Raw genomic sequence first — 57,358 nt, forward strand, 5'->3', positions numbered from 1 at the left:
CCCCCCCCCCGGCCGTTCTGTGAGGAGGTGCAGCAGAGGACTCAGTCCACCAGCAGGCTGAGCAGGTCGGCGCGTGTCAGCACGCCGACGGGCTTGCCATCCTGGACCACCATCAGCGCATCGTGCTTGTTCAGCAGGTGCCGCGCACCGCTCACCCGCTCGTTGGCGCCGATCATCGGCAACGCGGCCTCCATGTGCCGCTCGACCGGATCGGCCAGATGCGCGTCCCCGGCATACAGGGCATCCAGGAGCTCACGCTCACTCACCGACCCGGCGACCTCGCCGGCCATCACCGGGGGTTCGGCGTTGACGACGGGCATCTGCGACACGTCGTATTCACGCAGGATCTGGATCGCGTCGCGGATCGTCTCGTTCGGATGCGTGTGGACCAGGGCGGGCATGGAGCCCTCCTTCGCCGCGAGCACGCTGCCGACCGTCTGCTCCTCGGCCTGCTGGGGCAGGAACCCGTAACTGCCCATCCAGGTGTCGTCGAAGATCTTCGACAGGTAACCACGGCCGGAGTCCGGCAGCAGGACCACGACGGTCGCATCCGCCGGCAGGGTCCGTGCGTGACGGAGCGCAGCGACGACCGCCATACCGCAGGAGCCACCGACCAGCAGGCCCTCCTCGCGCGCGAGCCGGCGCGTCATCTCGAACGACTCCGCATCGGTCACGGCGATCACGTCGTCGACCACCGCGGGGTCGTAGGCACGTGGCCACATGTCCTCGCCCACACCTTCGACGAGGTAGGGGCGGCCGCTGCCACCGGAGTAGACCGAGCCCTCGGGGTCGGCACCGATGATCCTGACGCGTCCCCCGGCGCGGTCCGCCGAGACCTCGCGCAGGAAGCGTCCGGTGCCGGTGATGGTGCCGCCGGTCCCGATCCCTGCGACGAACGATGTGAGCTCACCGTCGGTATCGGCCCAGATCTCCGGGCCGGTCGAGTGGTAGTGCGAGTTCGGGCCTTCGGGGTTGGAGTACTGGTCCGGCTTCCAGCCACCGGGAGTCTCGGCGGCGATCCGGTCGGACACGCTGTAGTAGGAGTCCGGGTGCTCCGGCGGGACCGACGTCGGGGTGACGACGACCTGGGCGCCATACGCCTTGAGCACGTTGCGCTTGTCCTCGCTGACCTTGTCGGGGCACACGAAGATGCACTTGTAACCCTTGCGCTGGCCGACCAGCGCGAGTCCGACACCGGTGTTGCCGGACGTGGGCTCGACGATCGTGCCACCCGGCTGCAGTGCCCCCGACGCCTCCGCCGCCTCGATCATCCGCAGCGCGATGCGGTCCTTGACGGATCCACCCGGATTGACGTACTCGACCTTGGCCAGAACGGTGCACTCGATGCCCTCGGTGACCTTCGACAACCGCACGAGGGGCGTGCCACCGACCAGATCGACAATGTGCTCAGCAAACTTCATGTACCGATCGTCTCAGATGACGGATGCCCACGGGCGCCGTCACAGCGATCACCCGGACAGCATGCGCCCCGGCCGGTGATGAGAACATTGTCTCGCCCGTGGACCAACCCGACGGGCGCACGATCCACGGTGGCGGAGGGCGGGTGGAGCAGCGATGAGTCGAGCATCAGTGGCACGCAAGGCGGCGGCGTACGTCGCGGGGACTGCCGGTGTCAGCGCGGCCTGCTTCCTCAGCGGGTGGGGTGTGCTCAAGGGTGAGGCCGCCATCGCTCGACGGGTCGTGGGCCAGCCGTTCGACGGGGCCCCCGACGACAACGGCGTCTACGGTGCGGGGCCCGGCGACGCGATCCAGTTCGTCGTCCTGGGCGACTCGACGGCCAAGGGTATGGGCGCCGACGCCGCGTCCCAGACGGTCGGCGCAATCATCGCCACCGCCGTCGCGGCATTCGCCGGCCGACCGGTCCGACTGACCAATGTCGCCGTCGTCGGCGCAACCTCCCCCGACCTCGGCGGGCAGCTCGACGGCCTGCTGGCCCGCGTGCCGCACCCCGACGTCGCGCTCATCATGGTCGGCGCCAACGACGTCACCAGCCGCCTGTCCCAGACCGATGCCGTCGAGCACCTCGCGGAGACGGTGCGACGACTGCGTGATGCCGACGCCCCCGTCGTCGTCGGCACCTGCCCGGACCTGGGCGTCATCAAGCCGGTGCCGCAACCGTTGCGCCAGCTCGCGCGGCGCTGGTCGCGGCATCTGGCGGCGGCGCAGACGCGCACCGTCGTCGAGCTCGGCGGGCGCACGGTGTCGCTCGGTGATCTCCTCGGTCATGAGTTCTCAGACAGCCCGGCGGTGATGTTCTCCAAGGACCGCTTCCACCCGTCGTCGGCCGGCTACGCACGCGCCGCGTCGGCTTTGCTGCCGAGCATCCTCGACGCCATCGGCGAAGTGTCGGCCGACACCGGGCGCCGGCCGGAGCGACTGCGCGGCGAAGCCGTGCGCCCGGTCGCCTCCGCGGCCCGCCGAGCCGCGCGCGATCCGGGCACCGAGGTCACCGGCACCGAGGTCACCGGTATGGCGCGCAATGCACGCGGGCCATGGGCGGTGCTGCTGCGCCGGCACCGGCATCCGTTGCCGGCACCCGACGACGCCGCCAAGCATGCCGAGCCGGACGAGACGTCGGAAACCGTTGCGCCAGAGACGGATACGCCGGACAGCGAGGACAAGCCGGCCGCGTCGGGCTGACCCGTGCCCCGACCTTGCGGGCCAGGAATAGAGTCGGTGTATGACGACCGACCCTGAATGCATCTTCTGCAAGATCGTGGCGGGTGACCTTCCTGCCGAGAAGATCCACGAGGACGACGAGACCGTCGCCTTCATGGACGTCAACCCGGGCACGCGCGGTCACGCGCTGGTGGTGCCGAAGAAGCACACCAAGGATCTGCTCGAGATCGAGCCCGACCAACTCGCTGCGGTTGCGCAGTCCGCACAGGTTGTCGCCCGGCGCGCGATGGAGCGGCTCGATGCCGATGGCGTCAACCTGCTCAACTGCTGCGGCGAGGAGGCGTGGCAGACCGTTTTCCACTTCCACCTGCACGTAGTGCCCCGGTATGTCGACGACCCGTTGCAGTTGCCGTGGATCCCGGCGCCCGGCGAACCCGACGAGATCGCCCGGACGGCGAAGCTGTTGCGCGACTGACGCGTTGGTAGCGAGGTGCTGCCGTGCGGGCAGCGCCCACGCCATACACTCGACGCTGGAGTATTACCCGCGAGTAACTTCGTGTCGACATCCATCGACCCGTTCCTGCAACGACGGAGGACCCCATGCCCGAAGCTGTCATCGTTTCCACTGCGCGCACGCCGATCGGTCGTGCCTTCAAGGGATCCCTGAAAGACATCCGCCCCGACGACCTGAGTGTGCAGGTCATCCAGGCGGCCCTGGACCGTGTGCCGGACCTGGACCCGACGCTCGTCGAGGACCTCTACCTCGGGTGCGCCGAGCCCTGGGCCGAGCACGGCAGCAACATGGCGCGCGTCGTCGCGGTGCTGGGCGGCTGGGACCACCTGCCGGGTGCGACGGTCAACCGTTTCTGCTCCTCCTCGGTGCAGACCACCCGGATGGCCGCACACGCGATCAAGGCCGGCGAGGGTGACGTGTTCATCTCCGCCGGCGTCGAGTGCGTCTCGCGGTATGCCGACTTCTCCGGCGCCGGCGGCAGCAATGTCGCCTGGCAGAACTCGAAGTTCGAGGATGCCAAGGCCCGCACGGAGCAGATCGCCAAGGACAACTCGACCTGGACCGACCCGCGCGAGGACGGCAAGCTGCCGGACGTCTACATCTCGATGGGCCAGACGGCGGAGAACGTCGCGACGCTGCGCGGCATCAGCCGCGAGCGCCAGGACGAGTGGGGCGTGAGCAGCCAGAACCGCGCCGAGAAGGCCATCGCGGACGGCTTCTTCGCCCGCGAGATCGCGCCGGTGACGCTGCCCGACGGCACCGTGGTCAGCACCGATGACGGACCCCGAGCCGGCGTCACGCTGGAGAAGGTCTCCACGCTGCAGCCGGTCTTCCGCGAGAACGGGACCGTCACCGCGGGCAACTGCTGCCCGCTGAACGACGGCGCTGCCGCCGTCGTGGTCATGAGCGACACCAAGGCCAAGGAGCTGGGTCTCACCCCGCTGGCCCGCGTGGTCTCGACCGGCGTCTCCGCCCTCTCCCCCGAGATCATGGGCCTCGGTCCGGTCGAGGCGTCCCGCCAGGCGCTGGGACGCGCGGGTATGACGATCAAGGACCTGGACCTCTACGAGATCAACGAGGCCTTCGCCGCTCAGGTGCTGCCGTCGGCCGACGACCTCGGGATGGACCTGGACAAGCTGAACGTCCACGGTGGCGCGATCGCGCTGGGCCACCCCTTCGGCTCCACCGGCGCCCGGATCACCACCACCCTGCTCAACGGCCTGCAGGAGGCGGACGGCACGTTCGGTCTGGAGACCATGTGCGTCGGCGGCGGCCAGGGTATGGCGATCATCTACGAGCGCCTCTCGTAATTACCTCTCGCCCATCATGATTCGGCCCCGGACCGCAGCAGCGGTCCGGGGCCGAATCAGGTACGGAGGCCTCAGCCCTTGACGCCGGCGACCTCGTCGTCGGAACGGTCCGCAGGGCTGTCCCCCGCAGTCGAGATCTTGCGGGTCCATTGGTAGACGCCGGCGATCAGCACGATGAAGACGATCGCCCCGAGCCACTCGGACTTGTGCAGGAAGTCGTCACCGACCACCGCGAGCGGGCTGTCGTTGCCCGTCGCTGCGACGATCGCGGCGAGCAGCACACCGAAGAGACTCTCCCCGACGATGAAGCCGGTCGCCACCAGTACGCCGAGCCGTTTGACGCGCTGCGGGTTCGTGGTGCTGCGCTCGGCCCACCGGTCGTACAGCGTGCCGATGACAGCGCCGATCGGGATCATCAGGGTCAGCGCGATCGGGAGATACATCCCCATGCCGACCGCGAGCGGCGGCAGGCGCAGGCGGCCGGTCGTCCTGCCCAGGATCTCGTCGACGACGATCACCGCGGCGCCGATCGCCGCGCCGAGACCGATCAGCCCCCAGTCGAGTGACCCTCCGAAGACGCCCTTGGCGAGCGAGGAGATCAACGATGCCTGCGGTGCGGCCAAGGCATCCTTGCCCGCGCCCGGTGCTCCGAGGAAGCCGAAGCTGTTGTTCATCAGGTCCATGATCGGCGGTATGACGAGCGAGCCGAACACGACGCCGATGACGAGGGCGACCTGCTGCTTCCACGGTGTGGAGCCGACCAGCTGACCGGTCTTGAGGTCCTGCAGGTTGTCGTTGGAGATCGTCGCGACGCCGAAGACGATCGCGGCGGTGAAGAGCGTGAAGGCGACCATCGCCTCCGTCTGGGCACCGCTGCCACTGCCGTGCACCGCCTTGAGCAGCAGGGCCGCCGCGAGCACGACCAGGATGCCGACACCCGAGATCGGGCTGTTGGACGAGCCGATGAGACCGGCCATGTAGCCACACACCGCGGCGACGACCAGACCGATGATCAGCACGAAGACCAGGCTGAGCACGATGATGCCGACGAGACTTCCGTGCAGCGCCGTGTCGTGCGCAAAACCCCACAGCAGCAAGGCGATCGGGATCAGCGACAGCAGCACGATCCCGGCGACGATGGTGATCGGCATGTCGCGTTCGGTCACGTCGACCTGGCCACCGCCCTGGCGGGTCCGGTTCGACACGATCGCGGCCTTGATGCCGCTGATGATCGGGCCGATGATCTTCAGCAGCGTCCAGATCGCCGCCACGGCGATGGCGCCGGCACCGATGAATCGGACGTCCGTCGCGAAGACGCCGCTCACCACGTCGGTGATGTCACCGTGCGAGGGCAGCTGACCGGAGGTCTTGATCGGCAGCAGGACGCCGAACGAGATCAGCAGGCCGACGACCATGGCGATGCCGACACCGAGTCCGACGAGGTGACCGACACCGATGAGCGCGAGTGACAGGCTCGAGCCGACCATCGTGCCGCCACCGCCGAGGTGGAACACCTTCTGCAATGATCCGGCGGCCACCTTGAGTGCGGCCAGCAGCGAAAAGCCCGCAGCAGCAAGCGAACCCACGATGATGACACGCATTCCGCGGCGGTTCTCGTCGGCACCCTCGGTGGTGTCGCCGACCTTGAGAACCTCGGCACCGGCGACGCCTTCGGGATAGGGCAGGTCAGAGCCGGTGACGAGCGCGCGACGCAGCGGGATCGAGTAGGCCACGCCGAGAACACCACCGACGAGGCACACCGCCATCGTCGTCCAGTAAGGGAAACCCTGCCACCAGCCGACGATCACCAGTCCGGGCAACACGAAGATGATCGCGGACAGCGTGCCCGCCGCCGACGCGATGGTCTGCACGATGTTGTTCTCGACCACCGAGTGGTCGGCGAAGTAGCGCAACACGGTCATCGAGATGACCGCGGCAGGAATCGAGGTGGCGAACGTGAGCCCGACCTTCAGGCCGAGATAGACGTTCGCTGCCGTGAACACCAGCGTGATGAGACCACCGATGACGACACCGCGAATGGTCAGTTCTCGCACTACAGACCGCTCCGCGGGACTCGCAGCGGACATGAAAGGAACCTCCTCAGGAAAAAAGCGACCTTGCCACCCTAGACGCGTCGCGGACGGTCCCCGAATCGTGCGTCGCGCAGCGCCATACGCTGTGCAGGTGGACGACGTCACGACCGAACTGCGCCGCGTGATCCGCCGGTGGCAACAACTGCCTGCAGGTCGGGCGCACGAAAACGCCTCATTGGTGCGCGAACTCGCGCAGGACCTTGCCGACCGGACGCGTGCCCGGCAAGGGCTGGCGGCGCTCGCCATACCCGATGTCGGGGACGGTGCGCTCGCCGATCAGCTGGCGGTCATGGTGTATGACGCGTGCCGCGCCGGCCTCGACGACGAGGCGCTTCGTGGTCTCACCCGCGTGCGCCGCTCACTTCCGTGACGCGACCCTGCAGGATCAGCGGGCGCGCTGTTCGACGAGACCGACGGTGTTGCCCTCGGAATCCTCGATGAATGCTTGCCATTCGTCGGTGCCTGCCGGGCCGAGCGTGTCGTCCTCGTGGGGGAAGATCACGTGCGGTTCGGTGACGATGGTCGTCCCGGCGGCACGCAGACGCTGCACGGTCGCATCGATGTCCGGCACCTCGAGGTAGAGGTAGGCGCTCGGCGCGACACGGTCGAGCAGCAGCCGCGTGCCCTCGAGGTCGAAGAACACCAGACCGGGCGGGTCGAAGGTGGCCGTCGGTGCGACGCCGAGCAGATCCGCGTAGAACCCGGCCGCACGCTCGAGATCGACCGCCCGTTGCGCCACCTGCACCAGTCTCATGGCAACTCCGATCCTGTTGTCCCGTAATGGGAGTCATCCTGCTGCCGGTGGGGGCCGGTGGCAAGCCTCGCGGATCAGGGCCGCGCGAGCGCAGCGCGGTATCGGGCGACGTGGTGCTCGTCCGGCTCCGGGTCGGACAGCACGCGGAAGATCGCCGCGCGCAGCATGGCCTGCCGCAACGGACCGTCGGCCCAGCCGTCGATCAGCGCCGGATCGGCACCGGCCCACAGCACCAGGTCGAGCACGCAGACGGCATCGGCCCAGCGCACCGGCCGCCAGTAGGGGGCCACATCGATGACCACCGGTACCTCCGCGGCGTCCAGCAACACGTTGCCGGCCAGGTCGCCGTGCACCAGCTGGTTGTCGCCGAACGCTTCATCGGTGCACTGATCGAGCAACTCCTGCGCGAATTGCGCTTGCGCGTCGGTGAATTCGCCGGCATCGAGCGTCCCGTCGCCGAATGCGATGCGTTCGGCGCGATCCCACCGGCTGCGTGGTGGCTGCGTCGCGAGGGGCCACTGCGCGAAGGCCTGCGCGAACTGGGCGTGCAGCAGGGCACCGGTCGCGCGCACGACCGCGGCATCGGTGCAGGCACGGCTACCGGGCTCATAACGGCTCGCGGACCAACCGTCGACGACCCACGTCCCGTCGCGGGCGGGAATCGGCATCGCGATCCGGACGTCGCGGCGGGGTCGGGTGTCCAGGCGCACCGCCATACGGGCCAGGTGGGGGTTGAGCCGGTCGGCTATCGCTCGGTCCCGTCCGGGGCTGAGGACCAGGTCACCGGCGAGGACACTCAACCCCTGGCCGCCCGGGAGCGGGCGCAGGTCGCCGGGCACCGCGAACAGGTCGAGCACGCGTTCCGATGGGAACGCGTGCTCGACCTGTTGTGTCAGCGAGCCCAGGGCTACCTGCTCTGGATGCGGGCGAAGAGTCGCAGCAGCTCGATGTAGAGCCAGACGACGGTGACCAGCAGGCCGTGGGCCATCAACCAGGAGTACTTCTCCGGCAGGCGCGCCTCGACGCCGCGCTGGATCGAGTCGAAGTCGACGGCTAGCGAGTATGACGCGAGACCGACCGCGATCACGCTGATGATGATGCCCAGCGGGCCGTTGCCGCCGACGCCGAACGGGTTGTCGAGCACGCCGGTCCAGACCAGGGCGACGTTGACCAGGGCGAAGAGGAAGTACCCCATCACCATCAGGCCGAAGATCTTGCGGGAGCGCTCGGTGACGCGGATGATCCCGAACTTCCAGCCGGCGAACATCCCGGCGAAGACGCACAGCGTCGCCAGGACGGCCTCGGCGACGACTCCCGGGTAGACCCGGTTGAAGAAGCCGCTGGCCGCTCCGACGAAGAGTCCTTCGCAGACGGCATACAGCAGGATCAGCGGGACGGAGATCACGCGCTTGAAGGAGATCACGAAGCCCAGGACGAGCCCGACGATCATGCCGCCGAGCCACAGCGCCATACCGGCGCTCTGGTTCTCCTTGCCGACGAACCAGCCGACGGCACCGAAGACCAGCAGGATGCCGAAGAGGCCGAGGGTCTTGGTGACGACGTCGTCCAGCGTCATCCGGCCGGACTGCGTCGCGGTGGCGGAGGGCGCCTCGTAGGCCTTCTCCAGGTCGGGCATCCCCTGACCCGGCTGCTGCGGGTATCCCTGCTGGAACCCGGGGTAGCCGCCGGGCCCGCCGTAACGGGCCTGTTGCTGCTGCTCGGGGCTGCTGAACTGGCCGTACTGCGGCTGAGTTCCCGACACCCGACCCTTGGACAGGTCCTCGTTGAACCGGTTGAACACCGGGTTTGATGCCATGTCAGTCCCTTACGTTTGTCGAACGACTGTGACGGATGTTGCCTGCGGCGAGTCTATGCGACAAGCAACAACCGTTCACCTCCGTCAACGTCGGCGGCCCACCGCGGTGTTCCGGCCGGTCAGTGCAGTTTCAGCAGCGAGGTCGTTGCATCGCGCACGGCCTCCCGGAAGGCGTCCTGGCCGGCGATCTCCTCGTCGAAGACCTCGCGGAGCCCGAACATCCGGTCCACCAGCCCTTCCTCTGATCCCGCGGCGTGCTCGCGCAGGACGGGTGCGAGCGGATCGTTGAGTGGCAGTTCGCGGCCGAGGCGGTCCTGTCCACGATGCACGTAGACGATCCAGGCAGCCACCGCGAGCGCGCAATGGTGCGGCACGGCGCCGGCTCGCAGCCGGTCCCGGGCCGTGTCGAGCAACCGGATCGGGAGCTTCTGTGAACCGTCCATCGCCACCTGGATCGTCGTATGGCGCAGGTGGGGGTTGCCGAAGCGCTCGAGGATCTGGTCGCCGTACGCTGCAAGATCCGTGCCCGGCGGAGCCTCGAGCGTCGGGATCGCATCCTCGCGCTGCAGGGCACGCGCCGCGTCATACAGCTGCTCGTCGGCGACCGCCTCCGCGATCGTCGAATAGCCGTGCAGCGCGCCGAGGTAGGCCAGCAGCGAGTGCGTGCCGTTGAGCATCCGCAGCTTCGCCTTCTCGTATGGCGCGACGTCGGCCGCGAGCGTCGCGCCGGCCCGCTCCCAGGCCGGCCGGTCGGCAGCGAAGTTGTCCTCGATGACCCATTGCCCGAACGGCTCGGCGACCACCAGACCCTCGTCGCGCAGGCCCAGCAACGCTTCGGCCTCCGCGCGATCCCGGTCCGTCGTGGCGGGCACGATCCGGTCGACCATCGTCGACGGGAACGCGACGCACTGCCGCAGCCAGGTGACGAAGTCGGCCGGCCCCGCAGCGTCGGCGTGCTCCTGCACGAGCCGGCGCAACTGCTCGCCGTTGCCGGACAGGTTGTCGCAGCTGACCACGCTGATCGGCTCGGCCCCGGCGCGGAAACGCGCCGCGAGTCCGGTGGCCAGCACACCCAGCGACGACCCGGTGCGGTAGCCCTTCTCGGTGATCGTCAGGGTCACCACCCGCACCGCCGGATCGGCGATGGCCGCAAGGGTCGCAGCGGTGTCACCACCGCCGTTCACGATCGTGCGGACTCCACCGACCACATGCAGCGTCGAGCGCTCCGAGGACTTGGTCAGCACGCCATACAGGCCGTCCTGGGGTTGCAGTTGCTGCACCACCGTCGCGGATCGTCCGGTGACCGCGAACTCACCCCATCGGTCATCGCCGGTCGCGGCAGCCGCCAGTTCGGTGTAGACCGCCTGATGGGCGCGATGGAAGGCGCCGATCCCGAGGTGTACCAAGCCGATTGAGAGACTCCGCGGATCGAGCCGCGGCCCGGTGACGGCGTCACCGGCTATCGCACCCAGCGTGCTCAGTGTCAGCCGCTCCACTGGCTCAGTCCTTCGAGTCGTCGACGCGTGCGACCAGCTGGGTCGGGTTGACGAAGCGCAACGCGATCACCAGCAGCACCAGCATGGACAGCATGTAGATGACCGCCATGGCGTCGACCGATTGCTGTGCCCGGATGCCCGCGCCCGTCATCGCGGTGAACAACGCCACCACCAGGGTGTTGGAGCTGGAGTCAGACGTCAGGAAGGTCAGCTCGAACATCCCGACGGTGCGCACGAGCACGAGGACCGCCGCGGCGAGGATGCCCGGGACCAGCAGCGGAGCGAGGATGCGCAGGAACAGCTTCGACGTCGACGCACCGCACATCCGTGCGGCCGACTCGATCGACGGATTGATCTGCTCGATGAACGGCGTCATCGTCAGCACCACGAACGGCACCGAGGGCACGAGGTTCGCCAGGATCACGCCGGTCAGGCCGGGCGCCAGGTGGTAGTAGTTCAGCAGTGTCGCCAGCGGGATGCCGTAGGTGATCGGCGGCATCATGATCGGCAGCAGGAAGAGCAGCATCACCAGCTTCGACCCGGGAAACTTCTTGCGCGCCAGCACGTATGACGCGGGCACCCCGATGAGCACCGACAGCGCCACCACGACGATCGCGACGATGAGGGTCGTGACCACCACTTGGGTCAGGTCGTACTGCGACCAGGCCGTGCCGTACCACGATCCGCTGTAGCTGGTCGGCAACCAGCTGTCGAACCACTTGCCGGCGAACGAGTTGACGACGACCGACGCGATCACTCCGAAGAGCAGGATCAGGAAGAGCGCCATACCGCCCCAGGTGAGGAACTTCCCGGGTGAGGCGACCAGGCGGCGACGACGCGTTGCCGTTGTCGGTGCCGGCCCTTGGACGAGAGTGCTCATCAGCCCTTACCTCCGGTGGATCCCTTGTACATGGTCGATCGCAACATCAGCACCACTCCGATCACGATCATCTCCACCACGCCCATCACGATGGCGGACGCCGATGCGAGCGGGTAGTCGAACATCTGGCCCCAGGCGTTGTAGGCGACATACGCGACGACCCGGGTCGAACCGGATGGGTCACCGACGAGGATCGCGGACGGGAACACGCTGAACGCCAGCACGAACGTCAGGCAGAAGGTGGTCGCCAGACCGGGTGCGAGCAACGGCATGATGATCCGCCGGAACCGCTGTTTCCAGTCTGCGCCAAGGGTTTTCGCCGCCGCTTCCAGCGACGGGTCGATCCCGGACATGTAGGACAGGATCAGCAGGAACGCGAACGGGAAGCCCGAGATGATCAACGACCACAGGACGCCCCAGTAGTTCTGCACCAGCTGCACCGGGCCGATGCCGAACAACTCGAGGAAGCGGTTGAACCAGCCCTTCGGGCCGAAGAAGTTCAACAGACCCTCGGCCGTCAACACGGTGCCGAGCGTGATGGGTACGACGAGGATCGTCGTCAGCAATCGCTTGCCGCGGAAGTTGCCGCGCATCATGTACGCCAACGGGATCGACGCGATGACGTTGATCAGGGCAGCCGGCAGCGCGAGCTTCAGGGTGATCCACAGGGAGTCCCAGCCGCGCATCTCCGGGTCGGTGAAGAACGCCTTGTAGGCACCGAACACGCCGCCCTTGTTGGGATGCAGCGACAGGTTCAGGCCGTAGAGGAACGGATAGACGAACAGCACGATCACGAAGAGCAGCCCGGGCACCAGCAACAGCAGCGTACGGTCGATCCCGCGCTCGGCCAGCCGGTGCACCAGTGATGGCTTCTGCGCCGGATCGCCCTGCGGTGTATGCCGTTTCGCGTCGATCACCGGCGCAGTCATCTTGCGACACCTGCGGTTTCGAGCTTCACGGAGCCGTCCGCCTTCGAGCCGGCCGGCTCCCCCTCGGCGGGGAAGACCAGGATGCGGTGCGCGTCGGCGGTCAATCGGATCGAACTGCCGACCGACGGGCGTTCACTCGTGCGCACGTGGACGGACTCACCCGTGCCGACGTGCGCTTCGACCGCGAACTCGCGGCCCTGGTACTCCACGACGTCGACCGTCGCGTCGATGGTGAGGGTCGATGACGCGCCGGCATCGGCGATCGTCAGGTCCTCCGGTCGTATGCCGGCCTGCACCCGATCACCGGCGGCGACCGGTCCCGCAGCAGTCCCGTGGGCGGTCGTTCCGAGCAGCGCCACCTTCGCCGTCCGCCCGTCGACCTGCTCCACGACACCGTCGAAGAGGTTGCGGTAACCCATGAAGTCGGCCACGTGCGCATTCGTCGGTGTCTCGTGCAGTTCCTGCGGCGTACCGACCTGCTGGACCTCGCCGCCGCGCAACACGACCAAGCGGTCCGCGAGCGACAGCGCCTCCTCCTGGTCGTGCGTCACGTAGATAGTGGTCAGGCCGAGCGACTGGTGCAGCCGGCGGATCTCCGTGCGCATCTCGAGGCGGAGTTTGGCATCGAGGTTCGACAACGGTTCGTCCATGAGCACCAGCGGCGGCCGCAGCACGACGGCGCGGGCGATGGCGACGCGCTGCTGCTGGCCGCCGGACATCTGCCCGGGCAGCTTCTTGGCGTGCGGGCCGAGCTGCACCAGGTCGATCGCCTCCGCCACCCGACTCTTGATCTCGGCGCGCGGCACCTTGCGCATCTGCAGGCCGAAGGCGATGTTCTTCTGCACCGAAAGGTGGGGGAACAGGGCGTAGTTCTGGAAGACCATCCCGAATCCACGCTTCTCCGGCGGCAGTTGGTCGACCTGCTGGTCATCGAGCATGATGCGGCCACCGGTCAGCGGGAGCAGACCGGCTATGCAGTTCAACGCGGTCGACTTGCCACACCCCGACGGGCCGAGCAGTGCGATGAACTCGCCGTGCTTGATCGTCAGGTCGAGTCCGTTCAGTGCCGTCTGACCGCCGAAACTGCGCGTCAGACCTTCCAGCCGCAGAGTGCTGAAGTCCTCTTTCAGACCGGTCACTGGCTCTCCGCCTTCCCGCCGCCGACCTTCTGGTCCCACATGCTGAATGCCTTCACGAGCTTCTTGGCGTCGATCGGCGTGACGACCGGGTTGGACTTGATCAGGTCGTCATACTCCGGACGGCCGTACTCCTTCATGACCTGCCGGCTCTTCGCGGGTGCCATGTCGATGGTCACGCCCTTGACCGCCGGGCCCGGGTAGAAGTAGCCGTCGTCGAACGTCTTGGCCTGCTGCTTCTTCTCCAGTGCATAGTTGAGCACCTGCAGGATCGCGGACATCTTGTCGGTCGAGACTCCCTTCGGCACCGCGGCATACTGCGCGTCGGAGACCCACTTGAAGCCGGCGAGCGAGGTCACCTTGAAGTTCTTCGGCACCTGGTTGAGCGCCCGCGGGTTGATGTCCCAGCCAGTGGTGGTGAGCGCCATGTCCCAGGCGCCGGTCTTGAGGTTGTTCATCGTGACGCTGGTGCCCGTGGGGTACGTCTTGACGTACTTACCGATCTCCCGCAGGTACTTCCAGGTCTTCGGCCAGCCGTTGACCGGGTCCTTCGGGTCCTTGTCCTTGAGGATGTACGGAAGCCCCATCAGCCAGGTGCGACCCGGCCCGGAGTTGGCCGGCTGGGCGTAGCCGAACTTGCCGGGGTGCGCCTTCGCCCACGCGAGCAGCTCCGTCGCGGTCTTCGGCGGGTTCTTCACCTTGTCCGGGTTGTACTCCAGCAGCGGCCCGGACGGGTAGTAGACCAGCTCCACCGCCTGATCCTGCGCCAGCTTCTGCATGTTGGCGGCGGGCGTCTGGTAGTTCGCCATGTTGGACAACCGGCCGGAGAACTTCTTCATGTTGACGAACAGGCCCTGTCCGATGCCGGCGGACAGCCCGTCGGTCCCGGTGAGGACGAGGTCGATGTGCAGGTTGCCGGCGTCCTGCTGCGCCTTGACCTTGCCGGCCATGTCGGGAGCACCGGCGGTCTGCCAGGTGACCTTCGAGATGACGTCGGGGTGGTCCTTCACGAATGACGAGAAGATCGACTCGGTCAACTGCTTGTTGCCGGCGACGTCCAGGATGTTGAGCGTGACGGCCTTCGACGGTTTGGCCGGCACAGCCGATGCCTTGATGGCCTTCGACGGATCGGCGCCACCGCCTCCCGGAGTCCCGCAGGCGGTCATGACGAGGCCGGCGGCGGCAACCGCGGCGACAGTTCCAGCTTTTGTGGTGAAACGCATGTGGTTTCGCTCCTTGGATCCTTGACGGGCGTGGGTTCACGTCCGTGACGAGGGAGTGTTCAGCGGCGTTGCGGGGGCACCGCGGTGGACTGTCGGACGACCAGCTGGACCGGCAGGTCCTCGGTGGAGCTGGGGCGATCAGTCGGAGTCATCAGATCGATGAGTTTGTTGACGGCCGAGCGGCCGACCTTCTTCAGGGGCGACCGAACCGTCGTCAGTCCGGGAGAGACCAGCGTTGCCACGTTGACGTCGTCGATACCCATGACCGACAGGTCCTCGGGCACCCGGACACCTCGGGTGGTGAGACGGGCGAGGATGCCCAGTCCCACCAGGTCGTTGTAGGCGAAAGCGGCTGTCGCGCCCGAGGCGACGACCACGTCCGCGGCCGACTGCCCGCCGTCGAAGTTCGGCGCGTAGGAACCGACCTTGCTGACCTCGAGATCGTCGAAGGTCGGCGCAAAGCGTTCGATCGCGGCCCAGCGCTTCTGGTTGGACCAGGACGTCTCGGGCCCACCGACATACGCGACCTTGCGGTGACCCAGCGCGTGCAGGTGCTCCAACGCGAGCCGGACGATCTCCGCGTCATCGATGACGATCGACGTGAGTCCCTCCCACTCGCGGTTGATCAGCACCATCATCGTCTGATCGGCGACCGCGGCGATGTCCGATGTCGACATGCGCGGCGAGCACAGGATCAGACCGTCCACCTGCTTCGACAGCTGATGCACCAACTCGAGCTCGGTGCGGGTGTCCTCGTCGGAGTCGGCGATGAAGACCGAGTAACCGAGGGCAAGGGCCCGGCTCTGCACGCTCTTGGTGATCGAGGCGAAATACGGGTTCTCCAGGTCGGGGACCACCAGGCCGAGGTTGTGCGTCGTCCCGGTGATCAGCCCACGCGCGGCCAGGTTGGGCTGGTAGCCCAGTTGCCGAGCCGCTTCGACGACGCGGTTCCGGGTCGCGGCAGCCACGGCCGTGTTGCCGGAGAGCGCGCGGGAAACCGTCGATGCGGAGACGCCGGCCGCTTTGGCCACGTCGTGGACGGTGATGGATGAAGCCACAGGCACCTCCTTCGAATGTGCGATGAGTCACAGACTGCAATCGTTTCCACAACCACGTCAATCGCTGTTATCAAAACGTTACCAAGGGAAGCGAGCGAGTAGCGCCTTGCGCACTCGTACCGCCAATCCCATTGAGAACAATCAAAATTGACTCTTGAAGAATCGGCCGGGTATCGGCATAGTGAGCACTGCAATCGATTGCAACAGATTCCATCAGAGGGGCGCAATGACAGAGCACTGGCAGCTCGACCCGGACCGGGCCCTGCCCGCGGAGCCGGCCACGAGAGACCTGGCCCGCACGATCTACCAGCACGGCGCCGCACTGCCGCTCGTGTCGATGCACGGGCATGTCGACGTCGGCCTGTTCGCCGCCAACCAGTCGTTCGGAGATCCTGCGGAGCTGCTCATCACCCCGGACCACTACCTGGTGCGGATGCTTGTCTCGCAGGGCTACCGGCACGGCCAGCTCGGCGTCCCCCACCGCGACGGCACCGGTGCGACGGAGGCCGTCGAACGGGACCCGCGAGCGATCTGGCGCCGCTTCTGCGAGAACTGGCACCTCTTCCGCGGCACGCCGACCCGCTACTGGCTGGAGCACGAACTCGCCGAGATCTTCGAGTTGCCGGCCCCGCCCTCGGCGGACAACGCGGACGCGCTGTACGACCAGCTGTGCGCCACGATCCAGCGCGACGACTTCCGGCCGCTCGCACTGCTGGACCGGATGAACGTGCAGGTCCTCGCGACGACGGATTCCGCCCTCTCGGATCTGGGCGCCCACGCCGACCTGGCCCGAACCCTCGGCCCCGGCCGGATCGTGCCCACCTTCCGACCCGACTCGCTGGTGCACATCGGACATCCGGCGTGGGCCGGCGAAATCGACCAGCTGGCAACGGTTTCTGGCGTCGACACCGGTGACTACAACGGATTCCTGGCCGCGCTGCGCAATCGGCGACGCGCCTTCATCGAGGCGGGCGCCCGGGCCACCGACCACGGTCACCTCACCGCAGACACCACTCCCCTGCCGGCAGCCGACGCAGAACGCATCTACCGCGATGCACTGCAGGGCAGCGTGCGGCCGGCGGACGCCGAGGCCTTCGCGGCGCACATGCTCTACCAGATGGCCGAGATGGCCGCCGAGGACGGCTTGGTGATGCAACTGCACCCCGGCGTGCTGCGCAATCACAGCAGCGAGATCTATCGCCTGCACGGACCCGACCAGGGGTTCGACATACCGGTGCGGGTCGAGTTCACCCACAACCTGCGTCCCGTCCTGGACAGGTTCGGCCTGAGCCCGCAGTTCCGCTGCATCCTGTTCACGACGGACGAGACGGTCTACTCCCGCGAACTCGCGCCGCTCGCCGGCGCCTACCCGTCGATCCGCCTGGGCGCGCCGTGGTGGTTCCTGGACAGCCCGGAGCAGATGCGCCGCTTCCGTGAGTCGGCCGTGGAGACGGCCGGCTTCTACAACACCAGCGGATTCGTCGACGACACAAGGGCATTCGCGTCCATCCCGGCCCGGCACGACCTCTCCCGGCGCATCGACGCGGGCTACCTGGCCAAGCTGGTCGCCGAAGGCCGTCTCCCCATGGATGAAGCGCTGGACACGATGGTCGACCTGGCCCATCGGCTGGCCCTCACGGCATACGCCGCACCGAACAACTGACCCCGCCGGGCACGAAGGAGAATCATGACGATCCGCTCAGCCGAAGTGCTGGTGACCAGTCCCGGGCGCAACTTCGTCACACTGCGCATCACCACCGATGACGGCGTGACCGGTCTCGGTGACGCGACCCTCAACGGCCGCGAACTCGCCGCCGCGTCATACCTGCGCGACCACGTGGCCCCGCTGCTCATCGGCCGTGACGAGGCGCAGATCGAGGACGCCTGGCAGTACCTCTACCGCGGCGCCTACTGGCGGCGCGGTCCGGTGACGATGGCTGCCATCGCCGCGGTCGACATGGCGCTGTGGGACATCAAGGCGAAGACCGCCGGTATGCCGCTCTACCAGCTGCTCGGCGGTCGGTCCCGTCGCGGCTGTCTCGCCTACGGGCACGCCTCGGGCAGCTCGACCGACGCGCTCTTCACCTCGATCCGCAACCACCTCGAGCAGGGATTCCGCGCCATCCGGGTGCAGACCGGAGTGCCCGGGCTGGGGCAGGTCTACGGGGTTGCCACGGACCAGCAGCCGGGCCAGCGCTACGACTACGAACCCGCCAAGCGGCAGGCCCTGCCCGCCGAGGAATCGTGGGACACACGCGCCTACCTGCGTCACGTACCGACCGTATTCGAAGCAGTACGAAGCGAATTCGGGCCCGAGCTGCCGTTGCTGCACGACGGCCACCACCGTATGTCGCCGAACGAGGCGGCGATCCTGGGCAAGAGCCTCGAGCCCTACGACCTCTTCTGGCTCGAGGACTGCACGCCCGGCGAGAACCAGGAGGCGCTGCGTCGGGTCCGGTCCCAGACCACGACGCCGCTGGCGATCGGCGAGGTCTTCAACTCGGTCTTCGACTATCAGACGCTGATCACCGAGCAGCTCATCGACTACGTGCGATCGGCGGTCACCCACACCGGTGGCATCACCCCACTGAAGAAGCTGATGGACTTCGCGGCGATCTACCAGATCAGGTCCGGATTCCACGGGCCGACCGACATCTCGCCCGTCGGCCAAGCCGCGCACCTGCATCTCGGCGTCGCGCTGCACAACTTCGGGATCCAGGAGTACATGAAGCACTCCGAGGACACCCTCGAGGTCTTCCGCACGAGCTACACCTTCACCGATGGACTTCTCGACCCGGGCGAAAACCCAGGGTTGGGAGTCGAATACGACGACGCGGCGGCCGCGGCATACGAGTACACACCGGCATACCTTCCGGTCAACCGGAAGCTCGACGGAACGGTGCACGACTGGTGAACGCCGGCCTGCTCCTCCTCGCGCCCGACGACGATGTCGCGGTCGCGACGCGTGCCCTCGCCACCGGCGAGGTGCTCGAGGTGCCCGGTCGCGGCACGCTGACCGTGCGATCGTCCGTGCCACGCGGTCACAAGGTGGCCGTCGCCGATCTCGCGGCCGGCACCGGTGTTCGCAAGTACGGCAGCACGATCGGCCGGGCGTCCGCGGCGATCGGGGCGGGCGAGCACGTGCACGTCCACAACCTGGTGATCACCGAAGCGGACGAGCCGCACGAGTTCGGCACCGACCGCCATACCCCGACTCCCCCGCCGGGCGCCCGGCCGACGTTCATGGGCTATCCCCGCTCGGACGGCAGGGTCGGCACGCGCAACTACATCGGCATCCTCACCTCGGTGAACTGCTCGGCCAGCACCGCCCGGATGATCGCCGATCAGTTCCGCGGCTCGGTGCTCGACGCCTATCCGAACGTCGACGGAGTCGTCGCACTGACGCATCGCAGCGGGTGTGGTCTGGTGACAGAGAGCGAGGGCGCCCAGGTCCTGATGCGGACGCTGCGCGGGTATGCCGCCCACCCGAACATCGCGGGACTGCTGGTGCTCGGCCTGGGCTGCGAGATGTTGCAGTCGTCACGCATCGTCGACTCCGCGGACATCCCGGCCTCGACGCTCGTGCAACGCCTGGTGATCCAGGACGAGGGCGGCATCCGCCGTACGGTCCGGGCCGGCGTCGACGCGATCACCACGATGCTGGAGCCGATCAACGCACTCCGCCGCGAGCCGTGTGACGTCGCCAAGCTCGTGCTCGGGCTCAATTGCGGTGGCTCCGATGGATATTCGGGCATCACCGCCAATCCCGCACTCGGAGTCGCCTCCGACCGGCTCGTCTCGTACGGCGGCACCTCGGTGCTCGCCGAGACGCCCGAGGTGCACGGCGCCGAGGGTCTGCTCACCCGGCGGGCGGTGTCGGAGGCCGTCGGCCGCAAGCTGCTCGCGCGGCTCGACTGGTGGCGGGACTACACCGCTGCAGGCGGCGGAACCATGGACAACAACCCGTCACCGGGCAACAAGGCCGGCGGCCTGACCACCATCCTGGAGAAGTCACTCGGCGCCGTTGCCAAGAGCGGTCACGCCGAACTCGCCGATGTCGTCGAGTATGCCGAACCGCTTCGAACGCCCGGCCTCATCTTCATGGACACGCCCGGCTACGACCCGGTTTCGGTCACCGGGATCGTCGCCGGCGGAGCCAACGTCGTCTGTTTCACCACGGGTAGGGGCTCGGTCTTCGGGTGCAAGCCGGTGCCGAGCATCAAGCTCGGTACGAGTACCGAACTCTACGAGCGGATGCCCGAGGACATCGACATCAACTGCGGGACGATCGTCGACGGGACGCAGACCCTCGACGAGGCGGGCGACGGCGTCTTCGAGAAGATCCTGGAGGTCGCCTCAGGCACGCGAACCGTGAGCGAAGAGCTCGATCTCGGTCAGGAGGAGTTCGTGCCGTGGCAACTGGGTGCGGTGACCTGAACTCCGGCTGCCGTCGTACGCCACGTCTTGAGGTTCCCGACAGCTCCTGCAATTCACTGGGCCACTTTTCACAATTAATCGTTCACATGTGATAGCTCCGGCCACAATGAGCGCCAGGGATCTCCAACCCCGGCGGTCCTGAATGTCTCCGGCGGGCGTATCCAGGGACGGCCCAAGGGAGCGGACAGGCCCGCCGCGTCACCGGCGGGTCGGATCGGAGGACACATGCGTCATCTGCGCTCACTCGCGGTCGGCGGTGCTGCCGTCGGCCTCGCCGTCACTCTGCCCGGCACTGCTTCCGCCAATCCGAAGCCGTCGCCACCGGTAACCCTGTCGTCGTCCGTCGGCGCACCGTTCAACCTGGAGGTCGACGGCCCGCGAGTCCTGATCGCCGACGGCGGCCCCGGCTACGTCGGGATGCTGAGCGCGGGAGGCACCGTCGCCCCGGTCGTCACCGGCGTCCCCGGCGCTGCGGGCGTCGCCACCCGTGGGGCCTGGTTGGCCTACACCTCGACCGTGACGAACGAAGAGACGTTCGAGAACACCGCGTCCGGGCTGCACGTCCGCCGCCCGGGCGGCGGCACGATCTACGCGGACACGACCGCGTACGAGGCAGCACACAACCCGGACGGTATGACGGCGTACGGCCCGCGCAGCGATGACCCGTGCGTCACGCAGGCGGTCGGCCCGCGTCAGAGCGGCGGACTCGATTCGCACGCCTACTCCGTGGCGAGCAACGGCACCGGCTGGCTGGTTGCGGACGCCGGCGCCAACGACCTGCTGGCGGTCAGCGACGACGGCGCCATCAGCACGGTTGCGACGTTCCCGGCTCAGCCCAAGACCATCACTGCGGCGCAAGCGGAGGCCCTCGGCATGCCGGCATGCGTGGCCGGTGTCACCTACGACTTCGAGCCGGTCCCGACCGACGTCGAGGTCGGTCCCGGTGGATCGATCTACGTGACGACGCTGCCCGGCGGCCCCGAGGGACCAGAGCTCGGAGCACGCGGCTCGCTCTGGAAGGTCAACCCGTCGACACACTCCGTCACCAGGATCGCGACCGGCTTCGCGGGGGCGACCAACCTGGCGATCGGCAAGCACGGAGACATCTACGTCGCGGAACTCTTCGGCGGGAAGATCTCCGTGGTGAACTCCCAAGGCGTCTCGACGCTGGTCAACCTCCCCGGCGTCGTCTCGGTCGAAACCGCAGCGAACGGAACGGTTTACGCCGGCACGATGGGCATGGACGAGTCGAATCCGGGCTCGATCGTGAAGATCGCGAAGGGCAAGATCCAGTCACGCCAGAGCGTGCGCTGAGCCGGTAGGCCGGCGGGAGCTCGACCCCTGGACCCCTCCCGCCGGTCTGCCTTGCCCAGGTGCTCCGCGCACATCGTGCGCGACCTCGCACCGACCGGGCTGGTGCCCCCGACGGGACTCGAACCCGCACTCCAGCGATTTTAAGTCGCCTGCCTCTGCCAATTGGGCTACGAGGGCGAGAGCCAGCGTACGCGGCGACCATGCACCGGGATCGACCTGCCCGACGCGCGTCCGGGTGCTTCCCGCCGTCCGCCGATCGGGCCGGTCAGGCCAGGCCGAGGGCGATGCCGTCGAGGATGTCGTGCTCGCTGGTGAGCACGGTCTCGAGGCCGGACTCGGCGCTCACCCGACGGACGATGGTGCGCCAGATGAGTGCACCCGAGCCGATGACGTCGACCCGGCCGGGATGCATGTACCCCAGCGCCGCACGCTGCTCCCGCGTCGCATGGATCAGTGCGTCGCAGGATCGCTCGACCCGGGCGACGGACAGCTCCGCCCCATGGATGCGTTCGGGGTCGTATTTCGTCAGGCCGAGGGCATGCGCGGTGATGGTGGTGACCGAACCGGCCAGGCCGATGAGCGAGCCCGCGCGGTTCAGCGGAACGACTGCCGCCGCCTCGTCGATGGCGGCGTTGATGTCGACGAGCGCGGCGTCGATCTCCGCCTCGGTGGGCGGGTCGGAGTGCAGGTGCCGCTCGGTGAGGCGGACGCAGCCGATGTCGGTCGAACGTGCCGCTTCGACCTGCCGGTCGCCGAGCACGAACTCCGTGGAGCCGCCACCCAGGTCCACCACGAGGTATGGCGCAGGGGTCGCCTCCGCTGCCACGCTCGTCGCTCCACGGAAACTGAGTTCGGCCTCCTCGTCGCCGGTCACGACCTCCGGCACGGTGCCGAACTCGGCGAAGGCGCCGGCGATCCCGGCAGTGAACTCGGCAGCGTTCTGAGCGTCACGCGAGGCGGAGGTCGCCACGAAACGCACGCGTTCGACACCCGCATCGGTGCACCGCTGGGCGTAGTCCCGCGCGACCCGCACGGTCCGCTCCATCGCCTCCGGCGCGATCCGGCCGGTCACATCGACGCCCTGACCGAGGCGCACGATCTCCATGGTGCGCACGACGTCCGTGAGCGAGTGCCCGTCGGTGTCCGCGATCAGCAATCGGATCGAGTTGGTACCGCAGTCGACGGCGGCCACTCGGGTCATGTTCTTCTCCGCTCTCAATGGTCAAGCACGGCTACGAGACGCCCGCTCGTTGCTCACGGGCACCTCCTCCAGCGCTGCCTACTCGACCCGCATCTGGCTGCAGCAGCCGCCGGACCACCACTTCGGCAACGCCGAAAGCGCTTCGTCACCAAGCGGATTGACGCCGGGACCGACCGCCATGGAGTGCGCGACGAGAACGTGCAGGCACTTGACGCGGTCCGGCATACCACCGGCGGAGATCCCTGCGATCTCCTCGACTTCCCCGAGCTCGGCGCGCCGGCGCAGGTAGTCCTCGTGGGCACCGCGATAGGCGGCGGCCAACTCGGGGTCGGTCGTGAGCCGGTCGGTCATCTCCCGCATCATGCCCTCCGCCTCCAGGGTGCCGATCGCACCGGTGAGCCGAGGGCAGGTCGCGTAGAAGCTGGTGGGGAAAGGGGTGCCGTCCGGCAACCGGGGCAGGGTGCGCACGACGGCCGGGCAGCCGCAGGGGCAGCGAGCAGCGATCTCGACAACACCGCGCGGAAGCCGGCCGAGCTGCTGCTCGACGAGCTGGAGATCTGCGGGATCGACTGGGGGCAAGGAACTCTCGGTCATCTTCTCGGTCATCGACGGATCAGTGCTCGTCAGTGCTCGTCAGTGTTGGTCAGTGCTCGCCGGAAGCGACGACTGACTTCCACAGCGTGCCGTACCAGGTCTGCTTCGCCTCGGACTTCTTCGCCGCGGCGGCCTTGGACTCCTCATCCGTGACGTAGACCGTCAGCGTCTTGCCGGGCTCGACGAACCCGAGCCGCTGGCCGGCCTGCGCCGCGACATACTTCGGGTCGCTCCACTTCTGCTTCTCCACCTTCAGTGATGCGACATCGGCCTGCTGTGCGGCGACCTGGGCCTGCAGCTGCGAAACGTGCTGGCGCTCGGAGATGTAGGAGCGGACCGTCGGTGCGATGACCACCGCCAGGAAGACGATCAGCGCGCCCACCACCGCCAGCCGCCGCATGGACCGCGGCGAGCGCTGCTTGCGGACCGCGCGGGCACTGCCCGACGAGCCGCCGGCGGGAGCACCGGTCGGCTTCGTCGGGGCGGAACGCACCGTCGTGGTGCGAGCTGTGCCTGTCCGTCGCCGCCCGGTGGACGGGCGAGACGTCGCGTGCGACCGACCTGCGGTGGTCTTACGCGAATCGCGTGTCACAAGAGGACCTTTCGTCTTCCTTCAGCTCAGGCCTGGACACTTGGTCTCCGTTGGCGTTGCGACTCGCAAGCTCGCTGCAACGCCAACCGATATCAAGCCTGCTGTGTTGAATTAACTGCTGTGAAGCGCGGGAACGCACCCGCACCGGCATAGACCGCAGCGTCGTCGAGCTCTTCCTCGATGCGCAGCAACTGGTTGTACTTGGCCACGCGGTCCGATCGGGCCGGCGCACCGGTCTTGATCTGGCCGCAGTTGGTCGCGACCGCCAGGTCGGCGATCGCGGTGTCCTCGGTCTCACCGGAGCGGTGGCTCATCATGCAGCGCATGCCATTGCTCTGAGCCAGCGTCACGGCGTCCAGCGCCTCGGTCAGGGTGCCGATCTGGTTGACCTTGACCAGCAGCGCGTTGGCGTTGCCGCCTTCGATGCCGCGAGCGATCCGGGTCGGGTTGGTGACGAAGAGGTCGTCGCCGACGATCTGCACCTTGTCGCCGAGCTCGTCGGTGAGGGTCTTCCAGCCTTCCCAGTCCTCCTCGTCCAGCGGGTCCTCGATGGAGACCAGCGGGTAGGACGCCACGAGGTCGGCGTAGTAGGCGGTCATCTCGGCCGCGGTCTTCTTCGACCCCTCGAAGACGTAGGACCCGTCCTCGAAGAACTCGCTCGCAGCAGCATCCATCGCGAGCGCGATGTCCTTGCCCGGCGTGTAACCGGCAGCCTTGATCGCGTCGAGGATCAGGTCGAGTGCGGCACGGTTGGATTCGAGGTTGGGCGCGAAGCCGCCCTCGTCGCCGAGACCGGTCGACAGGCCGCGCTCCTTCAGCACCTTCTTGAGGGAGTGGTAGACCTCCGCACCCCAGCGCAGCGCCTCGCGGAACGAGCCGGCGCCGATCGGCGCGATCATGAACTCCTGGATGTCGACGTTGGAGTCCGCGTGCGCGCCACCGTTGAGGATGTTCATCATCGGCACCGGCAGCAGGTGGGCGTTGGGTCCACCGATGTAGCGGAAGAACGGCAGGTCAGCTGACTCGGCACCGGCCTGCGCGACCGCGAGGCTGACACCGAGGATCGCATTGGCGCCGATCCGGCTCTTGTTGTCGGTGCCGTCGAGGCCGATCATCTCCTGGTCGACCAAGCGCTGCTCGCTCGCGTCGTAGCCGAGCACGTGCGGGGCGATCTCCTCAGCGACCGCGTCGACCGCGTCCTGGACGCCCTTGCCCAGGTAACGCTTGGCGTCGCCGTCACGGCGCTCGGCCGCTTCGAACTGCCCGGTGCTCGCACCGGACGGGACTGCGGCGCGACCGACGGTGCCGTCATCGAGCGCGACCTCGACCTCGACGGTCGGGTTGCCTCGGGAGTCGAGGATTTCACGGGCGAGCAGGGCGTCAATCGTGGCCACTTGGTGAGTCTCCTGGCACTTCGTCGGGGCGTCCGGCAGGCGGTGTGCCCGCGTCGCATACTGCGGGCCAGACTATCGCCGAACGCACGACCGGTCCGGCAGGACCCGCAGTCCCCACGAAGTTCCTACCGCCGGGGCCCGTCAGGCGACCGCTGCGACAGCACCGATGTCGGCGATCTCCCGTGCGTCCGCGTTGCCCCCGGAGCAGACGACAGCGCATCGCTGCGGGTGCTCGGCGTGCTGCAGCAAGCCCGCGAGCGCTGCTGCCCCCGCGCCCTCGGCGAGCGTGTGTGCTGCGGTGCTGAACAACCGCATCGCCTCCAGGATCCGGTCGTCGTCGACCAGCAGGAAGTCGTCCATCCGTCCGTGCATCACCGACAGCGGAAGCTGGGAGCCGCTCGAGGTCGCGACACCGCTGAAGCGGGTGCCGCAGTCCGCCTGCTCGACGCGGCCGCTGCGCCAGGAGTTGTATGCCGCGGGCGCCGCCGCACTCTGCACGCCGATGATCCTGCAGTCGGGAGCGAGTTCGTCGCGGACCACGCAGGCGCCGGCGGCCCCGGAACCGCTGCCGACCGGCACATAGATCGCCTCCAGGTCCGGATGGCGACGCAGCAGCTCGAGGTAGATCGTGGCGTGTCCGTGCACGATCGCCGGGTCGTCACCCGGGCTGACGAAGCGCATGCCGCGCTCGGCGGCGAGCTGCATCGCGTGCTGGCACGACTCGGTCATCGTCGCGCCGTGCCGGATCACCTCGGCGCCGAGCAGCCGCGTGGCGTGCGCCTTCTCCTCGGGTGCGGTGACCGGCATGACGACGACGGTCGGCGCCTGGGCGAGCCGTCCGGCATACGCCAGGCTCTGCGCGTGATTGCCGGTCGACGCGCTGATCAGGCCCGCCCGTCGCTCGGCACCCGTCAGGCCGGCCGCCAGCGACACGCCGCCTCGAACCTTGAAAGCCCCTGTCGGCTGGACGTTTTCGTGCTTGACGACCACCTGGGCACCGACCGCCTCATTGAGCGCGGGGTAGATCCACGAGGGAGTCGGCGGAAGCTCGTCCGCGATCACGTCGGCAGCGTGCAGGACTCCAGCGAAGGTCAGGGCGGTCATGTGAGCGAGTGTGAAGCACCCAGGTCGCATCGGTCCAATAGATGTTTTGTCGCGATATGAACGACATCATCGATATATTTCCCGGATGCTCGACCTCCGCCGCCTCCAGGCACTCGTCGCCGTCGCCCGCACCGGATCGGTGTCCGCTGCCGCGGACGAACTGCATTACGGACAACCGACGATCTCCCACCACCTGCGCCGTCTGGAGGCGGAGACGCACACGGTTCTGCTGCAGCGGGTCGGCCGCGGCGTGCGCCTCACCGCGGAGGGCATCGCCCTGGCCCGCCGTGCGGAGGAGATCCTCGCGCTCAGCCGACGCGCCGAGGAGGAACTGCAGCTGGCCGCCGGACTACGCGCCGGACGAGTCCGGCTGGCGGCATTCCCCTCGGCAGCCGCGACGCTCGTGCCGCCGGCACTCGCCGGTCTGCGCGACTCGGCACCCGGCGTGGCCATCGAGCTCGTCGAGGCCGAGCCGCCCGACGCGATCGAACTGCTGCGCGCCGGACGCATCGACCTCGCGATCACCTTCACGTATGACGACACCGACGCCGAGCTGCTCAGCGTCGAAACCGTCCTCACCGACCATCTCTACCTGGTCGAACCGGTCGCGGAACGACCGCGCACGGCCGGCCGGGCGTTGCGCGCGCATCGCCATACGGCGTGGGTGGCGGGGTGCGAGCGCTGCCGCGCCCAGCTCGTCGAACTCTGTGCGGCAAGCGGGTACGAGCCCGAGATCAGCTTCGCCACCGACGACTACCTCGCGGTCCAGGCGCTCGTGGCGCAGGGCTCGCTGGTCAGCATCCTGCCGGGCCTCGCTCTGGCAGTGCACCGGCATCCCGGGGTTCGCGTCACCCGGCTGCCGGCCACCCGGCAGGTCCAGGTCGTCACGTATGGCGCACCGCCGCGGCCGCGGGCCGTCGATGCGGTCGCGGACGCGATCGTCGCCGCGGCGCGCGACGTGACGATGCCGCGGTGAATGGTCGCGAGTTCCGCCGGGGGCCGGAGAGGTCTCCCGCGTGACCCGTCGTCCGCTGCCCTATCCTGGCCCACAGGGTCGGCGCTGACGCCGCCGGCACGAGCACCGCGTGCGTAGTCGGCAATAGCCGGCCGCGCACGCACCTGTGAGGCGACGCGTAAGGTTCGCCGCCCACGACATCGAGCTGGAAGAGAATCATCACGATGCCCGAATCTCGCCGCGGTGCGACGACGGCTGCCGACGCCGGGGTGCGATCGATCACCAGGACCTACTGGCCACCGAGCGACTGGTCGCTCCGGCGGAAGGTCATCGCGTGTCTTGCGCTGCCACTCATCTTCGCCACCGTGCTGGTCGGCATCCGCGTCGCCGGCGCCTGGGGCGACGCCCAAAGCGCGTCGCAGGCTCGAACCCGGTACCACGCCGTGGAGCCGGCGATCCATTACCTGGCCACCAGCCAGGACCTGGCCGCCCAGTTGCTCACCCCGTCGGCGACGGACAAGGCGGTCGCCGACGCGCGCACGCAGTTCCAGCAGGCCCGCAAGGCACTGCAGTCCTCGGCCAAGTCGGCGGACCTCAGCCCTTCTCAGCAGAAGCTGCTCAGCGCCATGATCAGCAGTGGCAAGGGGCTGGACCTGACGGCCCATGACAGCGCCCAGTCCGCGGCTCTCGCGCCGGGCACGATCAGCTCCGACCTGCTGGGTCTCCTGGACGACCTCAACACGACGCACGCCGACCCGACACTCACCGCTCTCCGCGACATCGTGACGGCGCAGAGCCACCTGGCCGACGAGCGCCTCGATCTCGCCCCCGAGACGAAACTCTCCAGCCCTCTGCTGACGCAACTGTCGGCGGACGTCGGCGGCGAGCGGGACTCACTGTCCCGTGTCGAGGCCGCGCACGTGCCGGGTGTGGACGTCTCAGAGCTGCAGTCCGACGCCGGCAACCGGTTGACCCTCAGTACCAACGGCACCCTTGACCAGGTGAAGGCCATCACGCGTCCCGTGGCGACGTCGTACGGCCCGACCTACAAGGCGGCGGCGACTGCGGCAGCTGCGCATGTCTCCCACCAGTCGGATGACGCACGTCGCGCTGCGCTGCTGCAGATCGCGCTCATCATCCTGTTGCTGGCCGTCACCGAGATCGCGGCGTTCTTCCTGTCCCGGTGGCTGCTCGTGCGACCGATCACCGGTCTCCGACGTTCCACCATCGACGCCGCGCGGGAGCACCTGCCGGCAGCGATCGAGCGGGTGCAGTCGGGCCAGGGCGTCGGGCGGATCCAGAGCGTGGCGCTGACCAGCCGTGAGGAGATCGGTCAGCTGTCGCGTGCCGTCGACGACATGCAGAACCGCGCGATCCGGCTGGCGAGCGACCAGGCGACGTTGCGCAGGCAGGTGACCGAGATGTTCGAGACCCTGTCGCGACGCAGCACGTCGCTCGTCAACCAGCAACTGAACCTGCTGGAGCAGCTCGAGCGCTCCGAGGACGACCCGAAGCGGTTGGACAGTCTCTTCCGGCTCGACCACCTGGCAGCCCGGATGCGCCGGAACGGCCAGAGCCTGATGGTTCTCGCCGGCAACCATGCGCGTGGCGGTCGGGGCGAGGCGCTCCCGCTCGCCCAGGTCATCGGTGCGGCGATCTCCGAGGTGCAGGACTACCAGCGCGTCGACGTCGGCGGACTGCCCGACCACATGGTCAACGAGTCGGTGGCCTCCGACCTCGTCCACCTGCTCGCCGAACTCGTCGACAACGCGCTCAGTTTCTCGCCACCGGACTCCCGGGTCGAGATCAGCGGCGCGCGTGCCATCGACGGCGGTGTGCTCCTCGAGATCGAGGATCACGGCCTCGGCATCGAGAAGGACGAGCTGAAGCAGCTCAACGAGGACATCACCGCGGGCGGTCGGTTCGGAGTGGACACCACCCGACACATGGGCCTCTTCGTCGTCGCGCGGCTGAGCAAGAGCTACGGCATCGATGTCCGCCTGCGGTCCCGGCCCCAACAGGGCACGGTCGCCGCGGCGCACGTGCCGATGGCGGTGCTGTCGGCGCCCTCCGCCACAGCACCCGCCGTGGCGACGTCGGTCGCTACGGAGGACCGTCGCGAGCTCGCTCCGGCAACGGCCGACGCAAGGACTGATGCAAGGGCCGGTGCAACGGCCGCGTCCGGGGTGCCCGCGCCCACCGCTTCCGCGCCGGAGCCGGAACCGGAACGTCCGGCCCAGGTCGGACAAACCGCTGACGGACTGCCGCGCCGCCGTCCCGGAGCAACAGGTGTGACCGCACTGACCGGCGCTGCCTCCTTGGGCGCGGCGTCGACGGCCGACAAGGGTCGGGACTCGGACCGGACCAACAGCTGGGTCTCCCCCATCGGAGGCGCACCGACGGCCGATCCGGAACGTGCGGGCAACGCGTCGGCGTTCTTTGCGGCCCGCCAGGCGGCGGCCGCCAAGGACAACGGCCAGACCTCGGGTCTGCCGAAGCGACGCCCCGACCCGACACGCCCCAATCCCGCACGCCCGAATCCGGGAGCCGGTGCGCCGGGCGAGCGACCCGCCCAGCGGGCGAACTTCGAACGCGATGACACACCCATCTTCCGGCAGATCAGCTCACGCTGGCTGGACGCAGACGGCGAGCAGCTCGCGCCTTGGTCCACCGGGGAGACCGACCAGGCATGGGAGGCCGCGCAAGTGGCGACCGACGAGCACTCCAGCGACGGCGACTCGCTGCCGCAACGCCGCCCCGGGCGGTACATCGTGCCGGGCAGTGTGGAGCGCGCCGAGTCGGTGCCGACACGCGATCCGGAAGCACTGCGGGCGAAGCTGAGCCGCTACAAGGCCGGCGTCGAGCGCGCACGCGAGTCGACGACATCCACGCAGACCGGCAAAGGCAACGGCAATGAGAACGACAACCACAACGACACTGACAACGGATCGAGGCCCCGGTGACCGACCACTCCATGACTGCTGACAACAACGGCGGTCAATTCGACTGGCTCGTATCGCGATTCGTGCAAGACACACCTGGTGTGGCGCACGCGGTGCTCGTCTCCGTCGATGGCCTGGTGATCGCCCGGAACAGCCAGCTCCCGATCGACCGTGCCGAACAGATGGCGGCGGTCTCCTCGGGCCTGGCGAGCCTGGCCGCCGGTGCTGCGGGACTCTTCGAGGGCGGCGCCGTACTTCAGTCGATCATCGAGATGCAGCACGGCTACGTCCTGCTGATGAGTGTCGGCGACGGGTCCCACCTCGCCGTCCTCACCGCATCAACCGCCGACATCGGCCAGATCGCGTACGAGATGGCGATCATGGTGGAGCGGGTCGGTCGTGCAGTGGATGCGGCGCCCAGAACGTGATGACCGGCCATGACTGACATCGATCCGGACGGCCGGGACGGGCTCGCCGAGCAGTATGACGAGCCGGTCGCGAACGTCGTACGGCCGTACACGCTGACGGCCGGACGCACGACGAGCCAGGTCGACGTCCCCATGGAAGCGACCGTCGAGCTGACCAGCGCCGGCCAGGACCGTCGTTGGCCGCCACACGAGCCCAGCAGTCGTATCGCCGGCCTCTGCGCCGCCGAGCGGCTGTCGGTCGCGGAGATCGCTGCCCGGGCGGGGCTCGCCCTCGGAGTCACCCGCGTACTCGTCGGAGACCTCGTCACCCACGGCTACGCACAGTTACAGAAAACCCTCACCGACAGCACTCCCAGTGTCGAGCGCATCAGCTTGATCGAAAGGACCTTGCGTGGACTTCGCGACCTCTGACTCGAGCCGTCGTACGACGTCGACCAAGATCGTCGTCGCCGGCGGCTTCGGCGTCGGCAAGACGACGCTCGTCGGCGCCGTCTCCGAAATCATTCCCCTCAAGACCGAGGCGACGGTGACGCAGCTGTCCGAGGGCACCGACAACCTGACGTCGACGCCGAACAAGAACACCACCACGGTGGCGATGGACTTCGGTCGCATCACGCTCGCCGACGATCTGGTGCTCTACCTCTTCGGAACGCCCGGGCAACGCCGTTTCTGGTTCATGTGGGACGACCTGGTGCGCGGCGCGATCGGCGCGATCGTGCTGGTCGACACCGCACGACTCGGCGATGCGTTCTCGGCGATCGACTACTTCGAGGCCAAGGGCTTGCCGTTCATCGTCGCGGTCAACCAGTTCGACGGCACCCGCGTGCACTCGGAGCAGGAGATCGCGGACGCGCTGGCCATCTCGCCGACCATTCCACTGATCCGCGTCGACGCGCGTGACCGGGAGTCCGCCAAGACGGCGCTGATCCGCGTGACGGAGTTCGCGCTGCAGCATCACGGACTGGTCCAGTCGAGCTGACCGTGGCGTGACGTGCGTGCCGTCGCGACCTACTGACGGTCGTCGACGGCGCGCATCGCATCGACCAGTTGCGACGGTCCCGAGTCGGCCTCGATGCCGTCGGCGGCGCCCCCGCGATCGGCGCTGCTGCGATGTGCGCTGACCTTGAACTTGCCGACGATCCGCGTGATGCGTAGTTCGATCCCGACGATCTTGTCGAGCTGGTCGGCGACGTAGCCGGCGGGCGCCTGCCCCATGTGCCAGGCGCCCTCGCGACCGTGCTCCATCGTGCCGGTCAGCTTGGCCACCGCTCCCCTGGTCCACCGCAGGTCGTCGTGTATGACGAGCTCGCCATACACGTGTGCCACCAGGTAGTTCCAGGTCGGCACGACCTGGTGGTGCTCCTGCTTGGACGGGTACCAGGTCGGCGAGACGTAGTGCTCGGCGCCGTTGAAGACCGCGAGACTCTCGCCGGCGTGATTGCCCTCGCGCCATACGTCATTGGCGCGGGCGACATGTCCGACCAGCCGATCGCCGTCGGCGCCGCGCTCGAGCAGGAGCGGAATGTGGTTGGCGGTCAACGTGTTTCCGTCGGTCGTGACCAGAGTCGCCAGCGGAACGGCGGCGATCAGGGCAGCGACGTCCGCACTGGACGGCGCTTCGTCATGGGGCGGCAGATAGACCATGCGCCCATCGTCTCACCCCGCATCGTCGGGCGCCGAGCGGTCACGTACTTCCGAGTAGACGCGAAATACCCTGCAGTAGACGACCACTCGGCACCTTCCAGCACCAAACCCATGTGGTTGTGTGGGCGCATGGCTGACAACCCGGTTGTGACTGCTCTCATCGTCGTGGACATGCAGGTCGCATTCGTCAATGGTGAGAGCGCTTCTCCGCAGATGCCGATGGTGCTTCCGGCCGTCGAGCAGCAACTCAGGTCGGCACGAGCCGCCGGCGCACTCGTTGTGTTCCTCCAGAATGACGGTGACGTCGGCGCCGGCGACGAGCCGGAGACGCCGGGTTGGGAACTCGCGCTCGAAGCCGGTACGAGCGAAACCGTCCTGCGTAAACATGAGGACAGCGGGTTCAACGGAACAGACCTGGACGACGTACTTCGGCAGCACGGGGTCGGAGCCGTTTCGATCTGCGGTGTGATGTCCGAGATGTGCGTTGCCGCGACAGCTCGTGCAGCCATGGAACGCGGCTTTCAGGTCGTCGTGGCGCACGACAGCCACGGCACCTATCCGGTTCCGGCATACTCCGAGCACCAAGAGGGGGTCACTGCTGAACAGGCCGCGCGCGCTGCGGAATGGTCGCTCGGGGACGGGATTATCATCCCCGCGAGCGCGGCAGACGTTCGTTTCAAGGAAGCGGACCGCTGCCAACTGAAACGGTCAAGTCCTTCAGCCGGGCCGTCGTGTCTCAGTACTGCACCGAGCGAGCGGCATCCAGGTCAGCACGGGTGAACACGGAGCGCACCTCGATCCCCGCATCCGCTAGGCCGGTGGCTTCCGCGGGCCGGCGGTCGATCGCACACAGCACGAGTTCCACCCGGGCACCGTGCTCGCGCAACGCCTGCGCGGCTGCGATGACCGCTCCCCCGGTGGTGATGACGTCCTCGATCAGCACGACGTGCTTGCCCTCGACGGGTCCGCCCTCGGCCAGCTTGCGGGTGCCGTACTCCTTGGCCTTCTTGCGGACGAAAACTGTTGGCGCGTTTGCCAGTTGGCCCAGCACCGCTGCGATCGGCACACCGCCCAGCTCCAGGCCGCCCAGCACGTCGGCATCGTCGGGAAGCAGTGGCTGCATCTCTTCCGCAACGCGACGAATCAGCTGCGGATCACCCTCGAACAGGTATTTGTCGAAGTACTCGTCGGCCACCTGCCCGGACCGCAGGATGAATTCACCGTGCAGCCGGCAGCGAGCGTCGATCGCAGACGCGAGTTCAGGATTTGTCATACGCGCAGCCTGCCATCGTCAGTCGGTCGCCGGGCGGGCGATCTGACGCAGGACTCTACGCAGCGCCGCGTCGGCCGACGTCCCGGCCGCGCGAGCCTCCGCCACGAGTGCCAGCAGCCGGCCGCCTAGGTCGGCCCTGTCGTCATACGTCAGCTGTATGCCGCGCCGGTCCGCCCGGGTGAGGACCTTCTCGGCGATGAGCAGCGACGACAGTGACACCGGGATGCCGGCCAGCAGGTCGTCCTCGTCCCGGTCGGCCTTCTCCGCCGCCTTAATCCGCTCCCAGGACTGCTCGACCTCGTCGGGGGTGCTGGCGTCGCCGTCGCCGAAAACATGCGGGTGACGGCGAATCAGCTTCTCCACCAACGCTGCTGCGACATCGTCGATGTCGAAACCGGGATCCTCGTCGGCACTGATGCGGGCGTGGAAGAGCACCTGCAGCAGGACATCGCCGAGTTCCTCGGCGAGATGCTCGGTGTCGGCGTTCTCGATGGCCTCGACCGTCTCGTGCGCTTCCTCGAGGAGGTATTTCGCGAGCGACTCATGGGTCTGTTCGGCGTCCCACGGGCAGCCACCGGGCGACCGCAGAGCGTCCATCACCGCGACGGCGTCCATCAGCCGGGCACCCGGCAGGTCCCAGGAGCCGACCAGCACCTCGATCTGCGGCGGCTCGTCGAGTCGGGTGAGCTCCTCGGCCAAGGCGTCGGTGAGTCCGGGGTCGGCGTCCGGGGAACCGACCCACAGCACGGATCCTTCGACCGCTGCCTCCACCAGGGTGCGAGCCGCACCTGCCGCTGAGTCGAAAGGCATTGCGGTCACAGCGATCCCGGACGCAGTGATCGCGGCGGGCAGCGGATCCTCGAGGTCGGCGGCAAGCACGCGATCGGCGGCCTCCAGGGCCGTCCAGGCGTCCCGCGACATCAGCCCGGCGGGCAGCCGCGGGCTCGTGACCAGAACGGTCAGCAACGAGGCGGCGTCACTCACCCTTGGCCCTGGCCACCCACGGCCGGCTGCTGCGCCTTCGGGGTGGCCTTGATCCACGGGTGCGAACCCGCGACCATGCCCTTGCCCTTCTCCCATGAGCCGTAACGCGGGTTGACGGTCACGTCGCTCTTCTTGGTGAGCGCCTGCAGGCTCGCGTTGTTGAGGTTGCCGTTGTTGGCCAGTGAACTGATCAGGGCGTCGACGCGCAGGGCTTCCAGCGCCGTCGCCGACAGCACGACCTTCGGCTTCTGGGCCTGAATGGTGCTGTCGCTGATCGGCGACTGGCCCTTCGCCGCGGCATACTTCTCGATCTGTGGGCCGACGGCGAGGCGACCGGCGACGATCGCGGGGTCGATGGGTGCGCCGACGAAGGCGGAGATGTCCTTCGCGGCTGTCTGCAGCTGGGAGTTGCTGACCGAGTGGCCGTCGTACTTCAAGGCGGTGCCGCCATCGTGCATCACCCCGCCGCTCCCGCAGCCGGCGAGAGCAAGCGTGCACAACGATGCTGCTGCGCCCAGGGCGAATCGACCGCGACGGAAGCTCGACATGGCGGTGTGGCCTTTCTCGGTACGTAGTTCTGGCGGCGTTGTCGGGTCGGCGGATCGACGCCACGCCTCATGCATCATGCCAGCCCGCACTGTGCTGATGCATCGCTGGGTGCGCGTCACGAGGCCGCTCCTGCCGCGGCACTGATGTCATCCAGCAGCACGGCCCTGATCAATTGCGCCGCCCAGCGCAGTGCCTCGGTGTTGCGCAGCGGCTTGCCGCCGACCGGCGCGGTCTTGGGCTGCGGCACGAGGATCTGCTGTATGCCGGGCTTGACCATCGTCCCCTTGTAGATGCGCTCCAGCCGCAGCTGCTGGCTCTCACGCAGCTCGACCGGGCCGAAACGGATCATCCGGCCCTGCACGGCGATGTCCCCGATGCCGGCCTGCCGCGCGATGATCCGCAACCGGGCAACCTCGAAGAGGTGCTGCACCGGCTCGGGCGGAGCGCCATACCGGTCGCGCAACTCGGCCTCGATCTCACCGAGTCCGGCCTCGTCCTCGACAGTGGCCAGCTTCTTGTAGGCCTCCAGGCGCAGCCGCTCCCCCGGCACGTAGTCGTGCGGCAGGTGCGCGTCGACCGGCAGCTCGATCTTGACCTCGGTCGGTGCGGCAGACGTGCCGTCCCCACGGAAGTCGGCCACTGCCTCGCCGACCATCCGCACATAGAGGTCGAACCCGACCCCGGCGATGTGGCCGGACTGCTCGCCGCCGAGGAGGTTGCCCGCACCGCGGATCTCCAGGTCCTTCATCGCGACCTGCATGCCGGCGCCGAGGTCGGTGTGGCTGGCGATGGTCTGCAGCCGGTCGTGCGCGGTGTCGGTCAGCGGCTTCTCCGGCGGGAAGAGGAAGTAGGAGTATGCACGCTCGCGTCCGCGCCCGACGCGCCCGCGCAACTGATGCAGCTGGGAGAGCCCGAGCCGGTCGGCCCGGTCCACGATGAGGGTGTTGGCATTGGAGATGTCCAACCCGGTCTCGATGATGGTGGTGCACACCAGCACATCGAACTCGCGATCCCAGAACGCCGTCACGACGTCCTCGAGCCGGTGCTCGGACATCTTGCCGTGCGCGGTCGCGACCCGGGCCTCGGGCACCAGCTCGCGCAGACGGGCGGCCGCCTTCTCAATGGTGCCGACGTTGTTGTGGACGAAGAAGACCTGTCCCTCGCGCATCAGCTCCCGGCGTATGGCGGCGCCGACCTGCTTCTCCTCGTAGCTGCCGACGAAGGTCAGCACGGGGTGTCGCTCCTCGGGCGGCGTTGCGAGAGTGGACATCTCGCGGATGCCGGTGACCGCCATCTCCAGTGTGCGCGGGATCGGCGTCGCGGACATCGCCAGCACGTCGACCGCGGTGCGCATCTGCTTCAGTTGCTCCTTGTGCTCCACACCGAAGCGCTGCTCCTCGTCGATGACGGCGAGGCCGAGGTCCTTGAACTTGACCTCACTGGACAGAAGTCGGTGCGTGCCGATGACGAGATCGACTGCGCCGGAACGCAATCCGTCGATCACCTCGCGCGCTTCACGGTCCGTCTGAAAACGGGACAGCGCCTTCACGACCACCGGGAAACCGGCGTAGCGCTCGGTGAAGGTCTGGTAGTGCTGCTTGACCAGGATCGTGGTCGGCACCAGGACCGCCACCTGCTTGCCGTCCTGGATCGCCTTGAAGGCAGCGCGGATCGCGATCTCGGTCTTGCCGTAGCCGACGTCACCGCAGATCAGCCGGTCCATCGGCACGGACTTCTCCATGTCGGCCTTGACCTCGTCGATGCTGCTGGCCTGGTCGGGCGTCTCGATGTAGGCGAAGGCGTCCTCGAGCTCGCGCTGCCACGGGGTGTCCGGGGCGAAGGCGTGCCCTTCGGTCGCCATCCGCGCGGAGTAGAGCTGGATCAGCTCCGCAGCGATCTGCCGCACGTGCCGCCGAGCACGCGATTTGGTTGTCTGCCAGTCGGATCCGCCCATCTTGTTGAGCGAGGGCTGCTCTCCGCCGACATACCGGGTGACCTGGTCGAGCTGGTCGGTCGGCACGTAGAGCTGGTCGGCGGGCTGGTTCTTCTTGGCCGGTGCGTAGTCGATCACCAGGTATTCGCGCGTCGCTCCGCCGACTGTGCGCTGCATCATCTTGGCGAACCGCCCGACACCGTGCTGCTCGTGCACGACGAAGTCGCCCGGGTGCAACTGCAGCGGGTCGACGACGTTGCGGCGCCGGGACGGCATCTTGCGCATGTCCTTGGTGCTGCCACCGTGCGTCGAGGTGCCGGTCAGGTCGCTCTCCGTGAGAAGAACGAAATCGCTTGTCTCCAGCGTGAACCCGTGACCGAGCGCACCCGTCGCCAGCTCGACGGACCCGGCTGCCAGGTTCTCGATGCGATGCGAGGGAACGTCGTTGTCGCGCAGCACCTCACTGATGCGCTGGCCGAGTCCAGGACCTTCGGTGACGATCAGCACTCGGTTGCCGTCGCGCGCCCAGTCGCGGATGTCGCCGATCGCCTGCTCGGTGTTGCCGCGATAGAGCGGCACCTCGGCGGTGCCGACGGTCACCTGCTCGCCGGCGAGCGCGTCGTCCTCCTGGAAGTCGGCGAGCTCGGCGTCACTGGCGAATGACGAAAAGGCCCACCAGGCAAGATCTTTCGAGAGCGCATGGTCACGCAGCTCTGACAACGACCAGTAGGATGCGGTGCCGAGCACCGACTGGAGGTCGACCGGCACGGCGTTGCCGGCCGCGGCGTTCGCCCAGCTCGCGTCGAGGAACTCCGCGCTCGTGGCGACCAGGTCATGTGCACGGGTCCGCACCCGCTCGGGGTCGCTCAGCAGCACGTGGGTGCCCTTGGGCATCACATCGAGCAGTGTCTCCATGCCGCCCGCGGTGCCACCGGCCAGCAGGATCGGCGCCAGGGACTCCATGCCCTCGACGGCGATGCCCTCGGCCACCTTCAGGAGCATGTCCTGCACTCCGGGCAGTTGCGTCGCGAGCGTCGCGGCGCGAGCGCGGACGTCCTCGGTGAGGAGCAGCTCACGGCACGGCGGCGCCCACAGGCCGTGCTCGGCCACCTCCAGGCTGCGCTGGTCGGCAACCTTGAACCAGCGGATCTCCTCGACCGTGTCGCCCCAGAACTCGATACGCACCGGGTGCTCCTCGGTGGGCGGGAAAACATCGAGAATGCCTCCGCGCACTGCGAATTCGCCGCGTCGCTCCACCAGGTCGGTGCGGGTGTATGCCGCGCCGGCCAACGCCTCCACGACGTCCGGCAACTCGGCGTCCTCCCCGACGCGCAGCGACACCGGCGACAGGTCCCCCAGACCCTTGGCGATCGGCTGCATCAACGCGCGGACGCTGGCGATGACGACACTGATCTCGCCATACGTCTCGTCATCGGTGTCGGGATGGGCGAGCCGGCGCAAGACGGCCAAGCGGCGCCCGACGGTGTCGCTGCGCGGGCTGAGCCGCTCGTGCGGCAGCGTCTCCCAGCTGGGGAACTCCACGATGCGCTCGGCAGGCAGGAAACCGCGCAGGCAGGCCGCGAGGTCCTGTGCCTCGCGGCCGGTCGCGGTGACGGCGAGCACGGTGCGTGCGGCACCTCCGTCACCGCCGCCTGCGACCATGGCCGCCAGCGGCCCACGCGCGCCCGCAGCGCACGCGATGTCGACGACGTTCGCCGTGCCGACGTGTGACATCAGCCGCGCGACCGCCGGGTCACGCGCGAGCAGATCGAGCATGGGTTGCAGGCTCAAGACTGAGCAGCTCCTTCACACGACGCACCTGCAGGCGCAGACACGCAAAAGGGCCCCGTTCGCTGACGAGACGGGGTTGTCGCGTCGATTCTAATGCGCGCCGGTGACAGGCCGTCGGCCCGGACGAGCGGGCGCCCACCGGTCAGCGTGCGTGGATGACGTTCTGGCTGTCGGTGAGGCCCTTGGTGATGAGCAGCTCCACGGCCTCGGCGGCGTCCGGGATCAGGAAGTCCAGTTCCTTGCGCTCGGTCGCGTTGAAGTCCTTCAGCACGTACGCCGCGGCGTCCATCCGCCCCGGGGGCCGGCCGATGCCGACCCGCACCCGCAGGTAGTCCTTGCTGCCGGTGGACTTGCTGATCGACCTGAGGCCGTTGTGGCCGCCCTCGCCGCCGCCGCGCTTGAGCCGCAGCGTCGCGAAGTCGATGTCGAGCTCGTCGTGTATGACGATCAACTGCTCGAGCGGAACCTTGAAGAAACGCAGCAGACCGACGACGGGACCGCCGGACTCGTTCATGTAGCTGGTGGGCGTCGCGATGATCGCCTTCTTGCCCGCGACCTGCACCTGGGCGGCGAGCGCGCCGGCCTTGTGCGCGCGCAGGCTCGTGCCACCATCGGCCGCCATACGCTCGATCACCATGGCTCCGATGTTGTGCCGGTTGCCGACATACTTCGGGCCGGGGTTGCCGAGCCCGACGATCAGCCAGGGCGCGTCGTCAGTCACGTGAGCTTCCTATCGGTGTTGCGGAACGCTTTGAACCTAGCGCCGCAGAGTGATGCGGCCCCGATCCGCAGTGGATCGGGGCCGCATCAGCGACGAACTGTGGCTCAGGCCTTGTCCTCGTCGGACTCCTCGGCAGCAGCCTCGCCGGCCTCGTCCTCGGACTCGTCCTTCTCGATGCCGGCCTCTTCCTCGGCCTCGGCCAGCTCCTCCTCGAGCTCCTCGGCGGAAACCTGCTGGCTGACGTTGACGACGAGCAGTTCCTCGTCGGAGACCAGGGAGACGCCGTCGGGCAACTCGACGTCCTTGGCCAGGATCTGGCTGCCGGCCTCGAGACCCTCGACCGAGACGATGAAGGACTCGGGGATGGCGATGACGTCGGCCTCGACGGTCAGCGAGCTGTTCTCGACGACGACGTTGGTCTCCGGAGCGGCATCGCCCTCGACGTGCACGCCGACGTCGACGGTGACCTTCTCGCCGCGCTTCACGATGACCAGGTCGATGTGCTCGATGACCGGCTTGATGGCGTCGCGCTGGACGTCCTTGGCCAGGGCGAGCTCCTGCTTGCCGTCGAAGTTCAGGGTGAGGATCGCGTTGGCGTGCTTCAGCGCGAGCATCGTGTCGTGGCCGGGCAGGGTCAGGTGGACCGGCTCGGTGCCGTGGCCGTAGAGCACGGCCGGGATCTTGTTGTCGCGACGGATGCGGCGGGCCGCACCCTTGCCGAACTGGGTCCGGACTTCGGCTTCCAGGCGGATCTCTTTGAGAGCCATGGGTTTTCCTCGCTTCTCGAGCAGCAGTTGATGAACGGTGGCTGCCTCGACGCGGGACGCGGCGCGAGCGGTGGATGATCGAGGATCTGGTGCGCGCGGCAGCGACATACGAAACGGTCGCGGGTGCACACCTTGTCGATCACGGACGACCGATCGTGAGTCGTCCCTCGCCGAGGCTGGCGGCACACATCGTATGCCGCCGGGCGGCGCCGCCCCAAATCGGCTGCAGGGCGACGGCCGGACTCGTCCAGGTCAGGGGGTGAACATCGAGGTGACCGAGCCGTCCTCGAAGACCTCCCGGATCGCCTTGCCGAGGAGCGGCGCGATCGACAGTGGCGTGAGCTTCTCGAAGTGCTTGCCGTCGTTGATCGGCAGCGTGTCGGTGACGACGATCTCGCGCGCGACCGAGTCCCGCAGCCGCTGCACGGCCGGCTCCGAGAAGATCGCGTGCGTGGCGGCGATGACGACGCTGGCCGCGCCATCGGCCATCAGCGCGTCGGCCGCGTGGCAGATCGTGCCGCCGGAATCGATCATGTCGTCGACCAGGATGCAGGTGCGGCCCTCGACCGCACCGATCACCCGGTTGGCGACGCTCGCGTTGGACCGCGTGACGTCGCGCGTCTTGTGGATGAAGGCCAGCGGGACACCACCAAGACGGCGCGACCACTGCTCGGCGACCTTGATCCGGCCGGCGTCCGGCGAGACGACGGTGAGGTCCTCGGCGCCGTACTTGTCCTTGACGTAGCCGGTGAGGATCGGCAGCGCCTGCAGGTGGTCGACCGGCCCGTCGAAGAAGCCCTGGATCTGGTCGGTGTGCAGGTCGACGGTCATCAGGCGGTCCGCGCCGGCGGTCTTGAACATGTCGGCCATCAGGCGGGCGCTGATCGGCTCACGGCCACGGGACTTCTTGTCCTGGCGCGCGTAGCCGTAGAACGGCGTGACGACCGTGATCCGCTTGGCGCTCGCGCGTTTGAGGGCGTCGACCATGAGCAGGTGCTCCATGATCCATTTGTTGATCGGCGCCGTGTGACTCTGGATGACGAACGCGTCGCAGCCGCGCACCGAATCCTCGAAGCGCACGTACATCTCGGTGTTGGCGAAATCGCGCAGTTCGGTGGGCACCAACTGGGTGCCGAGGTCCTCGGCCACCGCCTCGGCCAGCTCGAGATGTGCGCGACCGGAGAACACCATCAGGTTCTTCTCCGTGGTGCGTTTCATACCGGTGCTCATGAGCGGGCAGAACCTTCCTGGTCTTCCGGGGCATCGAGGGCTGGTGACGAGGTTGCGGCGTCGGCGGAGGCCGTGCCGGCGCGCTTGCGGGCGACCCAGCCCGGGACGTTGCGTTGCTTTCCGCGGGCGACGGCGAGCTCGCCCGCCGCGACGTCGTCAATAACGGTCGACCCGGCTGCGACATACACGCCGTCGGCGATGTTGACGGGCGCGACGATCACCGAGTTGCTGCCGACGAAGCTGTGCCGGCCCACGGTCGTGCGGCTCTTGGTGACGCCGTCGTAGTTGGCGAAGATCGTACCGGCGCCGATGTTGCTGCCCTCGCCGATCGTGGCGTCGCCGCAGTAGGTCAGGTGCGGCACCTTGGCGCCGTCGCCGATCTGGGCGTTCTTGGTCTCAACGAAGCCGCCGATCTTGCCGCCCCGGCCGAGTTCGGTGCCGGGGCGCAGGTAGGAGAACGGTCCGACGGTGGCCTCGGCGCCGATGAGCGCCAGCTCGGCCACGGTGCGGACGACGCTGGCGCCGTCCCTCACCTCGGTGTCGGTCAGTGTGGTGTCCGGGCCGATCACGCAGTCGGCACCGATCGACGTGGCACCGTGCAACTGACAACCCGGTTGTATGACGGTGTCCTGGCCGACGCTCACACCGACGTCGACCCAGGTGCTGTCCGGGTCGATCACGATCGCGCCGCTCTCCCGCATCAGCGCGTCCAGCGTGCGACGGTTCAGCTCCTTGCCGAGCCGGGCGAGCTGCGCCTTGTCGTTGACGCCCTCGGTCTGCCACAGGTCCTCGAGGATGTGCCCGTTGACCGGCAGGCCCCGACGTACGGCGACCTCGACCACGTCGGTGAGGTACTTCTCCCCCGCTTCCGCGTGCACCCCGACCTCGGCCAGCGCGTCGCGCAGCACTGCGGCGTCGAAAGCGAAGATGCCGGAGTTGAATTCGCCGATCGCACGCTGCTCGGGCGTCGCCTGCTTGTGCTCGACGATGGCGCGCACGTTGCCCTGCTCGTCGCGGACGATCCGGCCGTAGCCGGAGGCGTCGGGCAGCACGCCGGTGAGCACCGTGACCGCTGAAGCGGCGCGGTCGTGCTCGTCGGTCAGCTGCTGGAGCGTCTCGGCGGTCAGCAGCGGGGTATCGCCGGTGGTGACCAGAACCGTGCCGGCCAGGTCGTCCGGCAGGGCCAGCAGACCGCATTCGGCGGCCCGGCCGGTGCCGTAGACGTCGTCCTGTTCCGCGACGACGATGTCCTCGGAGATCTCCCGCGCGGCAGCGGCGACCGATTCCTTCTGGGCCCGGACGACGACCGCGACATACTGCGCTCCGCTACCGACTGCGGCGCTGACGGCGTGACCGACGAGCGTGCGGCCACCGATGGCGTGCAGTGCCTTGTTGCGGCGTGACTTCATCCGGGTGCCGTCTCCCGCGGACAGGACGATGACGGCGGCGGGTGCTGCGGTCACGGGATCGACTCCTAGGCAGTGGATCAGAGATAGAGCTGGTGACGTGACCGCGCGCTTGCGGCCCCGGGCGATGGTACCGGCAGCCGGGTGGTGCTCCCGTCGTCGCCTCCGGGCGCGGACGCGGTCAGGACGACCCGAGAGCCCGCTGGCGCTGCAATGCCCGGCGCTCCGCGGCGTTGTCGGTCAGGCCGATGGCCTGTTCGTATGCCGCCGCGGCCTCGTCGCCTCGTCCGACACGTGCCAGCAGGCGTGCGCGGGCCGCGTGCAGGACGGGGTAGCGCCGCAGCGTGCGGTCGCCGGCGATGCGGTCCAATGCCTGCAGTCCGGCCGGTGCGCCGTCCCGCTCGCCGATCGCGATGGCGCGGTTCACCGCCGCCACGGGGCTCGGGTCGATGGCCGCCAGCTGATCGTGCAGCGCGACGATCTGACCCCAGTCGGTGTCGCCGAAGCTCGGCGCGTCCGTGTGCACCGCGGCGATCGCGGCCTGCAGCTGGTAGGCACCCGGGCGGTTGCGACGCAGGCACGTCCGCACCAGATCGTGGCCCTCGGCGATCAGGCCGCGATCCCAGAGGCGCCGGTCCTGTTCGTCCAACGGGACCAGTTCGCCATACGCATCGAGCCGGGCCGGCCGGCGCGCCTGGGTGAGCAGCAACAGGGCGAGCAACCCGGTCACTTCGGGTTCGTCGGGCATCAGCTCACGCAGCAGCCGCGCGAGCCGAATGGCCTCGGCCGCGAGGTCGTCACGCACCGGCTCCGCTCCGCCGGTCGAGAGATGTCCTTCGTTGAAGACGAGGTAGATCACGCGCAGCACACCGTCCAGCCGGTCCGGCAACTCGGCGTCGACCGGGACGCGGTACGGGATCCGCGCATCGCGAATCTTGGCCTTGGCCCTGACGATTCGCTGCGCGATGGTCGGCTCGGGAGCCACGAAGGCACGCGCGATCTCGGAGGTGGTCAGGCCGCCGAGGATGCGCAGGGTGAGCGCAGTTTGTGCCGCCGGCGCCAGTGCCGGGTGGCAGCAGGTGAACAACATCCGAAGCCGGTCATCAACCACCGTCCTCACCTCCTCGTCCCATCGCTCCGGGCGCTGCTGCTCGGCGAGCTGCGCCGCCGACGACTCCTTGCCGGCCCTGTTCGCCTCCCGACGGAGGTGGTCGATCGCGCGGCGTCTCGCCGTCGTGATGATCCAGCCCGCTGGGCTCGGTGGCGTCCCCTTTTCCGGCCACTGCCGGATGGCGATCTCGAACGCCTGCTGTACGGCGTCCTCGGCGAGATCGATGTCGCCGAGGACGCCGGTCAGCACGGACACCGCGCGGCCGTACTCGCTGCGGAAGATCGCCGCAACGTCGTCGCTCATGCCTGCTGCCGTGCCTCTGTCCCCGGCATACCGGCGATGAACGGGGCGACTTCGGTGGCGAGGCCGGTCACCTCGACATACCGGCCCGCCCAGCGCAGCGCCTCGTCAAGGTCCGCGACGTCGATGATCGTCACGCCACCCACGAACTCCGCGCCCTCGGCGAACGGGCCGTCGGTGACGACCGGTCCGCTGCTGCCCGGCCGCACCATCGACGCGGCCTCGGGCTGGTGCAGGCCGCCGCCGAAGACCCACGAGTTCTGCGCCGCCAGCTCCTGCTGTATGGCGCCGAGCTTCTCCATGACCGGCCCGAGCACGGACTGGTCGGGCACCTCACCGACGGGCTGGATCATCTTGAGCAGGTACTGAGCCATGGCGTTCTCCTCTGGTTCCGACGCCGACCTCCTGCCAGCGTGTCACCAACTACACGAACGGTGGCGGCGTCGATCGACATACCCGCCCGGAATTTCTTCTCGCCGATGCCTCGCCGCGTCGAGAGTGCACTGCCCGTCGTTTTCGCGGCACGGAAAACGACCGGTCAGCAGGTATGGCGTTCGGCCGCTTCGCGCGACAGGCATTCCCGCGCGTGGCAGGGTGAGTCGCGCCGACCGACGTCGAAGAGGGACCTCCCGGACATGAAGCTCGACCTGACCGTGCTCGCCATACCGGCATTCATCGGCGGTATGGCGGCCGAATACGCCTGGCAGCGCACGCATCCCGTCGATCCGGGGACACGCGCCGGCGACTACGAGTTCAAGGACACGATGGCCAGCCTGTCAATGGGTCTCGGCAGCCTGGTCGCGCCATACGTCTCCAAGGCGCTGCTCGGGCCGCTCACCAAACGCGGCAAGGCGGGCAAGACGGTGATGACGATCGCCATCGGCGCGACGGCGGCCACGACTGCCCTGGACGTCGTACGCAAGCTGCGCAGCGACGACTTCGGCGCGGCGGGCGTCGCCGACTGGGACACCCGCGCACTGCAGCAGACCCAGTCGCCTGCTGCGCCCTCGGTGAAACCCGTCCTGCAGCGCATCACCGGCCGGGTGGGCGCCATCGCGGTCGCCTCGACCGCCTTGGTCGTCGCGACCGAGTGGGGTGCGCGAACGGCCGGCGACAACGTCTTCGCCCGTAGTCCGCTGGACCTCGGCGACAGTGCGGTCGTGGCGACGCTGGCGGTGCTGGGCTGGGACTTCATCTACTACTGGAACCACCGCTTCGACCACGAGGTGCGCTGGATGTGGGCGATGCACGAGGTGCATCACTCCAGTGAGCGATACAACTTGTCGACCGCGCTGCGGCAACCGTGGGGCGACACGATGACGCTTTACATCCCCTACAGCCTGTTGGCGCTGGCCGGCGTTCGCCCGAAGCACATCATGAACGCGCGGGCGATCAATCTGATCTACCAGTTCTGGATCCACACCGAGGCCGTGCGCACGGTCGGCCGGCTCGAGCGCTTCCTCAACACTCCGTCGCACCACCGCGTGCACCACGGCACGAACAGCGAGTACCTCGACCGCAATCACGGCAGCATCCTGATCGTCTGGGACAAGCTCTTCGGCACGTTCGAGCCCGAGAACGCGCAGCCGATCTACGGATTGACCACGAACGTCGACACGTTCAACCCGTTGCGCATCGCGAGTCACGAATGGGTCGACATGTTCAAGGACGTCGCGAGCGCGAACACCTGGCCGGAGCGCTGGTCCTATCTCCTGCGCAAGCCCGGCTGGGCCTACGCGCAACGCAGGGCACGACTGGCGAAGGCGGCCTGACTCAGTCGCGGTCACTGGGAAGATCGCCGGATCGCGAGAATTGCCAGGCAGTTTCGAGATCGGACACTGCGATCGACTCGTCACCGATGAATCGATCCAGCGCGAAGAACAGACGGTCACCGACGTCGTCTGCCGACGTTGCATAGGCAGGATCCACTCGTCGAGGGCCACCATCAGTCGCGCATCGCCCTCGTCACCGTAGCGTGCGTTCGCCGCGTCGAACTGCTCCTTGTGCTCGCGCAGGTATGCCGTCATACGTTCCTCGAGTGCGTCCGCGGCCGCCTGATTCGGCTCGAAGTGCCACGTCTGCGCGTCCGTCGGCTCCTCGATCGCGGCGCGTATGCCGGCCACCATCTCGCGGCCGCGAGTCGGGTCGACGCCGAAGCGTCGCGCATAGTCCTCGATGCGCTGCTCCGTCGCGTCGAAATCGACACCTCCGAACGGCGGCAGTTCCTTTCCCGTGAGGTATGGCGCTAGCCGGTCCAGGAAGGGGTCGATGAAATCTGCTGCGACGGGTGCGTCCTCGGGTTCGTGCACTGGAACCGTCAGCTCCACAACCGTGCCCTCGCCGTGCTCCACGAGGCGGAAGTCATACCGATCGTCCGCCCTTGTCCAGCTGACCTCACGTCGCGACTCGTCCACCCAAGCTCGTCCGGCGACATCACCCAGCAGCTCGCCGAGTTCGGTGACTGGCTGCCACGGCCCCGACGGCAGGAACCATGCGCGGATCTGTTCACGCTCGGCGATCGCGCGCCGCACCTGCGCGACCGGCGCGTTGATCAACCTGCTGAACTGCAGCACCGGCTGTCCGTTGATATATACCAACTGCGCATTGGACACGTGAGCCCCCTCGTCGGCGACTCTACGTCGCCGGCACGACCTCGAGCGGTATGCCGTACGGCTGGGCTCAGGTTTAGCGGGCTGAGGAGTGGCAGCTCGGTTCGCTGGTTGAGGAGTGGTGAGGGACGAGCCACGTCTCGAAACCAGGCGGTATGCGGAGGCGGCTGTCGCGCAGCTGAGCTCAGGCTGCTGCGTTGTGGTGGCCGGGCATGCGGCCCGGTGTCAGGTCCCATTCGACCCGGTCGGGGAGAACCTCGGCGGTGTAACCCTGCCGGTGCACGGTTTGATGGTGGCGGCCGCACAGCAACGCGGAATCGGCGAGGGAAGTGTCGCCGCCGGCCCACCAGGGTGTGACGTGGTGGATTTCGCCGAATCCTGGTGGCCGGTCACAGCCGGGGAAGGTGCAGCCGCCGTCGCGCAGGATCACCGCGGCACGGATGGCTTTGGTGGCCAGGCGTTCGCGTCGTCCGACGTCGAGGGGTTGGCTGGGTCCGCCGAGGACGGCGGGGATGAGGTCCGCACTGCAGGCGAACCGGCGTGCCGCACCAGCATCGACGATGTCACCGTTGCCGGTCGTGGCGCCGTGCCCGGCGAGCAGGTCCTGCAGGCTCATAGTCAGCAGCACGGTGGCGGCGCTGGCTTGGGTGCCTTCACCGGTCGCGGCTCGGGCCCCGGCACCGACCAGTTCCATGAGCGCATCCGCCCGGCGCTTACCGGGCGACCGTTCGTCACGCACCGACTCACCGTTAGCTTTGGGAGCATCGTCGGAACTCTGCTCCGTGTCGTCGGCGCGGAGGCCGAAGGCGGCACCGGTGCCGCCGGTCGCACTGGTCGGGTTCGATCCGGTCGACGCATCATCGGGTCTCGATACGCCGTCTCCTCCGCTGCGTTCCTCCGCCGCTACTCGACCCGCATCCACAGGCTTGTCGTCGGTGGCCTTCGCGGGCCTCGGTGCGGACTTGGCGGTGATCGCTTCCTTCAGGATTGCCGCGTTCGCCGGCGACAACTCGGCCACCAGTCGGGTCATCCCGGTAGCGGTGGTGGACCAGGTCAACGATTCGGTGTTCTCGAGCTTTTCGTCCTTGTCCGACAACTCGTCGGGGGCGAATTTCGCGATGATCCGCCGGGTCAGCTGGGTCACTCCGGCGGCGCCGAGTGCGGGGTCGAGTTGCAGGAACCAGCCCAGGATCTCGTCCCGGTCGGCGGTCGGGATAACGGGTGCGACCTTGTCGGCCTGTGTCAACGCGGTCCGTGCGGATTCCACCGAACATGCTCCGTCCCGCAAGGCCCGTGCGATCACCTGGTTCTTCCGGACCCGGCACGCATCGGCCACCGAGGCCATCGCCCGCACCGTCTTCGGTTCGACCGGCACACCACCGACCAAATGCCCCATCAGCCACTGACTCGTCGTAGCGGCAGGAGCCTTCTCGACTGTGCCCCGCTCGACTGCATCCGAGGTGACGATGGTCGCGACCTGCGCGGACCGCCCATGCAGTCGCAACAGCACCGACACCAGTTCGTTCTCCTGCTCCTCGCCCAGCTGGTGCATCGCGCCAGGGACCTCATCCACCACCCGCGCGGCGGCGCGCAAGATGGCAAGCACCTCAGGCCCGCGACCCGGCTCCGCGGCCGGAAGCGTCTCCGGGTCACCAGCACCGCAAACAGGACCCGGATCGCGCATCATCGAATTGACGTTCATCACCGAATCCCCTTCCCCCACTTGCGTTTTCGCGTACCTAAAGGATACCAAAACCACCGCCTAAGGCACAGAGATTTCCCGAACAAATTTACGATATTTTGCCGACCTCGAAGGCAGCTCGCACCTGTCACGGATTGCATTCGCGAACGCCGACCTCAACGCGGAATGGGACGCGCACGGACCTGATCATCGCCGCGGCGTGGCCGTCCGATTCAGGTTCGCCGGTCCGGCTTACGCCGATCGCTGCAGTCGAGGCGGTCGTATTTCATGCTCCGCAGTATGTCGCGCTCAAACACCCGGCGCGCGGCGTAATGAGCGGGTACGGTCCCGCTTCATGGAGACGAACGCGGAGCGCGTCGAGTTGGAGCAACTACGCAACCGCCGTTGGTGGTGCGTACTCGCCATCGTCGCGGGAGTCGTATTCATCGGATTTGCCGCTGCCGGGCAGGCCGCCGGGGGCGTGGGCATCTTCGGTGTTGCGCTCATCGCTCTCGGTGTCGTCGTGCGATCGCGGGCCAATAGCCGAATGAACCTTATCGAGGCTGGGCAGCGAGACCGGACCGAACGGCCCGAGTAGCGCGACCTCACGGTCGCCGAGCGGTGCGGTCGGCCCCGCCCCAGCTGCCGCTGTCGCGGGTCGGTTGTTCGCAGCGGGAGGCGCGTAAGTCCCCGGTTGTGACCACGCGATGTGACCAGCAGCAAGAAAGACCCCGCCCTGTCCGGTACGGAGGGCGGGGTCTTTCGCTGCTTGACCGGCGCAAAGGCTGCGCGATCTGGCTCCCCGGGTTGGAATCGAACCAACGTCGCTAATCCTGATTCAAAGTCAGGCGGCCCCTACCAGCAGAGCAACCGGGGAACGCCCCCGAAGGGGACCGCACAAGGGTAGGCCAGATCGCGAATGATGGCATATCGGGGCCGAACAGGGGCCGAGCAGCGAGCATCATCAACGATCTGACGGTAGTTGGCACACGATTCGGCCCGATCACGTTGAATGGAGGGCATGCCTCCCAAGAAGCGTTCCCGACTGTCCGCCGCCGATCGGCGCGAGCAGCTGATCTCGGTCGCCGAGCGGCTGTTCGCCGAGCACGGGGTGCAGCCTACGACCGTCGAAGACGTCGCGACGGCGGCCGGCGTGACCAAGCCGCTGATCTACGAACACTTCGGCGGCAAGGAGGGCCTGTATGCCGTGGTCGTCGACCGCGCCATGCGCCAGCTGCTGGACCATCTCGTCGGCTCGCTGACCTCCGGCGGATCCTCCCGCGAGCTGCTCGAGCGAGGTGCCGTCGCGCTGCTGAGCTACATCGAGGAACAGCCCGCCGCCTTCCGCGTGCTGCTGCGTGACTCGCCGACATGGCACGGCAACGGCTCCGCGGCGAGCATCATGTCCGCGGTCGCCGGTCAGGTGGAGGAGATCGTCATTGAGGTGTTCAAGCGCAACGACCTCAATATCGAGGTCGTGCCGATCTACGCCCAGATGCTCGTGGGAATGATCGGCTTCACGGGCGAGTGGTGGATCGAGTCGGGCTCTTCACTCCCCCGCGACACCGTCGCTGCACACATGGTCAACCTGGCGTGGCACGGCCTCGGGAACATCGAGAAGGAACCAACCCTGAAGACGCTCTGACGGCGGGCGACGAGGCTTCGATACGTCCCCCGCTTCGCTCGTCCCTACTCAACCCGCTTGGTCCGCTCAACCCGCTTGAGAGTCAGCCGGCCTCCTGGATCTCGACCCGGTTGCCGACCGGATCGTCGGTATGGAACCGACGCACGCCGGGGATCGCGTCGTCCCAGCGCACCGCTCCCCCAGCCGCCGCAACAGCGGTTGCTGCCACGTCGACATCCGCAACCAGCAGGCACGGGTGCGCCTTCCGCGCGGGAACGAAGGATTCCTCGACACCGCAATGCAATTCGTGCGCGGCGCCGACCGCGAACCAGCACCCACCACGCGCAGCGAGCACCGGTGGCTTCGGCAACTCCGGAAGTCCGAGCACCCCGTTGTAGAACCCCCGCAACCGGTCCTCCGACCCGGCGGGACACGCGATCTGCACGTGATGCAGACCGGTCACCGAGACACGCGCTTGCTCCGTCATACCTCTCAGCCCTTCCGACCGACGGCGAAGATCCGACGGAACGGCATGGGCGTGCCGTATGGCGCCCGCGGGTATGCCGCGTCGAATCTCGCGACCAGCTCACCGAGGAAATCCTCCCGCTCGGAGTCGTCCTGAAGCACGTCCAGCAACGGCCGAAGCGCCGTGCCCTTGACCCACTCCAGCACCGGGCTGCGTTGCGCGCCCTGCGGATCCAGCACCTGCAGGTAGGTGGTCTCCCACACATCGAGGTGGCCGCAATGCTCCGCCAGTGCCTGCGCGTAGCGCTCCGGGGACTCGACGGGCGACTCCCGCAACGCGCCGGCCAGGTCCCCGGCCCGGCTGTGCTCCCGCGCCACCTCGCGGATGATCCGGTGCGAGGGAGCATCGAAGTTGCCCGGGACCTGCATCGCGAACCAGCCACCGGCAGGCAGTCCGGCCAGCCAGCGGTCGATGAGGGCAAGATGACCAGGGACCCATTGCAGGGTCGCGTTGGTGACGATGACGTCCGGTGACGAACCCTCCGCCGGCCGCCAGTTCGCGACATCGGCCAACTGCCAGTGCACGCGGCCGTCGACGTCGAGCCCGCTGGCCCGTTGCAGCATCGACTCCGAGGAGTCCACGCCGGTGATGTCAGCCTCCGGCCAGCGGTCGGCCAGGGTGAGGGTCAGCGGCCCGTTCCCGCAGCCGAGATCAACCACCCGCTGCGGCGAATCGGCAGCCACCCGCGCGATCAGATCACCGAACGGCCGATTGCGCAGATCGGAAAAGCGTTCGTACTGCTGCGGATCCCACGTCGCCATACCAAGCACCCCATTCCAGATTATCTTGATATCAAGATACTGGCAGTTGTCTCGATGTCAAGAAACTTGAGAGTAGACTGACTTCATGGTGCCCGAACGCGATGAGGTCGACCAGATCGTTGACGCCTGGCGTCGCGAGCGTGCCGACCTCGATGTCGAGCCGTTGCAAGTGCTTTCGCGTGTGTCACGACTGGCCCGCCTGCTCGACCAGGCTCGCGGCCGCGCATTCACCGACCATGGCCTGGACGGCTGGGAGTTCGACGTGTTGTCGGCCCTGCGGCGCGTCGGCGCGCCATACGAACTCTCTCCGGGCGCGCTCGTGCAACAGACACTGGTCACCAGCGGAACGATGACCAACCGGGTCGATCGACTGGAGAGCCGCGGCCTCGTCGAGCGCCACCCCGCACCGACCGACCGTCGCGGAGTGCTCGTGCGGCTGACCTCGGCCGGGCGCGACGCAGTCGACGCCGCCATGGTGGAGCTGCTCGAGCACGAGCGAGCGATCCTGGCCCACCTGCCCAGTCGTCATCGCACCGCGCTCGCATCCGCGCTGCGCACTCTGCTGTCCGCAGTCGAAAACCCCTCGGACTGAACGCTCCCCGGTCGATGCGGAGTCGACATGCCGGGGCAAGGTCGCGATTCGGCATCGTTTGTTGTGAGCCATCCGCTGCGGATGCCACGATGAAGAAGCGCCCGCGGCATCGGCACCGCTGCCGCTTCCACGGTGCAGGGAGGGGCTCGGCACGTGATCACTGTCGATCTGAGCGTGCACACACCTGCCACCATCCGATGGGCCCTGTCGCCCGTCCTGGAGACACTCGGTTGGCTGCGCCTGGCCAGAGATGGTGCGAGCGATCCCACTTATGGCGCGCCGGCCCGGGCAACGAAACAGCTTCTCTCCCGTCCGGACGTGGCACTGGTCTGCGAACTGCTGCCGTCCGGCGGCGGTCCCACGCCCGATTTCCTTGCTCCCGCGCCGCCGGCCGCGACCTCGACTCGGGCGGCCGAGTCGCAACTTGCGGAGATCGACAACACCGATCACGCCCAGGCTGCGGTGGAGGTGTGGGCGGCGTCCGGCGATCGCCCGCTGAGCAAGAACATCACCGCCGCGCTGCGCGATGGCACCCTGCCCGCCAGGGCTGCGCGCGGACTGGCGACGTTCTGGGAGGAGGGTATGGCGGAGGTGTTCGGACTCGCCGAAACGGCGTTGCGTGCCGAGATCTCTCGTTGCGAGCAACTCGCCGACAGTGGCGGGATCGGCGCGGTGCTGAACGCCATACAGGAGCAACTCTCGTGGGGCGATGAGCCGGCCAATGCGTGCGAGCACCGCACGGACACCGAATCGGGTATGCCGGAGTTGCTCGTCATACCGACGGCGCTCTACGGCCCGCGCCTCACGATGAGGTTGCAGGGCACACGCCCGTATGTCGCCTACCCGATCGACGCCACCCCCGCGCCCACCGACCCGATCACCGGGCTGCGACGCCTGATCGGACCGACCCGGGCAGCGATCCTGCGGCACCTGAGCTCGGCGCGGACGACGACCGAACTGAGTGAGGAACTGCGCCTGGCGGCAGCGACGGTGTCCTACCACGTGAAGGTGATGCAGCGGGCCGGCCTGCTCGAGCGGTCGCGCCAGCGCCACAACGTGTTCTACGAGTTGTCCCCCACCGGCCGGCAACTGCTGGCCGGCATTTCGTGAAGATTCGAGCCTCTTCGAATATTGCGATCTGGTCGCGATTGCAATCAATTGCTGGACTTCGTGCAGCGCCCGGTCGAGTGTATTGATCGAGAGGTTGTCGGCGTCATGGGGGCCGCCGATCGCTTCTGAGTAACAGTGGGGCCGCGGACTCGACCGACCGATCCGGTGACTGGACGCGGGCAATATCACGTGCACGGAGCCAGCTCTTTCGACCTCGACTCCGGCAATTACCGGCGATCGGCATTGACGACGTATCTGCCATCACTCGATTCGGGGGCGGGTGATTTGGGTGATGCATCGGACACCGGCACGAAAAAGGGAATCACGAATTCCGGACGGGTATCCGGGATCTGGAAGGGATATCAGAACGATGCGAATGACGAAATTGGTGGCGCTGTCGGCTGCGGGACTCACTGCGGTTTCGCTGGCTGCATGCAGCAGTGGCGGCCCGTCGGGCAGCGGAAGCGGTTCGGACAACGGCGACAACACCGCCGCGGCTGAACAGACCAACGCCGCGGTGGCGGCGACCAACCCTGACCTGAAGGGCCCCGCCCCGGCGGTCACAGGCGCCAAGAAGGGCGGCACGCTCTACATCGACGACTCGTCGAACCCACCCACCATGGATCCGGCCGGCATCTACTACATCGACTCGAACGCCTTTGCCTCGCAGTACCTGTATCGCACGCTGACCCAGTACAAGATCGTCAAGGGCAAGCCGGTTCTGGTGCCCGACCTGGCCGAGGGCGTCGGCACCCCGTCCGCCGACGGCCTGACGTGGACTTTCAAGATCAAGAAGGGCCTGAAGTACTCCGACGGTTCGCCGGTCAAGATCGAGGACTTCGTCTACGGGATGGAGCGTTCCTTCGCCAAGGAGAGCGTTGCCCTGAACGGCACCGATTATCAGCGCCAATACCTCGTGGGCGGCAAGGACTACAAGGGCCCCTACAAGCAGCCGAAAGCCAAGTTCAAGGGCGTGACCACCAAGGGCGACGACACCCTGGTCTTCCACCTGGTGAAGAAGGTTCCCTCGTTCAACTACTTCGCCTCGTTCCCGGAGTTCACTCCGGTGCCGAAGGCCAAGGACACCAAGACCGACTACCAGAAGCACCCGGTGACGACCGGCCCCTACAAGGTCAACTCGTACAACGTCGGTTCGAAGCTGCTCCTGTCGCGCAACAAGTACTGGGAGCCCAAGACCGACCCGGTGCGCAACGCCTATCCGGACAAGATCCAGATCAACCTGGCGATCACCGACCTGGCATCGCAGCAACGGGTGCTGGCCAACAGCGGTGTGGGCGCCAACACGGTCAACATCGGCGCGATCGACTCCTCGCTGGCGTCGAAGGTGACCGGCGCACAGAAGAACCAGTTCGCGATCGGCCCGTCGTCGTGCGAGTTCTACGTCAACATGAACGTCAACGAGATCCCGTTGAACGTTCGTAAGGCGATCGGCTACGCCTACCCCTGGGACCAGATCCGCAAGGCCGGTGGCCTGTCGAAGCTGAACTACCAGCCGGCAACCACCTATGCGGCGCCGAGTCTGCAGGGCTTCAAGAAGTACACCCCGCTGCCCTATGCGACCGGTCAGGGCTCGGGCGATACCGCGAAGGCGAAGGCGATGCTGCAGAAGGCCGGCAAGGTCGGCTTCCAGCTGTCCTACTACTACCGCAGTGACAAGCCGAATGTCGTCGCAGCCAACAACGCTCGCAAGGCCGCGCTGACCAAGGCCGGGTTCAAGATCAAGGACATCCCGGTGTCCAGCGCCGAATACACCAAGAAGATCGCGGACCCGAAGGCCCCGGTCAACATGATGCAGGGCACGCCGGGCTGGTGCTACGACTGGCCGACCGGTGACTCGGTCTACCCGGTGCTCTTCAGTGGTGAGGGCATTCCGGACGGCACCACGGTGGGTCAGTTCAAGAACGCCGCGGTGAATGCCGAGATGGACAAGATCGGCAAGATGGATCCGGCCAAGGCTGCGCCCGAGTGGGCGAAGCTGGACCAGGAGATCATGACGAAGTACGTGCCCGGCCTGCCGGACTACTACTCGATGAACACCGCGACGTTCGGCAAGAACGTCAAGAATGTCGGGTTGAATCCGATCATCAGCATGCCGAGCCTGGCGCAACTGTGGGTGTCGAACTGATGCCGTGAAACTGACTGAGACGGCGGTGGCGACGCCCATTCACAGGGCGTCGCCGAGCCGTTGACCTCAGTGTTGACCTCAGTGCGGAGCGCTCTCGTTCAGCACCGCCACCACGTGGTCGTAGTCGCCGCGCACCTCGCCATACCGGAGGAATTTGACGTTCTCGACCTGAATCTCACGCGCGGACGGTTGCGTCTCGATGATCTCGAGCACCTCGGTGATGAAGGCGTCCAGCGGCATCGCGAAGGCACTCTCCCGTTGTCCGGGCAGGATGTCGGTCGCGACCGACGGCGGCTCCAACTCGACGACCGAGACGCTGGTGTCCGCCAGCTGCAGGCGAATCGACTCACTGAGCAGATGTATGGCGGCCTTGGTCGCGTTGTAGGTGGGCGTCACCTTCAGCGGCGCGAAGGCCAGTCCGGACGACACGGTCATGATCGTGGCGCTCGGCCGGGTCCGCAGGTGATCGATGAACGCGTCGATCAGCCGGATCGGGCCGAGCAGGTTGGTCTCGACCACCTGCTCCGCGCCGGTCGCGAAGCCGCCACGCGTCCAGTCCTCGACATGCATGATGCCCGCCATCGGGACCAGGACGTCGAGCTGCGGCCACTGCTCGATGACAGTCTTGGCGGCCGTGGCGATCTCGTCCGGGTCGGTGGTGTCGATCCGGACGATGCCGATGCCCGGATGCTCCGACGCGATCTGCTCCAGCAGCCCGGTGCGCCGGCCGCCGACGATGACGGTGTTCCCCTTCTCGTGCAAGGCGATTGCCAGTGCCAGGCCGATGCCGCTCGTCGCGCCGGGGATGAAGATGGTGTGTCCGTTGATGTTCATGGTCTCGAGTCAAGCCGTGTGCGCGGCAGCCCTCCAGAGAGCGCTCATCGGGGGATCGCCGATCCCTGCCTCGGATTCGGGCGGCCACCCATAATCGACAGATGGATCGTGAAGCACTGGCCGACTTCCTCGCCCGCCGGCGGCGCGAGCTGCAACCCGATGACGTCGGCCTGCCCGCCGGAGTGCGGCGCCGTACTCCCGGACTTCGGCGTGAGGAGGTCGCCCTGCTCGCGACCATGTCCGCGGACTACTACACGCGGCTCGAGCAACGCCGCGGACCACAGCCGAGCACCCAGCTGCTCACGTCACTGGCCCGCGCGCTCCGGTTGTCCGCCGACGAACGGGACTACCTCTTCCGGGTCGCCGGGCACAACCCGCCGGACCGCGCGGGCGCCAGCGATCATGTCGCGCCGGCGTTGCTCCGTGTGCTGGGGCGCCTGTCCGACACGCCGGCGTTGATCATCAACGAACTGGCCGAGACCCTGGTGCAGAACGAGCCGGCCCGGGCACTCTTCGGCGATGCGAGCGCACGGGTCGGCTGGGATCGCAGCGAGATCTACCGCTGGTTCGTCCACCCGGAGATCGAGCGTTCCCGATATCCCGAGCACGACCGCCGGCGGCAGAGTCGCGCACAGGTGGCGTCCTTGCGAATGGCGTTGGGCAGCATGGGAAAGCAGTCGCGGGCCGGCAGGCTGGTGGACGAACTCCGCAGGCGCAGTGCGGAATTCGTCGAGTTGTGGGACGAACACGAGGTCGCCCGGCGGTTCGCCGATCACAAGGTGCTCATCCACCCCGAGATCGGACCCATCGAACTCGACTGCCAGGTGCTCTTCACCGAGGACCAGTCGCAGGCGCTGCTGGTGCTGACGGCCGAGCCGCACACCGAGGACGAGGAGAAACTCAAGCTGCTCAGCGTCCTCGGCACCCAGACCTTCACCCGCGAGTGACGGCTCCCT

52 protein-coding genes and 2 tRNA genes are annotated in these 57,358 nt (G+C 67.7%); 21 read left to right on the top strand and 33 right to left on the bottom strand.

Annotation, left to right across the window (positions count from 1 at the left end):
• Positions 1–41 precede the first annotated feature (41 nt).
• Positions 42–1,421, bottom strand: coding sequence for a cystathionine beta-synthase (locus VG502_RS18015; RefSeq protein ID WP_325551471.1), 1,380 nt, complete (start codon positions 1,419–1,421; stop codon positions 42–44).
• A 154-nt stretch (positions 1,422–1,575) separates the two neighbouring features.
• On the opposite strand from VG502_RS18015, the gene VG502_RS18020 reads away from it, so the two are divergent.
• The 3 genes from VG502_RS18020 to VG502_RS18030 all read left to right on the top strand — a co-directional run bounded on the left by VG502_RS18020 (position 1,576) and on the right by VG502_RS18030 (position 4,464).
• Positions 1,576–2,661: an SGNH/GDSL hydrolase family protein gene (locus VG502_RS18020; RefSeq protein WP_325551472.1), complete on the top strand. Its 1,086-nt coding sequence runs from the start codon at positions 1,576–1,578 to the stop codon at positions 2,659–2,661.
• A gap of 40 nt (positions 2,662–2,701) precedes the next feature.
• Entirely contained in the window at positions 2,702–3,115 is a 414-nt protein-coding gene (locus VG502_RS18025; protein ID WP_325551473.1) for an HIT family protein, read from the top strand.
• A 125-nt stretch (positions 3,116–3,240) separates the two neighbouring features.
• Complete coding sequence (locus tag VG502_RS18030; protein ID WP_325551474.1) at positions 3,241–4,464, top strand: acetyl-CoA C-acetyltransferase; 1,224 nt, start codon at positions 3,241–3,243, stop codon at positions 4,462–4,464.
• Positions 4,465–4,535: 71 nt separating this feature from the next.
• On the opposite strand, the gene VG502_RS18035 is transcribed toward VG502_RS18030, so the two are convergent.
• A complete protein-coding gene (locus VG502_RS18035) occupies positions 4,536–6,551 on the bottom strand; it encodes an OPT family oligopeptide transporter (protein WP_325551475.1) in 2,016 nt (671 codons plus the stop codon).
• Positions 6,552–6,648: 97 nt separating this feature from the next.
• Here VG502_RS18035 and VG502_RS18040 point away from each other — a divergent pair, with 97 nt between their 5' ends.
• The gene (locus VG502_RS18040; protein ID WP_325551476.1) at positions 6,649–6,927 is read left to right on the top strand and encodes a hypothetical protein; all 279 of its coding nucleotides are present in this window, start codon (positions 6,649–6,651) and stop codon (positions 6,925–6,927) included.
• Positions 6,928–6,942: 15 nt separating this feature from the next.
• On the opposite strand, the gene VG502_RS18045 is transcribed toward VG502_RS18040, so the two are convergent.
• The 9 genes from VG502_RS18045 to VG502_RS18085 form a co-directional block, all read right to left on the bottom strand.
• Positions 6,943–7,311 carry a VOC family protein gene (locus tag VG502_RS18045; protein ID WP_325551477.1) on the bottom strand — a complete coding sequence of 123 codons (369 nt, stop codon included), beginning with the start codon at positions 7,309–7,311 and terminating at the stop codon, positions 6,943–6,945.
• Between the two features lie 74 nt (positions 7,312–7,385).
• Positions 7,386–8,168, bottom strand: a complete 783-nt coding sequence (locus VG502_RS18050) for an aminoglycoside phosphotransferase (RefSeq protein ID WP_325551478.1) — start codon at positions 8,166–8,168, stop codon at positions 7,386–7,388.
• A gap of 50 nt (positions 8,169–8,218) precedes the next feature.
• Positions 8,219–9,127, bottom strand: coding sequence for a Bax inhibitor-1/YccA family protein (locus VG502_RS18055; RefSeq protein WP_325551479.1), 909 nt, complete (start codon positions 9,125–9,127; stop codon positions 8,219–8,221).
• 119 nt (positions 9,128–9,246) lie between these two features.
• Entirely contained in the window at positions 9,247–10,623 is a 1,377-nt protein-coding gene (locus tag VG502_RS18060; RefSeq protein ID WP_325551480.1) for a mannitol dehydrogenase family protein, read from the bottom strand.
• Between the two features lie 4 nt (positions 10,624–10,627).
• A complete protein-coding gene (locus VG502_RS18065) occupies positions 10,628–11,503 on the bottom strand; it encodes an ABC transporter permease (protein ID WP_325551481.1) in 876 nt (291 codons plus the stop codon).
• Positions 11,503–12,432, bottom strand: a complete 930-nt coding sequence (locus VG502_RS18070; protein WP_325551482.1) for an ABC transporter permease — start codon at positions 12,430–12,432, stop codon at positions 11,503–11,505. Before VG502_RS18070 ends, VG502_RS18065 begins: the two co-directional genes overlap by 1 nt.
• Positions 12,429–13,571 carry an ABC transporter ATP-binding protein gene (locus VG502_RS18075; RefSeq protein ID WP_325551483.1) on the bottom strand — a complete coding sequence of 381 codons (1,143 nt, stop codon included), beginning with the start codon at positions 13,569–13,571 and terminating at the stop codon, positions 12,429–12,431. Before VG502_RS18075 ends, VG502_RS18070 begins: the two co-directional genes overlap by 4 nt.
• Positions 13,568–14,791 carry an extracellular solute-binding protein gene (locus VG502_RS18080; protein ID WP_325551484.1) on the bottom strand — a complete coding sequence of 408 codons (1,224 nt, stop codon included), beginning with the start codon at positions 14,789–14,791 and terminating at the stop codon, positions 13,568–13,570. Before VG502_RS18080 ends, VG502_RS18075 begins: the two co-directional genes overlap by 4 nt.
• 59 nt (positions 14,792–14,850) lie before the next feature.
• Positions 14,851–15,849 carry a LacI family DNA-binding transcriptional regulator gene (locus VG502_RS18085; protein ID WP_325551485.1) on the bottom strand — a complete coding sequence of 333 codons (999 nt, stop codon included), beginning with the start codon at positions 15,847–15,849 and terminating at the stop codon, positions 14,851–14,853.
• Positions 15,850–16,075: 226 nt separating this feature from the next.
• Here VG502_RS18085 and uxaC point away from each other — a divergent pair, with 226 nt between their 5' ends.
• From uxaC to VG502_RS18105, 4 genes are all read left to right on the top strand, one after another.
• On the top strand, positions 16,076–17,512 hold the full coding sequence (uxaC, locus tag VG502_RS18090) for a glucuronate isomerase (RefSeq protein ID WP_325551486.1): 1,437 nt from the start codon (positions 16,076–16,078) through the stop codon (positions 17,510–17,512).
• 24 nt (positions 17,513–17,536) lie between these two features.
• Positions 17,537–18,763, top strand: coding sequence for a D-mannonate dehydratase ManD (manD, locus tag VG502_RS18095; protein WP_325551487.1), 1,227 nt, complete (start codon positions 17,537–17,539; stop codon positions 18,761–18,763).
• Positions 18,760–20,286, top strand: coding sequence for a UxaA family hydrolase (locus VG502_RS18100; protein WP_325551488.1), 1,527 nt, complete (start codon positions 18,760–18,762; stop codon positions 20,284–20,286). The genes manD and VG502_RS18100 overlap by 4 nt, the downstream gene beginning before the upstream one ends.
• 225 nt (positions 20,287–20,511) lie before the next feature.
• Positions 20,512–21,600 (top strand): ScyD/ScyE family protein, encoded by a 1,089-nt coding sequence (locus VG502_RS18105; protein ID WP_325551489.1) that lies wholly within the window; start codon positions 20,512–20,514, stop codon positions 21,598–21,600.
• Between the two features lie 100 nt (positions 21,601–21,700).
• Here VG502_RS18105 and VG502_RS18110 read toward each other — a convergent pair.
• From VG502_RS18110 to VG502_RS18135, 6 genes are all read right to left on the bottom strand, one after another.
• A tRNA-Leu gene (locus VG502_RS18110) sits at positions 21,701–21,777 on the bottom strand.
• Positions 21,778–21,865: 88 nt separating this feature from the next.
• The gene (locus tag VG502_RS18115; protein ID WP_325551490.1) at positions 21,866–22,801 is read right to left on the bottom strand and encodes a Ppx/GppA phosphatase family protein; all 936 of its coding nucleotides are present in this window, start codon (positions 22,799–22,801) and stop codon (positions 21,866–21,868) included.
• Positions 22,802–22,879: 78 nt separating this feature from the next.
• Positions 22,880–23,407: a DUF501 domain-containing protein gene (locus VG502_RS18120; RefSeq protein ID WP_325551491.1), complete on the bottom strand. Its 528-nt coding sequence runs from the start codon at positions 23,405–23,407 to the stop codon at positions 22,880–22,882.
• A gap of 37 nt (positions 23,408–23,444) precedes the next feature.
• Positions 23,445–23,888: a septum formation initiator family protein gene (locus tag VG502_RS18125; protein ID WP_325551492.1), complete on the bottom strand. Its 444-nt coding sequence runs from the start codon at positions 23,886–23,888 to the stop codon at positions 23,445–23,447.
• Between the two features lie 191 nt (positions 23,889–24,079).
• Entirely contained in the window at positions 24,080–25,381 is a 1,302-nt protein-coding gene (eno, locus tag VG502_RS18130) for a phosphopyruvate hydratase (RefSeq protein WP_325551493.1), read from the bottom strand.
• Between the two features lie 141 nt (positions 25,382–25,522).
• Positions 25,523–26,485 (bottom strand): threonine ammonia-lyase, encoded by a 963-nt coding sequence (locus VG502_RS18135; protein ID WP_325551494.1) that lies wholly within the window; start codon positions 26,483–26,485, stop codon positions 25,523–25,525.
• Between the two features lie 85 nt (positions 26,486–26,570).
• On the opposite strand from VG502_RS18135, the gene VG502_RS18140 reads away from it, so the two are divergent.
• The 5 genes from VG502_RS18140 (at position 26,571) to VG502_RS18160 (ending at position 31,789) form a co-directional block, all read left to right on the top strand.
• Positions 26,571–27,461, top strand: a complete 891-nt coding sequence (locus VG502_RS18140) for a LysR family transcriptional regulator (RefSeq protein WP_325551495.1) — start codon at positions 26,571–26,573, stop codon at positions 27,459–27,461.
• A gap of 203 nt (positions 27,462–27,664) precedes the next feature.
• Positions 27,665–30,403 (top strand): ATP-binding protein, encoded by a 2,739-nt coding sequence (locus VG502_RS18145; protein ID WP_325551496.1) that lies wholly within the window; start codon positions 27,665–27,667, stop codon positions 30,401–30,403.
• Positions 30,404–30,414: 11 nt separating this feature from the next.
• Positions 30,415–30,810, top strand: a complete 396-nt coding sequence (locus VG502_RS18150) for a roadblock/LC7 domain-containing protein (RefSeq protein WP_325551497.1) — start codon at positions 30,415–30,417, stop codon at positions 30,808–30,810.
• A gap of 9 nt (positions 30,811–30,819) precedes the next feature.
• Positions 30,820–31,221: a DUF742 domain-containing protein gene (locus VG502_RS18155; protein WP_325551498.1), complete on the top strand. Its 402-nt coding sequence runs from the start codon at positions 30,820–30,822 to the stop codon at positions 31,219–31,221.
• Positions 31,202–31,789: a GTP-binding protein gene (locus tag VG502_RS18160; RefSeq protein WP_325551499.1), complete on the top strand. Its 588-nt coding sequence runs from the start codon at positions 31,202–31,204 to the stop codon at positions 31,787–31,789. Before VG502_RS18155 ends, VG502_RS18160 begins: the two co-directional genes overlap by 20 nt.
• Before the next feature lie 29 nt (positions 31,790–31,818).
• Here the strand turns inward: VG502_RS18160 and VG502_RS18165 are convergent, their stop codons facing one another.
• The gene (locus VG502_RS18165) at positions 31,819–32,454 is read right to left on the bottom strand and encodes an FMN-binding negative transcriptional regulator (protein WP_325551500.1); all 636 of its coding nucleotides are present in this window, start codon (positions 32,452–32,454) and stop codon (positions 31,819–31,821) included.
• 129 nt (positions 32,455–32,583) lie between these two features.
• On the opposite strand from VG502_RS18165, the gene VG502_RS18170 reads away from it, so the two are divergent.
• Positions 32,584–33,234, top strand: a complete 651-nt coding sequence (locus VG502_RS18170; protein WP_325551501.1) for an isochorismatase family protein — start codon at positions 32,584–32,586, stop codon at positions 33,232–33,234.
• On the opposite strand, the gene pyrE is transcribed toward VG502_RS18170, so the two are convergent.
• The 10 genes from pyrE to VG502_RS18220 all read right to left on the bottom strand — a co-directional run bounded on the left by pyrE (position 33,191) and on the right by VG502_RS18220 (position 44,893).
• Complete coding sequence (pyrE, locus tag VG502_RS18175; protein ID WP_325551502.1) at positions 33,191–33,727, bottom strand: orotate phosphoribosyltransferase; 537 nt, start codon at positions 33,725–33,727, stop codon at positions 33,191–33,193. The two genes, VG502_RS18170 and pyrE, sit on opposite strands and share 44 nt — an antisense overlap.
• Before the next feature lie 18 nt (positions 33,728–33,745).
• Complete coding sequence (locus VG502_RS18180) at positions 33,746–34,711, bottom strand: MazG family protein (protein ID WP_325551503.1); 966 nt, start codon at positions 34,709–34,711, stop codon at positions 33,746–33,748.
• A complete protein-coding gene (locus VG502_RS18185) occupies positions 34,708–35,259 on the bottom strand; it encodes a hypothetical protein (protein ID WP_325551504.1) in 552 nt (183 codons plus the stop codon). Before VG502_RS18185 ends, VG502_RS18180 begins: the two co-directional genes overlap by 4 nt.
• 116 nt (positions 35,260–35,375) lie before the next feature.
• Complete coding sequence (gene mfd, locus VG502_RS18190; RefSeq protein WP_325551564.1) at positions 35,376–38,969, bottom strand: transcription-repair coupling factor; 3,594 nt, start codon at positions 38,967–38,969, stop codon at positions 35,376–35,378.
• Positions 38,970–39,126: 157 nt separating this feature from the next.
• Entirely contained in the window at positions 39,127–39,705 is a 579-nt protein-coding gene (gene pth, locus VG502_RS18195) for an aminoacyl-tRNA hydrolase (RefSeq protein WP_325551505.1), read from the bottom strand.
• 104 nt (positions 39,706–39,809) lie between these two features.
• Entirely contained in the window at positions 39,810–40,472 is a 663-nt protein-coding gene (locus VG502_RS18200) for a 50S ribosomal protein L25/general stress protein Ctc (RefSeq protein WP_325551506.1), read from the bottom strand.
• Between the two features lie 252 nt (positions 40,473–40,724).
• A complete protein-coding gene (locus VG502_RS18205; RefSeq protein ID WP_325551507.1) occupies positions 40,725–41,702 on the bottom strand; it encodes a ribose-phosphate diphosphokinase in 978 nt (325 codons plus the stop codon).
• Positions 41,699–43,165 carry a bifunctional UDP-N-acetylglucosamine diphosphorylase/glucosamine-1-phosphate N-acetyltransferase GlmU gene (glmU, locus tag VG502_RS18210; RefSeq protein ID WP_325551508.1) on the bottom strand — a complete coding sequence of 489 codons (1,467 nt, stop codon included), beginning with the start codon at positions 43,163–43,165 and terminating at the stop codon, positions 41,699–41,701. The genes VG502_RS18205 and glmU overlap by 4 nt, the downstream gene beginning before the upstream one ends.
• A gap of 124 nt (positions 43,166–43,289) precedes the next feature.
• Positions 43,290–44,522 (bottom strand): RNA polymerase sigma factor, encoded by a 1,233-nt coding sequence (locus VG502_RS18215; RefSeq protein ID WP_325551509.1) that lies wholly within the window; start codon positions 44,520–44,522, stop codon positions 43,290–43,292.
• The gene (locus VG502_RS18220) at positions 44,519–44,893 is read right to left on the bottom strand and encodes a YciI family protein (protein WP_325551510.1); all 375 of its coding nucleotides are present in this window, start codon (positions 44,891–44,893) and stop codon (positions 44,519–44,521) included. Before VG502_RS18220 ends, VG502_RS18215 begins: the two co-directional genes overlap by 4 nt.
• 261 nt (positions 44,894–45,154) lie before the next feature.
• Between VG502_RS18220 and VG502_RS18225 the strand changes: the two genes are divergently transcribed.
• Positions 45,155–46,291 carry a sterol desaturase family protein gene (locus VG502_RS18225; protein ID WP_325551511.1) on the top strand — a complete coding sequence of 379 codons (1,137 nt, stop codon included), beginning with the start codon at positions 45,155–45,157 and terminating at the stop codon, positions 46,289–46,291.
• A gap of 1,021 nt (positions 46,292–47,312) precedes the next feature.
• On the opposite strand, the gene VG502_RS18230 is transcribed toward VG502_RS18225, so the two are convergent.
• Positions 47,313–48,830: an HNH endonuclease signature motif containing protein gene (locus VG502_RS18230; protein WP_325551565.1), complete on the bottom strand. Its 1,518-nt coding sequence runs from the start codon at positions 48,828–48,830 to the stop codon at positions 47,313–47,315.
• Between the two features lie 334 nt (positions 48,831–49,164).
• Here VG502_RS18230 and VG502_RS18235 point away from each other — a divergent pair, with 334 nt between their 5' ends.
• Entirely contained in the window at positions 49,165–49,407 is a 243-nt protein-coding gene (locus VG502_RS18235) for a hypothetical protein (RefSeq protein WP_325551512.1), read from the top strand.
• 197 nt (positions 49,408–49,604) lie between these two features.
• Here VG502_RS18235 and VG502_RS18240 read toward each other — a convergent pair.
• Positions 49,605–49,686 (bottom strand) — tRNA-Gln (locus tag VG502_RS18240).
• A 144-nt stretch (positions 49,687–49,830) separates the two neighbouring features.
• Here VG502_RS18240 and VG502_RS18245 point away from each other — a divergent pair.
• On the top strand, positions 49,831–50,454 hold the full coding sequence (locus VG502_RS18245; RefSeq protein ID WP_325551513.1) for a TetR/AcrR family transcriptional regulator: 624 nt from the start codon (positions 49,831–49,833) through the stop codon (positions 50,452–50,454).
• 82 nt (positions 50,455–50,536) lie between these two features.
• Here the strand turns inward: VG502_RS18245 and VG502_RS18250 are convergent, their stop codons facing one another.
• Positions 50,537–50,920 carry a VOC family protein gene (locus VG502_RS18250; RefSeq protein ID WP_325551514.1) on the bottom strand — a complete coding sequence of 128 codons (384 nt, stop codon included), beginning with the start codon at positions 50,918–50,920 and terminating at the stop codon, positions 50,537–50,539.
• Positions 50,921–50,925: 5 nt separating this feature from the next.
• Positions 50,926–51,720 (bottom strand): methyltransferase domain-containing protein, encoded by a 795-nt coding sequence (locus VG502_RS18255; RefSeq protein WP_325551515.1) that lies wholly within the window; start codon positions 51,718–51,720, stop codon positions 50,926–50,928.
• 85 nt (positions 51,721–51,805) lie between these two features.
• Here VG502_RS18255 and VG502_RS18260 point away from each other — a divergent pair, with 85 nt between their 5' ends.
• The 3 genes from VG502_RS18260 to VG502_RS18270 all read left to right on the top strand — a co-directional run bounded on the left by VG502_RS18260 (position 51,806) and on the right by VG502_RS18270 (position 55,568).
• Positions 51,806–52,312 (top strand): MarR family winged helix-turn-helix transcriptional regulator, encoded by a 507-nt coding sequence (locus tag VG502_RS18260; RefSeq protein ID WP_325551516.1) that lies wholly within the window; start codon positions 51,806–51,808, stop codon positions 52,310–52,312.
• 153 nt (positions 52,313–52,465) lie between these two features.
• A complete protein-coding gene (locus VG502_RS18265) occupies positions 52,466–53,422 on the top strand; it encodes a winged helix-turn-helix domain-containing protein (protein WP_325551517.1) in 957 nt (318 codons plus the stop codon).
• 376 nt (positions 53,423–53,798) lie between these two features.
• On the top strand, positions 53,799–55,568 hold the full coding sequence (locus VG502_RS18270) for an ABC transporter substrate-binding protein (protein WP_325551518.1): 1,770 nt from the start codon (positions 53,799–53,801) through the stop codon (positions 55,566–55,568).
• 78 nt (positions 55,569–55,646) lie between these two features.
• Here VG502_RS18270 and VG502_RS18275 read toward each other — a convergent pair whose 3' ends face one another.
• Positions 55,647–56,402 carry an SDR family oxidoreductase gene (locus tag VG502_RS18275; protein ID WP_325551519.1) on the bottom strand — a complete coding sequence of 252 codons (756 nt, stop codon included), beginning with the start codon at positions 56,400–56,402 and terminating at the stop codon, positions 55,647–55,649.
• 101 nt (positions 56,403–56,503) lie between these two features.
• On the opposite strand from VG502_RS18275, the gene VG502_RS18280 reads away from it, so the two are divergent.
• Positions 56,504–57,349 (top strand): helix-turn-helix transcriptional regulator, encoded by an 846-nt coding sequence (locus VG502_RS18280; protein ID WP_325551520.1) that lies wholly within the window; start codon positions 56,504–56,506, stop codon positions 57,347–57,349.
• The last annotated feature ends 9 nt before the right edge of the window (positions 57,350–57,358 follow it).

It is taken from the genome of Flexivirga sp., from assembly GCF_035551235.1.
In the GTDB taxonomy this organism is placed as follows: Bacteria; Actinomycetota; Actinomycetes; order Actinomycetales; family Dermatophilaceae; genus Flexivirga.

Bases quoted from the DNA above. Each gene is read 5' to 3' on its own strand.
- VG502_RS18165 (WP_325551500.1), bottom strand. From the start codon at position 32,454: ATGGTCTATCTGCCGCCCCATGACGAAGCGCCGTCCAGTGCGGACGTC.
- VG502_RS18230 (WP_325551565.1), bottom strand. From the start codon at position 48,830: ATGAACGTCAATTCGATGATGCGCGATCCGGGTCCTGTTTGCGGTGCT.
- VG502_RS18135 (WP_325551494.1), bottom strand. From the start codon at position 26,485: ATGACCGCCCTGACCTTCGCTGGAGTCCTGCACGCTGCCGACGTGATC.
- VG502_RS18065 (WP_325551481.1), bottom strand. From the start codon at position 11,503: ATGAGCACTCTCGTCCAAGGGCCGGCACCGACAACGGCAACGCGTCGT.
- VG502_RS18150 (WP_325551497.1), top strand. From the start codon at position 30,415: ATGACTGCTGACAACAACGGCGGTCAATTCGACTGGCTCGTATCGCGA.
- VG502_RS18115 (WP_325551490.1), bottom strand. From the start codon at position 22,801: ATGACCCGAGTGGCCGCCGTCGACTGCGGTACCAACTCGATCCGATTG.
- VG502_RS18260 (WP_325551516.1), top strand. From the start codon at position 51,806: ATGGTGCCCGAACGCGATGAGGTCGACCAGATCGTTGACGCCTGGCGT.
- VG502_RS18070 (WP_325551482.1), bottom strand. From the start codon at position 12,432: ATGACTGCGCCGGTGATCGACGCGAAACGGCATACACCGCAGGGCGAT.
- VG502_RS18275 (WP_325551519.1), bottom strand. From the start codon at position 56,402: ATGAACATCAACGGACACACCATCTTCATCCCCGGCGCGACGAGCGGC.
- uxaC (WP_325551486.1), top strand. From the start codon at position 16,076: ATGACAGAGCACTGGCAGCTCGACCCGGACCGGGCCCTGCCCGCGGAG.
- VG502_RS18280 (WP_325551520.1), top strand. From the start codon at position 56,504: ATGGATCGTGAAGCACTGGCCGACTTCCTCGCCCGCCGGCGGCGCGAG.
- VG502_RS18270 (WP_325551518.1), top strand. From the start codon at position 53,799: ATGACGAAATTGGTGGCGCTGTCGGCTGCGGGACTCACTGCGGTTTCG.
- VG502_RS18200 (WP_325551506.1), bottom strand. From the start codon at position 40,472: ATGGCTCTCAAAGAGATCCGCCTGGAAGCCGAAGTCCGGACCCAGTTC.
- VG502_RS18015 (WP_325551471.1), bottom strand. From the start codon at position 1,421: ATGAAGTTTGCTGAGCACATTGTCGATCTGGTCGGTGGCACGCCCCTC.
- VG502_RS18145 (WP_325551496.1), top strand. From the start codon at position 27,665: ATGCCCGAATCTCGCCGCGGTGCGACGACGGCTGCCGACGCCGGGGTG.
- VG502_RS18235 (WP_325551512.1), top strand. From the start codon at position 49,165: ATGGAGACGAACGCGGAGCGCGTCGAGTTGGAGCAACTACGCAACCGC.
- VG502_RS18170 (WP_325551501.1), top strand. From the start codon at position 32,584: ATGGCTGACAACCCGGTTGTGACTGCTCTCATCGTCGTGGACATGCAG.
- VG502_RS18035 (WP_325551475.1), bottom strand. From the start codon at position 6,551: ATGTCCGCTGCGAGTCCCGCGGAGCGGTCTGTAGTGCGAGAACTGACC.
- VG502_RS18140 (WP_325551495.1), top strand. From the start codon at position 26,571: ATGCTCGACCTCCGCCGCCTCCAGGCACTCGTCGCCGTCGCCCGCACC.
- VG502_RS18155 (WP_325551498.1), top strand. From the start codon at position 30,820: ATGACTGACATCGATCCGGACGGCCGGGACGGGCTCGCCGAGCAGTAT.
- VG502_RS18055 (WP_325551479.1), bottom strand. From the start codon at position 9,127: ATGGCATCAAACCCGGTGTTCAACCGGTTCAACGAGGACCTGTCCAAG.
- VG502_RS18120 (WP_325551491.1), bottom strand. From the start codon at position 23,407: ATGACCGAGAAGATGACCGAGAGTTCCTTGCCCCCAGTCGATCCCGCA.
- VG502_RS18205 (WP_325551507.1), bottom strand. From the start codon at position 41,702: ATGAGCACCGGTATGAAACGCACCACGGAGAAGAACCTGATGGTGTTC.
- VG502_RS18215 (WP_325551509.1), bottom strand. From the start codon at position 44,522: ATGAGCGACGACGTTGCGGCGATCTTCCGCAGCGAGTACGGCCGCGCG.
- manD (WP_325551487.1), top strand. From the start codon at position 17,537: ATGACGATCCGCTCAGCCGAAGTGCTGGTGACCAGTCCCGGGCGCAAC.
- VG502_RS18020 (WP_325551472.1), top strand. From the start codon at position 1,576: ATGAGTCGAGCATCAGTGGCACGCAAGGCGGCGGCGTACGTCGCGGGG.
- VG502_RS18105 (WP_325551489.1), top strand. From the start codon at position 20,512: ATGCGTCATCTGCGCTCACTCGCGGTCGGCGGTGCTGCCGTCGGCCTC.
- VG502_RS18250 (WP_325551514.1), bottom strand. From the start codon at position 50,920: ATGACGGAGCAAGCGCGTGTCTCGGTGACCGGTCTGCATCACGTGCAG.
- VG502_RS18080 (WP_325551484.1), bottom strand. From the start codon at position 14,791: ATGCGTTTCACCACAAAAGCTGGAACTGTCGCCGCGGTTGCCGCCGCC.
- pyrE (WP_325551502.1), bottom strand. From the start codon at position 33,727: ATGACAAATCCTGAACTCGCGTCTGCGATCGACGCTCGCTGCCGGCTG.
- VG502_RS18220 (WP_325551510.1), bottom strand. From the start codon at position 44,893: ATGGCTCAGTACCTGCTCAAGATGATCCAGCCCGTCGGTGAGGTGCCC.
- VG502_RS18245 (WP_325551513.1), top strand. From the start codon at position 49,831: ATGCCTCCCAAGAAGCGTTCCCGACTGTCCGCCGCCGATCGGCGCGAG.
- VG502_RS18025 (WP_325551473.1), top strand. From the start codon at position 2,702: ATGACGACCGACCCTGAATGCATCTTCTGCAAGATCGTGGCGGGTGAC.
- mfd (WP_325551564.1), bottom strand. From the start codon at position 38,969: ATGCTCGATCTGCTCGCGCGTGACCCGGCGGTCGCGCGGCTGATGTCA.
- VG502_RS18045 (WP_325551477.1), bottom strand. From the start codon at position 7,311: ATGAGACTGGTGCAGGTGGCGCAACGGGCGGTCGATCTCGAGCGTGCG.
- VG502_RS18255 (WP_325551515.1), bottom strand. From the start codon at position 51,720: ATGGCGACGTGGGATCCGCAGCAGTACGAACGCTTTTCCGATCTGCGC.
- VG502_RS18030 (WP_325551474.1), top strand. From the start codon at position 3,241: ATGCCCGAAGCTGTCATCGTTTCCACTGCGCGCACGCCGATCGGTCGT.
- VG502_RS18225 (WP_325551511.1), top strand. From the start codon at position 45,155: ATGAAGCTCGACCTGACCGTGCTCGCCATACCGGCATTCATCGGCGGT.
- VG502_RS18185 (WP_325551504.1), bottom strand. From the start codon at position 35,259: ATGTCGAGCTTCCGTCGCGGTCGATTCGCCCTGGGCGCAGCAGCATCG.